Genomic DNA, 57,671 nt, shown 5'->3' on the forward strand with positions numbered 1-57,671 from the left:
TTTAATTCATTAAATAAATACTGAATGGCAGCTTTCAAAGCTTCTGTCATATAGCCTTTACCTTGTTCAGCCTCTGCAAGGCTATATCCTACATAGCAAAAGTGAGCAGAACCGCGAACAAAATTATTAAAATTAATGACTCCGATAATTTCTTGAGGGTTTCTTCTGAGAAAAATAAATAGTTTTAATGATTGGTCATGTATAAATTCCAAAAAACTATTTTCGAGATTATATTGCCAGTACTCTTCTGTGAAGAATTTATCAACCCAATTAGGATAAAATGGAGTCAGGTAAGTTTTATTTTCATTAAAATATTTGAGAATTTGGGGTATGTCTTCTTGAATTCCTATTCTTAATAAAAGACGTTTGCTTGTAATTAAGGGCAGTTCTGATTTCATAAAATACTTAATGACACTAATGTTCTTTATTCACACTTTTTCAAGCTTTTAACTTTTCTCATACCTGCTGCATGTGGCTGAAACTTTTTGTCAAAAACAGTAAAGTTGTCATAGCAGGAGTTATCAAGAGCAGCATTTGCTAGATTTGCACCAAATAAATCTGAACCACGCAAATCAACATGGCTAAGATTAGTACCTTGCAAGTTGGCAAACCTTAAATTCATACCTTGCAAGTTAGCATGTGTAAGATTTGCTCCTAAAAGTATAGATGGTTGTTTATTAGATTTTATCTTGAGTAGATTTGCATCTTGCAAAAACATCACTACGTAACGTTTACGCCCAGGATCTAATTCTTGTAAAACTGCCTGAGTCATTGCTCGAAAAATAGCTGAGTTATCTTTAATTTTTTGAGGATTATCTTCTAAAATTACCTCTGTCATTGTCTTGAGGTAATCAGAGAGAAGAGCTTGCCGAGAATAATCAGCAGTTAATTCGATATTTCCTGAAAATCTTGGTAATTGATAGATTGGCTGTTTGAAGCCATTGGAAATATTTCCTAACAGCAACATCAAAAAGATGATTACAGCAATCAAAGCCCCGACAATAGGCGCGATCGCGCCCTGACGAATTTCATGTGAGATAATAATTGTCTTGAAGATTTCTATAGCTCTCACAAAGTAGCTACTCACAGTTGTCGATTTTGTAGCAGGAGCAGGCAATTTCACAATTTCGTGACGCTGTGTATCCATCGTTTTAGCAAAATTCCAGTGAAAATGTAACGCAGTTTACAGAAATGTGATGAGTTTTGCCTACACTTAATAAATTTTACAGCAATTATTCTTGCTAGATCAGCATCTTCCCATGAGAAAGTTCAGCTTAATGAGTATGGAAGCGTGGCAGAGATTTGAGGTGAGTATTTTTACAGTCAATCTGCCATACAAGCAAAATCTTGATAAGCTGTTCTCTAATATCTACAGCGCTAGGATTAGAGTCAATCAGTAGTAAAACGCTGCGGGGCGGTACAACTTCTTAAAAATTGCTCTATGCCAACGCTGTACTTCACGAAAGACAACAAGCAGACAGCTGTTGATAAATTCAGTTTACAAGAAGGATAGTGATGTCGGGAATACGCTACGATTGGCAGCAAGCAGAGATCCGCGCAATATACGATCAGCCATTGCTAGAGCTTATTTATCAAGCTGCTAGCATTCATCGTCAATATCATGACTCAACAAAAATACAAGTCTGTAAACTCATTTCTATTAAAACAGGAGGCTGTCCAGAAGATTGTAGCTACTGTGCCCAATCTTCGCGTTATAAAACAGAGGTGAAACCGCAAGCACTTCTAGAAAAAGAAACTGTAGTCAGCATTGCCCAAACTGCTAAACAGCAAGGTGTGAGTCGCGTCTGCATGGGTGCTGCTTGGCGCGAGGTGCGGGATAATTCTCAATTCGAGACAGTCTTAGAAATGGTCAGAGAAGTGACCGACATGGGTTTGGAAGTATGCTGTACTCTGGGAATGCTAACCACAGACCAGGCAAAGCGCTTAGAAGCAGCTGGACTGTACGCTTATAACCATAATTTAGATACTTCTCAAGAATATTACAGCACGATTATTACCACTAGGACTTATGGCGATCGCCTGCATACAATTGACAATGTTCGTCAGACAAATGTAACTGTCTGTTCCGGCGGTATCCTGGGTTTGGGTGAAACTGTAGACGACCGCATAGGGATGTTACACACCCTATCAAACCTACAACCGCATCCTGAATCTGTACCAATTAATATTCTTTCCCAAGTACCAGGTACACCATTGGAAAATCAGCCTGATGTTCCCATTTGGGATATAGTACGGATGATTGCCACAGCACGTATTTTAATGCCAGTTTCCGACGTGCGTCTCAGTGCTGGTAGGGCTAGACTATCCCAAGTTGAACAAGCTTTGTGCTTTATGGCAGGGGCAAATTCTATTTTTTCTAGTGACGACAACAAAATGTTAACTGTCACTACTCCTTGCCCAGATTACAATGCTGACCGAGAAATGCTCAATTTACTCGGCTTAGAAATGCGTCCCCCTTCCCAAAGACCTGAAAAGGTGGTGAGTCCCGCTGTTGTGGGGTGATGGGGTGCAGGGGGGATGGGGGGAATAAGAACTGACAATTGACAACTTTAAACCTTATTAGCTTAATATCAATTAATATTGGTTAATTATTTGTATTTACTGGCAAATTCTAGCCTTTTGTAGGAATTATATTCTTTACAACTTTAGCTTGAATTTTTACTTTACATAGCTATACATAAATGGTTTAGTTAATCATTTATTTTTTCACATTTCTTATAACTATATAGGTTTACTGACTGTTAGACTGTAAAGCGCAATCAGCCTAGGAAAAAGCTGAGGAAAGTGACTGAACTGACCTATCAACAGCTAGCTTTCTTAAAAATCCTTATTGGATAGAGATGGGAGATTTTAAATTAGATTAACTATAATAAACTTGGTGAACGAAGAGGTATAAAACTTAGAGTATTCATCGTTACCAGTTCGGGATTTATGAATTTTTTGCCTCTATACATAGATCAACTTAGTACACAATAACATCTAAGTAGTGTGGTAAACCAATAGGTAAGAAAACCTATATATTCTACTTTTGATGCTCCCAGATAACAGAGGAGAATTTGATGACCATAGACTTCCAATTGCCAAATATTAATGTAACTAGCTTAAAAGAAGCTCCAATTCATCTTTTTAAGCAAATTCAGCCTCATGGAGTGCTTTTAGTTTTGGAGGAACCTGAACTAAAAATATTACAGATTAGCAATAATACATGGAATATTTTCGGCATTAAGCCTGAAAATCTGTTGCAAACAAAACTAGAGGAATTACTCGACCCCTTCCAAGTTGAGACTATTAAAGCAGCCTTATTTGAAGGCAATCTGGAATATATCAATCCTACAAAAATTTGGGTAAGAAAAAAAGGTGATGACTACGCAGTATTTGATGCCGTTTTTCACCGCAATTCGGAAGGAATTTTGATTCTAGAATTAGAACCAGCTTTTTCTCGTGAAAATATTCCATTTTTAAGCTTTTATCATCTAGCAAAAGCTTCCATTAACCAGCTAGAAAAAACCTCAAATATTCGTGAATTTTGTCAAATAATTGTTCAAGAAGTTAGAAAAGTCACTGGATTTGACCGGGTAATGCTATATAAATTTGACGATGACGGACATGGGTCGGTCATTGCTGAAGAAAAACTAGAAAGTATGGAACCTTATCTAGGATTGCACTACCCGGAATCAGATATTCCCAAACCAGCAAGAAAATTATTTGCTTCTAATTCAATTAGATTAATCCCAGATTCTTACGCTGAACCTGTACAAATAGTACCTGCGATTAATCCGGTTAGCGATCGCCCCGTTGATTTGACTAACTCAATTCTCAGAAGTGCCGCATATTGTCACATGGAATATCTACACAATATGGGTGTGGGTGCTTCGTTGACTATCTCTTTGATTAAAGACCAAAAACTCTGGGGTCTAATTGCTTGCCATCATCAGGAACCTAAATATGTTTCCTACGAATTGCGGAAAGCGTGCGAATTTTTGGGACGAGTAATATTTGCAGAAATCTCAGCTAGAGAAGAAACGGAAGATTACGACTATCGCATGAGTTTGACACATATTCAATCACTTTTGGTTGAATACATGTCTCAAGAAGAAAACTTTATTGATGGTTTAGTTAAACACCAGCCGAATTTGCTCAATTTAACCAGCGCTCAAGGAGCAGCTGTATGTTTTGGTGAGCATTGTACAGTAATTGGTGAAACTCCCAAAGAAGAAGATTTGAATTTTTTAGTCCAGTGGCTGAAAAATAACGTTGAAGAAGAAGTTTTCTACACAGATTCTCTACCACAAATTTATCCAGATGCCGAAAGGTTTAAAAACGTCGCCAGCGGTTTATTAGCTATTCCCATTTCCCGGCGGAATTATGTTTTGTGGTTTCGACCAGAAGTAATTCAAACTGTAAATTGGGGCGGCGATCCGAATAATGCTTTTGAAGTCACCCAGTCAGACGGAAATGTACGGTTGTGTCCGCGTAAATCATTTGAATTGTGGAAAGAAACCGTCCGCTTGACCTCTTTACCTTGGCGGTCTGTGGAAGTCAAAGCAGCGCTAGAATTGCGGAAAGCTATTGTGAATATTGTGCTGCGACAAGCCGATGAATTAGCTCAGTTAGCTCATGATTTAGAACGTTCCAATGCCGAACTGAAAAAGTTTGCCTATGTCGCCTCCCACGACTTGCAAGAACCGCTCAATCAAGTAGCGAATTACGTGCAGTTATTGGAGATGCGCTATCATGAAGAACTAGACGAAGATGCCAAAGAGTTTATCAGCTATGCTGTCCAGGGAGTCAGCTTGATGCAAACCCTGATTGATGACGTGTTGGTATACTCAAAAGTAGATACGCAAGCGATCGCCTTTCAACTCACAGAAGTAGAAACAGCTTTAGAACGCGCCCTCAGCAATTTGCGACAACGCATTTTAGAAACAGGTGCCACTATCACCCATGATCCTTTACCGACTGTCATGGCTGGTAGCACGCAACTAATGCAGCTATTTCAAAACCTGATTGCTAACGCTATCAAGTTCCGCAGTGACCAACCACCACAAATTCATATCGGTGCAGAAAGGCTAGAGGATGAATGGTTGTTCTCAGTGCGCGATAATGGTATTGGCATTGACCCACAGTTTAGTGATCGTATTTTCGTTATCTTTCAACGCTTGCACACGCGCGATGAATATCCAGGCACAGGTATGGGTCTGGCTATCTGCAAAAAGATCATTGAATGCCATCGAGGCCGGATTTGGGTAGAGTCACAACTAGGAGAGGGCGCAACCTTCTACTTTACAATCCCAGTGGGAGGACGTGAGCGTGAGCGTAGAAACGGAAGAAAAACACAAAACCATCTTTTTGGTCGAGGACAATAAAGCTGATATCCGCCTCATCCAAGAAGCGTTGAAAAATAGCGTAGTACCGCACCAAGTGGTGACGGTTAGGGATGGCGTGGATGCTATGGCTTTTTTACGTCAAGAAGGCGAGTATGCTGACGCACCGCGCCCTGACCTCATCCTGCTCGATTTAAACTTACCCAGAAAGGACGGACGAGAAGTACTGGCAGAAATCAAAGCCGACCCTATACTCAAACGCATTCCAGTAGTAGTACTGACAACCTCAAGAAATGAGGATGACATTTTTTACAGCTACGATTTGCATGTGAACTGCTACATCACTAAATCTCGCAACCTCAGCCAGTTATTCCAAATTGTCAAAGGAATTGAAGATTTCTGGCTTTCTATTGTTACCCTACCATCACAGCAAGAGGATGGGGAGTAGAGAGTAGGGGAGTAGGGGATCAGGAAAGCAGGGGAAGCAGGGGAAGCAGGGGAGCAGGGGAGCAGGGGAGCAGAGATAGGGAATAATAACTCCTAACTCTTAACTCTTCACTCCCCACTCCCCACTCCCTACTCAGCACTCCCTACTCAGCACTCAGCACTCCCTACTCAGCACTCAGCACTCAGCACTCCCCACTCCCCACTCCCCACTCAGCACTCAGCACTCAAACTATGGTTGCAAGCTCAGTCAAAATCTTGTTAATTGAGGATAACCCGGCAGAAGCTAGGCTGTTGCAAGAGTTGCTGAAGCAAGCACAGTCCAAAGAGTTTAGTTTGGTTCATGTGAAGCGATTGCAAACAGCCCTCGAAGAACTCCATCAAGGCACTTATGATGTAATTCTGTTGGATTTAACTTTACCTGATAGCCAAGGATTATCATCCTTGCCGCATATAATTAGTCATGCTCCCAGCCTGCCAATTGTTGTACTCACAAATCTCAACGACGAAGAACTAGCAATTGAGGCAGTACGCCAGGGGGCGCAAGATTATTTAGTCAAGCGACAGGTAAATGTAGATGTGTTGGTTCGCTCTGTCAATTATGCGATCGAACGCAAGCAGGTTTTAGAATCATTACGTACAGTTAATCAAACGTTACAAACTAGAGTAGATGAACGAACAGCCGAATTGGTGAAAGCCAATGAACTGAACCAGTTCAAATCTGAATTTGTTTCGATGCTCTCCCATGATATTCGTAATCCCTTAAATACTATTCTCTTAGCTGCTGGATTATTGCAAAACAGCGATGATAAATTGAGCAAAGAGAAAAAACTTGATCATATACAAATCATTCGTTCAGCCATCAAAAATATGGCACAAATGTTAGATGAGGTGTCATTAATAGGTAAAGCTGATTCAGGTAAACTTCAGTTTGAACTTTGCCCTCTAGATTTGGAACTCTTGTGTCATCTATTAGTTCAAGAAGCTCAATTAACTGTAAGAGAAAAGCAATTGACTTTGGTGTTCGCCAGTTATGGAGAATTCAGCAAAGCATTATGGGATGAAAGCTTGCTACGCCACATTTTAGGTAATTTACTTGGCAACGCCATTAAATATTCACTACCAGGAGGAAAAATTCAATTTGAACTAATTGGTCAAGAAAATACAGTGACCTTCCGAATTCAAGATTGGGGAATTGGCATTTCTGAAAACGACCTAAAGCAACTGTTTCAGCCTTTCCACCGAGGAGAAAATGTTGGTAGAGTTCCTGGCACTGGCTTGGGGTTAGCAATTGTTAAAAAGTGTATTGAGGCGCACAGTGGAGAAATTTTGGTCAATAGTGAAATTGGTGTTGGTACTACGTTTACTGTCACGCTGCCTGTGATTAAGTAAGTGGGCAGGATACTTTAAAAGTATGTAACAAAAAGTTAACTAAATTGATTAGAGTGAAATTTCCTAAATAAATTTATACCATTTCACTCAATTACTGATACAAATTATTTCACGCTTGCTCCCCTACTTAAGAGTGACCAATTTGTATCAAAATTCAAGTAATAACAAGTTAGGATGATTAGTTGTAAAAAGTCCGCAGCGATCGCAACGAAGTAAAGCGTTCTCTCGAAGAAGGTTCCCGCTTTCTTAGCGTAGCAATCACAAAATCTTGGCGATTACTTAACTTCGTTCATAATGACAAATATTCATCCGAACTTGATATAAAACTGAGTTTAATCAAACAAGCGGTAATATCAAACAATTTGAGGTCATGCTAAGGTTTGTGGGCAGTAGCCCAATCCGCGAATGAAATCTTGTCGGAATATTTCAATCTCATCAGGCTGTGGTCTACCATGAGAAACTACAACAACATGATAGCGACGCATAACATTCAGTACGGATTGTCCAGCTTCCAAACTGCTCAAAGCTTGACTAATTAACTCGGTTGGGGAGTAAACAATTCCTAATTCACCTAAGAAAGCTCTAATATCCTTATCCTTTTTCACAGGAATAGAGGATTTCATTTTGACGTTGACTACCCAGCCATCGAATTGGCTGATGACAGTAATAAATTTAACAGGAAGACCATTGTTACTAAAATATTCAACAACTCGCAGTGTAAGACTAGCATTGGCCAGACAGTAGAGGTATTGCATAATTACGAAAGCAGATTTGTGACTTTCTCAAAATAATCCTTAAATCTAAAGATTTTGTGAGGATTTTTATTTTTTACAGCAAAAATAATTAAGTAATATTAATAGGACTTACGCAACTGGCAGACTAATAAATAAAGCTTAGGGTTGTCAAACGTCCACAGTTAATAGTTTGGTAGGGTGCGTTATGGACAATAGTCCTAACGCACCGTCACAGATTTGTGGTGTCGTACGCTGGCGCGTCAAGGCTAAAATTAGGCTTAAAAACCTTAATTTTTCGTTCTTTATCAAGAAGGTTAGAGCCACCTCTCCGCGTCGGAGCGAAAAGTCTGAGCGGAGGCTTTCTCCGTAGAAGCCTTGCGGTGAGGGAGTCGCAATCTTGGCGGTGAGGCAGTCCGGTCTTGGGGTTTCCCCAAGTGGAGGAACTGCCGAACCCGTAAGGGTTCCCGTCGATTGCGTTAGCGCAGCGATCTTCGACGCAGGAGCGTCACTCCCGAACCCGTTCGGCGAAGCCGTTCTCGAAGAGTAGGGCTTGCCGCAGGCATCAGAACTTTTCAAGACAGAGGGGTTGGGGAGAGGTTCATCGAACTCACGTATACTTTAAGTTAAAAGTCAAGGAAAAAATCAAGGTTTTTGGAGGACAATTTTTGCCAAAAATAAAGTAGCTTGACCATGCAAATAATCTGCGCTTTGATAGCAGATATATCATAAGCATCTCCTTTGGATGCAGCATATGAAAATTTTGTTGGTAGAGGATGACGTATTATTGAGTACGGCATTGAAAGAGTTGTTGACTGCAAATGGTTATAGTATCGACATAGCAAGCAATGGAGAGACTGGGCTAGATCTGGCGATGTCGGTTGAATATGACTTAATTTTGCTGGACTGGCTAATTCCAAAACTAGATGGCATCAGCCTATGTCGGCAACTGCGATCGCATGGCTACAGCAAACCAATTCTACTGCTAAGTGGGAAAAATTCTAATGCAGATATTATTGCGGGGTTAGATGCAGGAGCAGATGATTACGTCATCAAGCCATACAACCCGGAAGCATTACTAGCAAGAATTCGCACGTTGTTGCGACGGAGTGGGGTAAGTGCATCATCCAGAATTAGTTGGGGAAATCTCTGTTTAGACCAAAGTACTAGTAGAGTCACTTATAATCAACAAGAAATTCCACTAACGGCAACAGAATATAAACTGCTGGAATTGTTTTTGCAACATCCAGATCGTATCTTTAGTCGTGGGGTGATTCTAGACCGGCTTTGGGGATTTGACGATGCACCGACTGAAAATGCAGTGACAACTCATATTAAAGACTTGCGGAAGAAACTTAAAGCAGCAGGTTTGGTAGAAGAAATTCTAGAAACAGTGTATGGCATGGGCTATCGCATCAAAGCTGCACCTGAGCGCTTTACCTCCGTTGTGGAAACGAATCAAGATGCGAAACACGAAAAGAAAAAATCAGCACCCGTAAGTATGACTTCTGTAAATCGGGTGCTGGAGCGATACCGTAATTCCTTTGCGGAACAAGTTGCAGTGCTAGAGCAAGCAAAAACTGCACTATTGGCGGGGAATTTAAACGAACAGTTACAGCAGCAAGCATTGCATGAAGCCCATAAGCTAGCAGGCTCGATGGGTTCATTCGGTTATCCAGAGGGTTCAAGACTAGCAAAAACAGTAGAGCATTTGCTGCTGGAAAATTCCCCCCTCTCACGAGAGCAAATTTCTCATTTCTCGCAACTGATAACAGCATTACACCAAGAGTTAACCGAGCCTGGTGTCAGTTCCAGCGCTGAAAGTATCTCGATCAAACAAACTTACCGTTTGTTAGTCATCGATGATGATGATACCCTGACAGAGCGGTTGCAGCTAGAAGCTGATTCATGGGGTATGCGAATTAAGGTTGCACCAAATATAGCAACAGCTAGATCGCGTCTCGACTTAGCAACTCCTGATGTCGTTTTACTGGATTTAAGTTTTCCTCAAACAGAAGAAGATGGATTAACACTATTAACAGAACTAGCACAGCACCACCCAAATATTCCGGTGATTGTGTTTACAGGACGAGATACCCTAAAAGACCGACTGGCAGTATCGCGTTTGGGAGCTAGACAATTTTTGCACAAGCCTGCAACAACAAAGCAGATTTTTCAAGCCATTGCTAGGGTTCTACCTCAACGCCAAACTTCAGAGGCCAAAGTATTAATTGTAGATGATGACCCTGTAATGCTAACTGGATTATCGGCATTGTTAACGCCTTGGGGGCTAGAGGTAACAACTCTTTCGCAGCCACAGCATTTTTGGGAAGTGCTGATTGCAACATCACCAGATTTAGTAGTGCTAGATCTAGAAATGCCCATAGTTAATGGTCTAGACTTATGTCAAGTTGTGCGCCAGGATGCCCAATGGGGAAATTTACCTGTTTTAGTGGTGACAGCACATACTGATGCAGAATCCCTCCAGCAGGCTTTCGCATCTGGAGCCGATGATTTCATTACCAAGCCAGTGTTAGGGCCGGAACTTGTGACACGGGTACTGAGCCGCATCAAGCGAGTGCGTAGCCATGCAGCAGGTTCTCGTCAGACATCGCGTGAAAAATAGGGAGTAGGGAGTAGGGAGTAGGGAGAGAGGAAAGGGATGAGGCTTTACCAGCGATTTTTACCCTTTGGAGTTGCAATTGCCTCGACGGTGATTGCTCTATTGTTATCACTCTGGCTAGAAGTGCTTATCTCTCGGACTATTGGTGCTTTTTTTTATATTGCTATTATTGTCAGCACTTGGTACGGCGGTTTTCATCCAGGAATATTTGCAGTTTTTCTGTCAACATTGGCACTTGAGCATTTCTTTATTCCCTTTGAACATCAACTTTGGATTGAACAACTAGAGAATTTATTACGGTTAAGTATTTTCTTAATGGTTGCCTTGACGATTAACCTACTGACTAGTAATCTGCAACACGGTCAACAGAAGATTAAAAAACTTAGCCAACAACTAGCTCAGGAAAATGCTAAGCAACTGCAGATGGCTCTGTCAGCGGCGCAGATGGGAATGTGGGACTGGGATATTTTAACAGGAGAAATCAAGTGGTCGCCAGAACACGAGCAGTTATTTGGCTTGGCTGTTGGTAGCTTTGATGGCAAATACGAAACCTTTGCAACTTACTTGCATCCTGACGATCGCGAATCAGTAACTCAGGCAGTAAAACAAGCACTACAAACTCATAGTATTTACCAACATGAGTATCGCATTATTTGGGCAGATGGTAGCATCCATTGGCTTGAGGGACGAGGGCAGGCGTTTTATAACGAAGCGGGTCAGCCTGTCCGTATGACGGGAACTGTCATGGCGATTGACGATCGCAAGCAAGCTCAAATAACCCTACAACAGCAGCTTGAGCAACAACGGTTAGTGATGGATATGACAGTGCGTATCCGCCGATCGCTTGATTTACAAAACATCCTACAAACCACTGTAGATGAAGTGCGGCAGTTTCTCAATTGTGATCGCGTGATTATTTTCCAATTTTCTCCTGATTGGAGTGGCACTGTAGTTGTTGAATCTGTTGGTGCTAATTGGACAGCTATACTATCTACCAATATCTATGATCCTTGCTTTAGCACAGAATACATTGAACCCTTTAAACAAGGTTTAGTTACTGCCAAATCTGATATTTATACTGCTGGTATCGGCTCTTGCCATATTGAACTTTTGGCAAGTTTCCAAGTGAGGGCTAATTTAGTTGTGCCGATTTTGAATAGAAATGAATTATGGGGGTTATTGATTGCTCATCACTGCGTAGCTCCTCGTGAATGGCAATCAAGAGAAATTGAACTGCTGCGCCAGTTAGGGGAACAGGTGAGCATTGCTATCCAGCAAGCAGGTTTGTTTGAACAAGTACAAACTGAACTAACAGAACGCAAACAAGCAGAACTAGCCTTGCAACAACTGAATGCTGAACTTGAGCAACGGGTAGCCGAGCGAACAACACAACTAGCCCAAACCAACGATCGCCTGATACAAATGGTGATACAGCAGCAGCAAACCCAACTCATTCTTACAGAACAGGCGCAATTATTGGATCTGGCACACGACACCATTATCTGCCGCAACTTAAACGGGTTGATCAGCTTTTGGAATGAAGGAGCCGAATATATGTACGGCTGGAAAAAAGCTGAAGCATTGGAACAAATCTCTCATATCCTCCTGAAAACTCAATTTCCTCAACCATTGACAGAAATTGCAGCGAAACTGTTAGAAAAGGGTTACTGGGAAGGAGAACTAATCCATTTCAGACGGGACGCTCGACCTATTAATGTAGCTAGTCGTTGGGTGTTACAAAAAGACAATTCTGGTAAACCGATTAAGATCCTAGAAATCAACAATGACATTACCGAGCGTAAACAAGCAGAAGCAGCTTTACAGCAGTATGTACATGAAGTTGAGGATCTGTACAATAATGCACCTTGTGGTTATCACTCTTTGGATGCAGAGGGTAATTTTATCCGGATTAACGATACAGAACTTCAATGGCTAGGATATAGCCGTGATGAAATCTTTCACAAGAAGTTTTTAGATATTGCCACCTCTGAGGGGAAACAAGTATTTCAGGAAAACTTTCCCAAGTTTAAGCAGCAGGGTTGGGTTAATAATCTGGAGTTTGAAATTGTCAGCAAAGATGGTACAACTCGGTGGGTAAGCGTGAATGCTACAGCAATCAAAGATCAAGCAGGCAATTTTGTTATGAGTCGCTCAACATTATTTGATATTAGCGATCGCAAACAGGCAGAAAAAGCTCTGCAACAATATGAGCGCATCGTATCTAGTACAAAAGATGGCATTGCACTGATAAATCGTAATTACATATATCAAATCGTTAATCAAGCTTATCTGGACTGGTGCAACAAAATTGATACCGCAGTTTTAGGACATTCTGTGAGGGATGTTTTAGGCGAAAATTTATTTGATAACTTCGTCCAGCCTCGGTTAGATAGATGTTTAGCTGGAGAGATTATTCAGTATGAAAGATGGTTTGACTACCCCAATTTAGTGCCGCAATTTCTGAGCGTTACTTATACGCCTTATCGTGAAACAGACGGAAGCATTTCCGGCGTTATTGTTAGCCTGCGCGATTTAACTCGACTGCAACAGGCAGAACAAATGCTGGAACTTCAAGCTGTGATCACCCGCAACATGGCGGAAGGCATTTGCTTAGTAAGAGCCGATAACGGAGTCATTGTTTATGCCAATCCGAAATTTGAGCAGATGTTTGGCTATGACTCTGGCGAACTCAACAGTCAGCACGTTTCAATTGTCAACTATGCCACTGAATTTGTAACTGCTGAAGATGTAAATCAAGCCATTCGCTCTGCTGTCTTTCAAAAGGGTGAAGCCACATACCAAGTCCATAATATTAAAAAAGATGGAACTCCATTTTGGTGTAGTGCCACAACTTCTGTATTCCAGCATCCTGAATATGGTAATGTTCTGGTGGCAGTTCAGCAAGATATCACTGACCGCAAACAGACTGAAGATGCTTTACGCGAGAGTGAAGAAAAGTTTCGCCAGTTGGCAGAGAATATTCAGGCAGTATTTTGGATAACAGATAATCAAAGTCAGCAAGTTTTATATGTGAGCAAAGCCTATGAAACTATCTGGCAACGTCGTTGTGAGAACGTTTATCAAAACCCTTTGGCTTGGTTAGATGCAGTTCACCCAGAAGATCGCCCTCGTGTAGAACTTGAAATTGCCGAACAAGTAAAAACAGGGCAATACGATAAAAGATATCGCATTATCCGCCCCGATGGTTCAATTCGTTGGATTCGCGATCGCGCATTCCCAATCAAAAATGAATTAGGACAAATGGTGCGGATTGCTGGGCTTGCAGAAGACATCACTGACCAGCAAAAAATTGAACAAATCAAGAGTGAGTTTATTGGCATTGTCAGTCACGAACTCCGCACTCCTTTAACCGCAATTAGGGCAGCTATGGGCTTATTGAAAAGTGGTGTCTACGATAAAAAACCAGACAAATTCAAGCGTATGATTGAAATTGCCGCCATCGACAGCGATCGCTTGGTGCGCCTAGTTAATGATATTCTCGATTTGGAACGCTTAGAGTCTGGTCGCGCTGTCCTAGAAAAAACAACCTGCAATGCAGCTGATTTAATTGAACAAGCCGTAGCAGGAGTACAAGCGATCGCTAACCAGCAAAATATTAGCTTTAATATTCACCCTACCGATGCTCAAGTTTGGGCGGCGGCTGATACCATTATTCAAACACTTACCAATTTGTTAGGCAATGCGATTAAATTCTCACCTGCCGATGCCACTATTACTGTAAGTGTGCAACAGCAAACAGATCACGTACTGTTCCAAATTAGCGATCAAGGGCGGGGTATTCCAGCAGAGAAGTTAGAAACAATCTTTGGCAGATTTCAGCAAGTAGATGCCTCTGATTCTCGCAGCAAAGGCGGCACAGGGTTGGGATTGGCAATCTGTCGTAGTATTATTGATCAGCACGGTGGGCAAATCTGGGCAAAAAGTACTGTTGGTGTCGGCAGCACATTCTTCTTCACTCTGCCAAAGAGTAGGGAGTAGGGGATGGGGAGATGGAGAGATGAAGTGAATAACAACTGACCACTGACAACTGACCACTGACAACTGACCACTAACAAATGACTAAAAAATTATTAATTGTGGATGATGAAGATAGAATCCGCGAACTAGTACAAGCTTGTTTGGAAGACTTGGGAGGATGGGACACGCTGACGGCTGCATCCGGACAGGAAGCTTTAAAAATCGCCCAGACAGAATCTCAGATTGATGCGATTCTGCTTGATATGTCCATGCCTGACATGGATGGCTTTACAGTATACGAGCAACTTCAGGCAAATTCAGCAACCGCATCCATACCAGTTATTTTACTCACAGCGAAAGTATTGCCGAGCGATCGCGCTCGTTTTGCTCAGATGGGAATTGCTGGAGTGATTACCAAACCCTTTGAACCAATGAGCATTTCCCAGGAAATTGCTGAAATTCTCGGTTGGCAAGACTAATTTTTAAGCTTTGTAACGAAATCTATTTCTTCATTAGTTCTTTATTTTTGTAATTTATCTTTCTTGTTTACAGATAAAAATCTTTGACATCACAGGAAAGATATATGAATACTCGTCAGGTTGAAAGGTCTAAAGAAGCCACAACCCTTAGTTCATTTCCTCCCCTTAGTTCATTTCCTCCCCAAAGTGGTGCTTTCGACGAAATTCTAGAGAATTGGGTTAGCATTTCGATTTTCCATCCGCAAACCGTGATGATTCGTGCCATTACTTCCCAACAGTGGAAGCAATTAGCAGACAATCCGTTAACGAAAAGAGAACTTTGTCTGTTACAACTGATTGCTTACGGAAAGAGCAATCTTGCGATTTCTGAAGAATTATCTATAACAGTGGCAACTGTCAAGGCGCACATCCGCAAGATTTTCCGCAAGCTTAATGTTAAAGATCGCACTCAGGCTGCTGTAATTGCGCTGCACTCTGGCTTAGTGAATTAACGCATCAAAATTACATAACAACTTTGAACTTTTCTGGAGTGTACTTGATATGGAGGTTTTAGAGGTGGTAGATATAACCACCAAAACAATATTGCTCATTGACGATGAACTCAATGTGCAAGAAGTTGTAGAACTTTGCCTCAAAGATTTAGCTGGTTGGGATGTGATAACTGCCAATTCTCCATTAGAAGGATTGCAGAATGCAGTACGCGATCGTCCTGATGCGATTATATTGGATATCTCAATCCGTGGAATCGAGAGTTTCAAATTGATGACCAAACTCAGAAATAGTCCAGAAACTCAAGCTATTCCTATAATTCTGCTCAGTGCTAAAGCACGATGGCTAGATTCGCAAATTCTACAAAAGTATCAAATTGCAGGTGTAATTCTCAAACCTTTTGATCCAATTACTCTTCCTGAGCAAGTTGCTAAACTGCTGGGATGGAACTTTACGCCAATTTCTAATTTGTGAGGCAGTATACAGTAGCTTTCGTTGACATTACGTACGAAAATTACAGACTTTGAGACAGCAGGCAGGAGTTAGAAATTTTTCATATTTGATAAATGAGTTCTACATCTTGTAGTTCATTAGTTTAATTTTGAATTGATCGCTATTTCCCGAAAGTTAACTGTAATTGTATTTAGTTTTTGTACGCTTTTACTTCGATAATATCCTATACCTCAATTTGGCAAGTTAATTAAGTATATCGACATAGTATTCTAGCTTTACTACTGCCATGCTGTTAAATCATCCAAAGTTTAAATTGGGATCAATCAAAAAAAATCTGCACAAAAATTATCAAGAATCTATTACAACAAAAACGGCATTGCCGAAGCATATATCAGTTGCAGACTTGATGGCATTTGAACGATTACAAACTCCAATTTGGATTTACGATATTCAAAAATTGCAGATGTGGTGGGCGAACTCCGCAGCCCTTCATATTTGGAATGCTCAAAGTCGAGAAGAATTGCTCAGTCGCAACTTCAGTGAAGTTTCCGAGTCTACTCGCATTCGGCTGCAAAGCCATCTACACCAATTTCAGCAAGGGAAAACCATCGCTGAAAACTGGACATTTTACTCACAAGGAAAACCTGTTTATGTTCGCTGTCTCTGTTCTGGGATTGAAATTAAACAAGGGCAGATAGCGATGTTGGTTGAAGGTACAGTGGAAGTTGTTAATCAGATTGATCAAGAAACACTGAGATCAATTGAGGCGCTACGTGACACCACCTTGATGATCTCGCTTTACACCATGGATGGTGTCCCTTTGATGCAAAACCCCGCAACCATGCGTTGTTATGGGGATACCCTACAGCCAAATTCTTCAACAGAGAATGCTTTCCTGAGACACTTTGTTGACCCCACTGTTAGCCAACAGGCTATGGAAGCAATTAAGTTGGGTCATATGTTCAGCATTGAAACCCAGGTGTTCACTAATGAAGGGATTCGATGGCATGGGATGGATATACGATGCACCCGCGATCCGGTGACAGGCAATCCTATGATCCTCGTCAACGAAAAGGATATTACCAAGCAGCAAACTGCGCTAGAAGAACACCAACGTGCAGAAGAAGAGTTGCGCTGGCGCTCAGCTTTGTTGAGTTCCATGACTGAGACTTCTTTGCTAGGATTCTTTGTGGTTGACAATCGTACCGACGAAATCCTCTATTTCAATCACCGCTTCTGTAAAATTTGGGGCATTGAACATCTAGAAACTCAGATGCGCCTTGGTGCTTTAAAAAACAATGACATCATTTCTGAATGTATATCCCTAATTGCTGACTTACCATCATTTATAGAATCCAGTAAACCATTACAGTCTGAGGAAAATCGTTCCATAGTTGAAGATGAAATTTTATTTGTCGATGGGCGCACGATTCGCCGTTTTTCCAGCCAAATTCGAGATAGTCAAGATCAATATTTTGGGCGACTATACATTTTTGAAGATATCACCTCACGTAAACAAATCGAAGCCGCACTTAAAGCTAGTGAAGAACGATGGCAGTATGCCCTAGAAGGAAACGGTGATGGGGTATGGGACTGGAATGCTCAAAGCAATGAAGTTTTTTTCTCTCGTCGATGGAAAGAAATGTTAGGTTTTGCAGAAGATGAGATTGGGAATACTCTCAGTGAATGGGATCAACGTGTTCACATTGATGATAAACCGGGGGTTTACCATGAGATTGAAAAGTATTTTGGCGGTGAAACTCAACAGTATGTCAGTGAACATCGCGTCCTGTGCAAAGACGGAACTTACAAGTGGATTTTAGACCGGGGAAAAATTTTTACTCGCTCAGAGGATGGTCGTCCCTTACGAGTGTTGGGAACCCATACTGATATTACTGAACGCAAGCGAATGGAAGAAGCCCTGCGAGAAAGTGAACAACGCTATCGTTCTGTAATTACAGCGATGGCAGAAGGTATCGTTTTGCAGAAAACCGATGGACGCATTACTGCCTGTAACGAAAGTGCCGAAAGAATTTTAGGCTTAACAGCTGACCAAATGATGGGACGAACTTCCATCGATCCGCAATGGAAAGCTATTCACGAAGATGGTTCTGCTTTTCCAGGCCAAACCCATCCCGCCATTGTCACCTTACGCACCGGACAACCTCAATTTAACGTCGTCATGGGAGTTCATAAACCTGATGGCAGACTGACTTGGATTTCAATTAATTCTCAACCATTGTTTAAGCCCAATGAATCAACACCCTATGCAGTAGTTGCATCATTTACAGATATTACAGCCCGCAAACAGGCACAACAAACACTGCAACAACAAGCACAACGGGAACGGATGATTGCTGCGATCGCTCAACATATCCGCCAGTCCTTGGATTTGAATGAAATTTTAAATACAACTGTTGCCGAAGTCAGACAATTTCTCCAAAGCGATCGCGTCATCATCTATCGCTGTAACCCAGATGGAAGTAATGCAGTTGTTATAGAGTCTGTAGCAGAAACCTGGCAACCAGCAGAGAATATGGAAATTACAGACTCCCACTTTGTGCAAACACACAGACAGTGCCATCAACAGCCTACTATCAAAGCTAATTCAGACATCTATTTGGAACAATTGCCAGTCACAGCCAAGCTAGTTGTATCGATTTTACAAGGTTATCGCCTTTGGGGACTGTTAGTGGTTGAGCATTCCAGCACCCGGCGTGAGTGGCAACCTTGGGAAAGTGAACTGCTTCAACAACTGGCAACACAAGTGGCGATCGCCATTCAGCAATCAGAACTTTATCAACAATTACAGCTTGCTAACCAAGAACTTGAAAATATAGCGATGGTCGATCAATTAACTCAAATTGCTAATCGCCGACGGTTTGATCACAAGCTTGATTGTGTGTGGCAATATCTTTTACGAGAGCAAGGTTGTGTCTCACTACTTTTATGCGACATCGATTATTTCAAACGTTATAACGATACTTATGGTCATGCCGCTGGAGATGACTGTTTGCGCCTTGTTGCCCAAGCTTTGCAACAAACTGTCAAACGTTCTACGGATTTAGCCGCTCGTTATGGCGGAGAAGAATTCGTAGTCATTTTACCGAATACTAATAGTGATGGGGCTTTTCAGGTTGCCCAAGAAATTCATCAAGCTATTCAACATTTGAGTATTCCCCACATTGCATCAGATGTAAAACCTGATGTCACTTTAAGCATAGGTATTGCTACAGTCATTCCAACATCAACAATGGTTCCATTGCATTTGATTGAAGCCGCAGATCAAGCTCTTTACCAAGCCAAAGCACAGGGACGTAATCGTTCGTTTGTTAATGAAATCTCCATCTCAGCGCAAGATTCAGCTTTATGATTTTTTCCTCTGATATCTTGTACTATTCTCAATTAACGCTGTGGTGGGCACTGCCAACAACGTAAAAATCAAGATTTTAACGAAGCGTTTTACGAATTCCCCTCCGGGTTCGGCAGTTACTCCACTTGGGGAAACCCCAAGTGGAGTAACTGCCTCACGAATTACGAATTACGAATTACGAATTATTCTCTACCTTTTTAAATAAAGCACGATAAACAGGTTCACCCTTTTTTTGAGTATATACTTCCCGTTCTGTGGGGACTGGTAGCGGGTTTTCAGCCAACCATTCTTCTGTACCAAATCTTTGAAAAGCTGAGTGTGCAGCAAAGCGATCGCACATTTCCACGGCGATAAATTTCATATCTGATTGCAGAAAAACTTCCCCCCCAACTGCCAAATAATTAGCTAATTCTTCTACTAATTCTGGTTGCACTACCCGGCGTTTAGCGTGACGGGTTTTAAACCAAGGATCGGGAAATTGAATGGTAACGCGCTGTAAAGTTCCTGGAGGTAGGGAAGATAATAGCGATCGCAATGAGTTATTGACGTTGCAAAATAAATAGTGCAAATTTGTTAACCCCAATTCATCACGCAAATTATTCGCCTCAACTACCAAAGGTTCTCGAATTTCTAACCCCAGAAAATTCCAGTTGGGTTCTATCTTGGCCATACTTAACAAAAACTGTCCCCTAGCACAGCCGATATCTAGATGTAGCGGTTGGTTGAACTGGGCATAAACTTTTTCCCAGTCAAGAGGATTGGCTGGTGTTCCATACTTTTGAGCAAGTGGGTTAACGTGTTGACGAACTCGAATTTTATTACGCATGGCTACTTCAAAGGGCAAGATTTTGATGCTATCTAGGAACAAGTTGAGCGTCAACTATCACCGCAGCAGTGGGAGGAACTTTAAAGAAGATCCAAGTTGCTAATTACTCTTTTGAGCGATCGCTTGGGGACAGCTAAGCAATAAAATTCCCTCCAATCAGAAAAAAAGGAGGGCTTAAACCAAATAATTGCTATATATGCTATCACAGACGAACTGTTGAAGGCGATCGAGATGTTCAATAGCTGACTTGGATATTGTCAGTGATACAGTAGGTTGCAACAATTTTGTTAATCATTGTTTCCCTTGGAGCTTTCCTTTGCAGGGGATTTCACTCTATTTCCTCCTTTAAAGCTAATTAGCAATTTGGGTTATATTGTTAACAGTTTTTGCTTCTACATAAGCTTCTCGACCTGTAATCAATCTAGAGCGACGATTACGAGTGATATAATTCCATGCCCACTGGAATACTACTAGTAATTTAGTGTCAAACTCGATTAAGAAGTAGATATGAACTATTAGCCAAAATACCCAAGCCAGGAAACCTGTAAGTTTGAGAAAGCCTAAATCTACAATAGCTAAATTTTGCCCAATCATCGCCAAACTACCTACATGGTTGTAATGAAATGCTGGCAAAGTTTGACCCTGAAGACGTTTTTGAATGAGTTTAGCTACATACTCTCCTTGTTGTTTGGCTACGGGTGCAACGCCAGGTAAAGGTTTACCATCTTGATGAGAGAAGTTGCCTAAATCTCCTACTACAAAAATGTTTTTATAACCTTTGATAGTCAAGTCTGGTTCTACAATCACACGTCCAGAGCGATCGCACTCTACACCTGTACGTTCTGCTAGGACTTTCGCCATTGGGGAACCCTGAACACCTGCTGCCCACAATATAGTTCTTGAAGCAATTGCTGTCACTTCATCGCCTTGCTTGAAAGTGACTATATTATTTTCAATATTTGTCACTCTGGTGTTAGTTTGGATAATCACACCCAGCTTTTGCAAAGATTGTGCTGCTACTTCCGATAAATCTGGTGAAATGTGTGGGAGGACACGATCGGCCCCTTGTAATAGTAAAATTTTCGCTTCTGAAGTATCGATGTTGCGGAAATCTTCTTTGAGAGTTTTGTATGCCAACTCAGCGATCGCACCTGCTAATTCTACTCCTGTAGGGCCGCCACCCACAATCACAAAAGTCAACAAAGCACGGCGTTTTTCGAGATCGGTTTCTTTTTCTGCTGCTTCAAATGCTGAAAATATCCGGCGGCGCATTTCTATGGCATCTTCAACAGTTTTTAAGCCAGGAGCTAAATCTTTCCAGTTATCCTTACCAAAGTAGGAATGGTTAGCACCTGTGGCGACAATTAATGTATCGTAAGGTATTACTTTATCGCCCATGATCACTTGTTGTGCTTTGGGATCGATATCATTTACTTCTCCCAGCAACACTTGGGTATTCTTACTTTTACTGAATACAGCTCGCAATGGTGAGGAAATATCAGCAGGTGATAACGTACCTGTCGCAACTTGATATAAAAGTGGCTGAAATAGGTGGAAGTTACGTTTATCAATAAGAGTAACATTCACATTCGCTTTTGCAAGATGCTTTGCTGTATAGAGTCCGCCAAAGCCTCCACCAATGATTACAACCTGATGTCGTCCATTATTGTCAAGTGCAACTGCCATACGAAATATTTCCTTCTGTTAAGAGAGTTGTAATTTTTCTTAACAAAAGTTTTAACAGCATGATGATGTGGGTTGCCGTTAATTTGGAACAATTTAAAAAATAATAAAAGTATCAAAGTTAGCAATTTGTCATTATTAAAAGTGAAAAGTTTATGCATCCAAGTTGCTAGTTATGGAAGAGTGCGATCGCAGCGAATCACTTAAGCAATAAAATACCCAATCAGGAAAATTACGCTATGGTAATACTCACTGCTTTAACCTTTGGGGCTAGGACTTGTCCTAAAAATTGTTACACTCATAGTCCACTTGAACAAAACTAGATTGATTGATAAAGATGTGAGATTTTGTATCTCTAAAACTAGTTATACTTAGAATTGAAACCTGAAAGCCAATTTCTGCAAGCATAGTACAATGGTTCAAAAAATTGCCTTGTTTAATCACAAAGGTGGAGTTAGCAAAACAACAACCACATTTAATTTAGGATGGATGCTGGCCTCAAAAGGTAAGAGAGTCATCCTTGTGGATACTGACCCACAATGTAATCTCACAGGGATGGTTCTGGGAGACGAAACAGAGGATGATGAGGCAAGATTAGAAAATATATATAATACAACATCGAACATTAAAACGGGTTTAGCTCCTGCTTTTGAGTCACAACCGAGAGCTATTGAGGCTATAGATTGTATCCCCGTACAAGGTCGAGATGGGTTATTTTTATTGCCTGGTAATGTTGGATTTGCTGAATACGAAGTGACATTAGGTATTGCTCAGGAATTAAGTGGTTCAATTCAAGCCCTTAAAAACATACCAGGTTCCATCACTGATTTATTTGAGAAAACAGCTACTAAATTTAATGCAGACTATATCTTAATTGATATGAGTCCAAGTTTAGGCTCAATAAATCAGAATTTATTAATGACAAGCGACTTTTTTCTTGTTCCAACCACTGCTGATTTCTTCTCAGTAATGGCAATAGATTCTTTAGCTAAAGTTCTACCAAGATGGTACGCTTGGGCTAAAACAGCAAGTTCTCTGCCAATTCTGAAAGATGCTGCTTATCCATTTCCTAATGTTACGTTACGTTTTTTAGGAATTATTGTGCAAAATTATCGAATTATACGTGGAAAAGAGACTGCTGCTTTTCAAACATGGATTCAGAAAGTTGAGGAAGCTGTTTCTAATAAATTAGTTCCTATCTTACGCCATAATAATATGATGCTACCTGCAATAGTCTACACTGAACAGGGAATTAACGGTAGCTTAACTCTGACAAAAATCTCAAATTTTAATAGTCTAATTGCCTTATCTCAGGAACACCGAACCCCAGTTTATGACCTCACACCTGAGCAATTGAGGCAAACAGGAATAGTATTAGAAAGGAACCAAAAGAAACAAGATGAATTTAGGAAAACTTTTTCAGACTTAGCAGACAAGATTATTGCATTAACTTCTACCTCTAATTATGCAGTCAGCGCTTGACCAATTTCGTATTAGTATTGGTCGCGTTCGAGACCTCATTGCTCTTCACAATTCTATCAAAGTTCAAGCTACAAGTGCTTTGGATGTGTCAGATATTTTAAGAGCTTCTTTAGTGCTAGCTGTGAGTGCTTTAGACTATTACATTCACGAAGTTGTTACACTGGGGATGCTAGAAATTCATTGCGGTCAACGTCCTGAACCCAGCCCTCCAGCAAATACTACTCAATCAGCTTTTTCCCGCTTTCAAATTTCGTTAAGTGCTGCCCGTCAAGAGCGGATAACGGCCATAGATATTGCATCTTGGTTAGAAAACGAGATTCAACAGAATTACGGCTCCACATTTATACAGCAGTCTCATACAATCTCGTCTTTAATTCCAGCAATATCAAGTAGTATAGCGAATAAGCTGAATAATAATGTTTCTTGGCTAGAAAATGAAATCCGAGAAACTCTTAGTTATAAAAGCTTTCAACAACCAGATAAGATAGCTGATGCAATTAGATTGATATCAGATAAGAAATTATGGGACGAGGTTGCTGTTAAAATAGGTAGACCAACAAAAGATATCAAACAACAACTGAGCTTAATTGTTGATCGGAGAAATAAAATTGCTCACGAAGCTGATATCGATCCAACCTTTAATATAGGAAATCGATGGAATATTGATGAGTTATTGGTTAATGATGCAGTTGACTTTCTTAAGCAAGTTGTTGAAAGTATTCATCAAATCTTGTAGCTTAATTATCTATGTTACTTGTAACTTGGTGAGGAGCAGATTATGGTAAGGGCACAACAATGTTGTACCCTTACCCATGTATGCGATAAGATTGCTCTGTTGCTTGACTCCTGAATCTTTTGGTCAAATAATCAAAATGCCAGAACTTTACCCGCCCATCGCACCCTACCTAGAAGGTAGCTTACAAGTTTCTGATCTGCACACAATTCATTATGAAGAGTCTGGCAATCCACAAGGTAAACCGATTGTTTTGTTGCATGGCGGGCCTGGTGGTGGTTGTTTACCTATTTATCGGCAGTACTTCAACCCAGAAAAATGGCGATTAGTCATGTTTGACCAACGCGGTTGTGGTCGAAGTACACCCCATGCAGAACTACGAGAAAACACAACTTGGGATTTAGTTAATGATATAGAAAAACTGCGTCAACATTTAAATATTGAAAAGTGGGTAGTCTTTGGTGGTAGTTGGGGAAGTACTCTGTCATTAGCTTACAGTCAAACTCACCCCTCTCGCTGCACAGGGTTAATTCTGCGTGGCATTTTCATGTTGAGACAAAAAGAATTGCGTTGGTTTTATCAAGAAGGTGCTAGCTATATCTTTCCCGATGCTTGGTCAGAATATGTGAAACCAATTCCCATAGAAGAACGTGATGATATGCTCACAGCTTATTATCAGCGTTTAACTAGTGCAGATGCTCAAATTCGATTAGAATGTGCCCGTGCTTGGTCAATTTGGGAAGGTAGCACCAGTAAGTTATTTCCAGACCTAGAACTAATGCAAAAGTTTGGTAATCATCAGTTTGCCACAGCTTTTGCTCGTATTGAATGCCATTATTTCATCAACAAGGGATTTTTTGAAACAGAAGACCAATTGTTATTAAATGTTGACCGCATTCGCCACATTCCAGCTGTGATTGTACAGGGTCGTTATGATGTGGTTTGTCCGATGATATCAGCTTGGGAATTACATTGTGCCTGGCCAGAAGCAGAATTTATTGTTATTGGTGATGCTGGACATTCGATGATGGAACCAGGAATTTGTAGTGCTTTGATTGCAGCAACAGATAAGTTTGCAGACTTATAACAAAATATGGGAATTGGGAATGGGGAATTGGGCATTAGTCGTTTTTCTCTGCTTGCTCCCTATTCCCTATTTCCTATTCCCTACTCCCTAAATTAGCCCAAGCACCGAGAAATGCGGCAATGCCTAGCGCTGCTAAAGCGATCGCTCCCCTCTTAATGGACGGATTCAAATCTATCGCATCTAAGAAACTTGGGATTGTCAGTTTTCCAAAGTCTCCCTCTACTCTGTCATAGCCTGAAATCGGCGTAAAAACATTATTTGGGTCGTCTTCTGATTTTGCCTGGGCAGTATACTGTCCAGTAAAACCGACAACCTGTAACAGTGAATCTGTTAGAGGTGGCGAAATGCGTTGCAGCAAATCTAATAGTTTACCTGCATCCCCCACAACATAATCCCGTGTTGGGTGTTCGGCAGCGTAGAGAATTGCATCGGCTACAAGGCTGGCTGAGTAATACGGTGGAATGCCCGACGGTTTAACGCCTATCTTGGTGCCAACTTTATTGTAGTAAGGTGTGTTAATTGTTGAAGGCAATATTGACGTAACGCTAATGGGCCATTTTTCGTATTGCAACTCCACGCGCAGCGCGTCCAAGAATCCTTCTAAACCATGTTTGGCAGCAGAATAAGGACTTTGCAGCGGTAAACTGCGCCTACCCTCCATTGAGGAAATGAGAATTAGCGCTCCTCGTCCCTCTTGTTTGAGATAAGGAAGTGCTGCCATGACACCATACACTTGTCCCATCAAGGTGACATCAACAACTTGCTTAAACTCCTCCGGTGTAATTTTCTCGAAGGGAGCAATTATACCTGTAGCGGCAGCATTAACCCAAGTATCCAATCGTCCATATTTTGCTACAGCTTGATCTGCGATCGCCTTGACTTGCTGAAAATCACTCACATCGGCAACAACATACACTGCCTCACCACCCAAGGCTTGAATCTCTTCAACCAAAGACTTCAAACCTGGTTCACTGCGTGCAGCAACTACTACTTTGGCACGGCGTTGGGCAAACTTCAGCGCTGTGTCCCTGCCGATACCGCTAGAAGCGCCAACAATGACGACTACCTGCTGATGAATTGGTTTTAACTGCATATTAAGTCATCCCTAACCTCTTCTTCTATGTAAAGTTTTATAAAAGGTAGGTGCATCCTTCGTAAGACTTATGCATGGGGTAGAGAAGTTTGTGAAGCAGGGATGGGGGATGCGTTTGCCCTGAGGGGGATGAGGGGATGAGGGAGAAATAACTCCTAACTCCTAACTCCTAACTCCTAACTCCTAACTCCTAACTCCTAACTCCTAACTCCTAACTCCTAACTCCTAACTCCTAACTCTTAACTCTTAACTTTTTTCTCATCTCGCCATAAAGCTATACCGCCTAATAAACCAGTGATGTTAGGAATGAGTTTAACATTTAAGGGTAGCTGGATATTTACTTTGACGGCTTCACCGCCACCAATGTAAAGGCAATCATAATTGAACAGTCTTTGCAAAGATGCGATCGCTTTTTCTAAGCGTCTATTCCATCTTTTCTCGCCAATTTTTTCTAACTCTGCACGCCCTAGTTGTTCTTCGTAAGTCTCACCTTTACGAAATGGATGATGTCCCATTTCCATATTTGGCACTAGTTTACCATCCACAAACAAAGCTGAACCAAACCCTGTACCTAAAGTAATCACTAATTCTACACCTTTGCCTGCGATCGCTCCCAATCCTTGCATATCTGCATCATTAATCACACGTACAGGCTTGTTTAAGCGATTTGATAATGCTGTTTGTAAGTCAAACCCAATCCAATCTCGATCTAAGTTGACTGCTGTTTCTGTGACTCCACAGCGCACCACCCCAGGAAAACCTACGGAAACGCGATGAAATTCACCTTGTGCAGCTGCTAACACTGCAATTGCATTGATGACAACTTCCGGTTTAGCTGGTTGGGGTGTATCTACACGCGCCCTTTCTGTTAACGGATTTCCTGTAATATCTAATACCATGGCTTTGACACCACTACCGCCAATATCAACCGATAGGGTGCGAATAGATCCATTATCTTCGGTCATTTGGTTTTATCCTTGTTGCTGCCTGCTGTGTGCCGATGATAGCAATACATTAACATTACTCTTTTGCGCTTGCAGTTTCCTATAAGCTACCTAATAGCAAAGTTTTTGCTATTAGTAAATAAATTCTTAATGTGCCGATATCGTTTGTTGAAAGCTCTGTTAACCTTTGACCAAATTAGCAGTGGTATCAAGTCTGATAACCAATTCTTGGATTTATTGTAGTAAATCAATTGTATGTCTTTCCTTGCCTGTGTAACCCAACCTAAGACTGCACAGCCTTTATTATCTGGATTAATAACAGTTTTTTCCCATTCCCAAGCTCGAAAAACTCGATTGATCAGTTAAGTATTAAAAACTTACGTTAACAATTAGTATAAGTCAGCCAAACAAGTGGCACAGTTGGCGCATAACTATACTTGAAGCAAATGAATATTTAAGTATATACTGATACTCCTGCGGCTTATGTCATCGCCACTTGACCGCCTTTTAAAAATTGAACTCAGGCTACCATCCTCCCATCCTCAACTACTGGAAGGATTAGATATATGGTTGCGTTTGGGTCTGATATCCGATGCCCAAGTTAGGCAATTATGCCAGGAGTACCTTGTTTGTGCAGTGAGGTTAGAACCTCAGATGAAACCTGTAACTTCTGATTTGATTATGCCGTTACCTGTGGCAGCTTTAGAAGGTGATAGCCGCAGACAACCAGCACCAAAGCCAGCAAAACCCAATTTTATCGCCTCGATGTTGCAATCGTTGGGGGCAGAATTGAGTGTCCGCTGGCTGCTATTTTTAGGAGTATTTTTAGTAGTATTGTCCTCTGGGGTGCTTGCTGCAAGCCAGTGGGAAAAGTTTCCCGCTTCTTTGCAGTATGGAGTTTTGTTTGCTTATACCTTGAGTTTTTGGGGGTTGAGTTTCTGGGCTGGTAAACAAAATAACTTGAGATTGACAGCTAAGACATTATTAATTGTTGCCCTGTTGTTAGTGCCAGTTAACTTCTGGGCAATGGACAGCTTTCAATTGTGGCACAATCCTCTGGACTGGTTGACAGTAGCGATCGCATTTCCCACACTGACATTTATTACCGTTTCTAGCAAATTTATATCTGGAAAATTACCTTTAATAAATATTCTGGGGCTAAGTTATTTGCACTGGGGTTGGAAATTACCAGCAATTCCCTTAATTGCCGTTTATGTGGCAATGATAGGCACAACTATTATTACCGTTTATCAGCATCGCTACCACCAAAGAGGTGTTGCTAATAACGAATTAAACAGTGAGCGGCGTACTGGAATAAGTATGAATTTCTACGCCTCTGTGATTATTTATGCCCTTATAGTATTGCTAGCACGGGCGATTTTTGTTGCTCAGGTAGACGTTACCCAGTTAGGCTTAGCTATTGGTATTTGTGGTTGGTTGGTAACTTGGCTAGCACAGCAAAGAGCAGGGGAGCAGACGAGCAATTCTTTCCCCCCATCCCCCTCATCTCCCCAACTATGGCAACTTCTTGGTGCTATCTTGCTGTTCCTGGGTTGGTTGGTGGCGGTGGTAAAACATCCAGAGCAAGCGATCGCTGTCAGTGGGTTAAGTCTGTGGTTTGTGGGCAAACGCTTGCAAAGATATAATCTACAAATCGATTTGGCAGCAGTTTTCGCCATAGGTTTACAAACTGTTTGGCTGGGTTGGCGGTTAGTACCTGCTGGTGTACAAACATCTGCGATCGCAATTGCTACACAACTAACTGACGCTGAAAATCAACCTTGGGCATTGTTGGGTGTAGCTTTATTTCCCTACTTAATTTTCATGGTGGCGTTCACCGATAACTTGTATCGCCGTCGCCAGCGAGATTTGGGAAACTTTGGCGACATGTTAAGTATGATGTTTGCCAGTTTTTTAACAACGATCGCACTATTAAATCCTACCTTGCGATCGCTAAATCTCCTATTATCTACCATTACTCTCGCCGTCATCACCAAACGCCGCACCCCATCCCCCTCATCCCCACCTCTTCTTTTGGTATACCTCACTCACGTCATGGGAGTGTTAACGTTTTGCTCCACAGTTAACTGGCTTTTGCCAACTCTGGCTTTGCAAGTTTGGGCAAGTATTTTGCTAGCTTTGATGGTGGCGGAATGGATATTTAGCCTCGGCAATGGCATTTGGCAAAGTAGCGCCTGGTACATCGGTATAGCACTTGCGATCGCTAGTTACGTTGTTTTGTGCCTCAATGTTGAATTATTGTGGTTTGGGATTTCTGAAACACCAATTGATTGGCGAGTTATTTGGCTAATTACGCCCATAACTCTCACAGGTTTAGTCAGTCGCATATCTGCACAGCGCCGCAATACAAGTACTTTCTTGAGCATCATAGCTGTGGCTATGGCTCAGTTACTAACTTTACCGCTGCCAGGAAGCAGATTAATTGGTTTAGCTATAGCTGTGGCTGTTATGTTTGCTAATACGCATTATTTAAGAAACAAAACTAATGCGGAAATTACGGTAGGGTATAGTCTGGGTTTGATCGCTGCATTGCTGTGGACAGGTTCGCCTAGTTTACCACGCTTATCCTTAGCGGGGTGGTTTGTTGTCGGTGCGATCGCTATTTTCAGTTTATGGTTGGGGCGGACAGCATTGCAGCGACGCGGTAACGAATTAGCACTGATGTATGCAACAGCATTTGATCAATGGGCGATCGCATTATGTAGCATTGAGTTGTTGGGTATGACGCTACACTCCTCGTTTCTTTACCAAGGAGTAGTTGCCCCAGGATTATTTTACTTAATTGCCACTGGCATAACTTTAGCAGGAATTGCTTACCGGAGTTGGCTTGAACCTACAGATTGGGCATTTTATGGTATTGGTTGGTGTTTGGAATTGTTAATTGCTGAGGGGCTAGGGTTTGGCGAACGTTCAACCGTGAGAATTGCCATTGCAAATATCGCTTTAGGTTTAATCACTCAGCTGGTGGGAGAGTGGTGGCGGCGGCGATTTCAATTGCAAAGGCTTCCTAGTAGTTTCCACGTTTTACCATTAGCGTATGGTGTATTTAGCGTCTTGCTACGTTTGAATACCTTTACTGAGTGGACAGGTTTAGCTTCTTTGGGTGTAGCTTTAATTATCATCGGTGTGGGGCGACGCAGCGAAGCTTTCAAACCCTTGCTTTATTTAGGAATTATTGGTGTATCAATTTCTGCCTATGAACTGTTGTTTTATCAAATGTTCCAAGTTACTGGAGGCGCATTAGGTGATGGCTTAATTGCCATGTCTGCCCTTGGCACCAGCATCATGTTAGTTTATGACAGATTAGCTTTTTGGTTAAGCCAGTACTTACGCCTTAGCCGTTGGGAACTGAAAAACATCACTCATCTGCATTGGGCTTGGAGTAGCTTTTTATTAATGGCTGCTATTCCCCTACCGATTCAAAGTAACCGCCTTGTGGGATTGGGTACGGGGGGATTATTAATTATGTATGCCATTTTTCAAGGACGACATGCGCCTGTGGCAACTTCCACACGCATCTTTGGCAGAATCACAATAGCAGAAATGTGGGTTTACCTTGGCTTATTAGAAGTAGCGGGGATGAGGATTTATTGGCGTGAGACAGCAGTGGGGAAGTTGATAACTGGGTCCTTAGTTCCTTGGAATGGGGCGATCGCTTGCGTAGTTGCCTATTTTTTGTATATCCTACCTTGGGAGAATTGGGGATGGTCTAAAAGACCGTGGCAAATCGCATCCTATATCATACCATTAATTATTTTATGGGAAACTAGGCTGCAAGTTTATCCCATCACTTTGTTACTGGTAGCTGCATTTTATATCTTCTTGGCAAAGGTTGGAGAAAACATTCGTTTTAGCTATATCAGTGTGGCATTAGTTGATTGGGCTTTGTGTAGATGGCTTATTGACTCACGGTTAACTGATCCATTATGGTATGTAACAATAATTGGGTTATCACTGCTTTATATTGCTCAAGTAGATCCTCAGCTGAAATTGCCAGAATATAAAGCAGCGCGTCACAGTTTACGAATGCTTGGCAGTGGTGTAATTTGTGGATGGCCAATTTTATTTCATCAAGACGCGCCGCTAATATCGGGATTTTTCAGCCTCATGGCCATTTTTGCAGGTTTAGCTTTGCGAATTCGGGCTTTTCTGTATATTGGCACAGCTACTTTTTTCATTACTAGTATTTATCAATTAGTAGTTTTTAGCTTGCGTTACCCGTTTTTAAAATGGGTTGTGGGTTTATTAGTGGGAATTTTATTAATTTCCGTCGCGGCTAACTTTGAAACCCGCCGCACTCAGCTAAATTCCTTGCTTCGCAACACTAGCGATGAATTTCAAGGATGGGAGTAATAATTCGTAATTCGTAATTCGTAATTCGTAATTTGTAGAGTTTGGTAGGGTGCGTTACGCTGGCGCGATAACGCACCACCAGAGATTTGCAAGTCGCAAAAGTTAGTTTACAAGTCGCAAAAGCTCGTTTACAAGTCGCAAACTTGATTGAGTGCGATCGCACATTATCCCACAGACTTTTCTAGTGGTGCTAAAAATTCTAGAACGACTCCATTTGTCCAGCCAAAGCCGATTTCGTTGAAAACGTCGAACTATAGTCTTAAGAAGAAGTACGTCTTTCTACTGCTCCCAAAGATTTGAGAGTTGCTATCTGCCTTTCTGTCAAACCTAAAATATCGTGAATATTCATGTCTTTGTAAGGAACTCCAGCAGGTATATCTTTAACTAATTCACCTGTATTCGCATCCCAGAAAATTATCGCTCCATCTGCACCACTACTGACTAGGATATTACCAGTAGGAGCAAATGCTACTACACTTAGGCGGTAGTTACTTTCAGGAGGAACTAGTTGCTTAATTTTTTCACCCTTTGAAACATCCCAAAGAATAACCTTCCGCTCACTTGCGCTGGCTAAGATTTTACCATTCGGGCTAAAAGCGACTGAATTAATCCAAAGTTCATGTCCTTCTAAAATTTGAAGTTGCTTTGTGTGAATGTTCCAAAGTCTCACTCTACCATCAGCACCCCCACTTGCTAAGATTGATTCCTCGGTTGGACTGAATGCAATAGAATGTATCTCTTCTTCATTGTCTTCCAAAGAGCAATCAAGTTTTCTATCTTGCACATTCCATATTTTTACTGTTGCATCATCACTAGCACTAGCTAAAAATTGTCCACTTTTACTAAATGAAATTGAATAGACTCGTTTTTGATGGTCTGAAAAAGTATGAATACATTCTCCTTTGCTCACATCCCATAACTTTACTAATTTGTCAGCACTTCCACTTGCAAGATATTTTCCATCGGGACTGAAAGCAATAGCAAAGACCCAGTTCGTGTGTCCTATAAGATTGCGACTTACCTCTGTTTGAGTATTCCATAACTTGACTGTAGAGTCGTAACTGGCACTTGCAAGAGTTTGATCATCCGTAGGACTAAAAGCAACACTAAAGATATTACCTTGATGTCCTGATAGTGTTGCCTGTAACTCATATGTATCTGCATTCCATATCCTAACTACTTGATCGCTATAGCCACACGCCAAAATTGAACCTTTGCGATTAATAGCTATGCTATGCGCCCATAGATTATACCCGCTTAAAGAACCTATAAAAGAGGGCTTGATTTCATTAATACGCTGAATATTCCAGAGATAAACTGTTTGCTCTTCACAGCCACAGAATAGTGTTTTTCCATCTTGGCTAAATGCTACTGAATGAACCCAATTTATTGGTTCGTTCAAGGTAGCTATAAGTTGAATCTCTCCAATATTTTTAATATCCCATAGCTTCACTGTTGTGTCGTGAGAGCTACTAGCTAGGGTAGTTTTAGTGACTGGGCTAAAGGCAATTGAAGAAATATCATCACTATGAGCTTTCCAACTCGTTATCAGTTTTGATTTTTCGATATCTTGAATATTCCATATCTGAATTTGTTTATCCGCTCCTGCACTTGCAATCATGCTACCATCTAAATTGAATGACACAGCAAACACAGAATCAGTATGACCTTCTAGAACGGCAAGGCAGTTGCCTGTATCAACATCCCAGAGCCTAACTGTTTGATCACTACTGCCGCTAGCTAAAATCTTACTATTAGGATGGAATTGAACTGTATGTATGCCTTGCGTATGCCCCAAACAGTCTTTTTCAGAAGACCCTGTTTCCAGGTTCCATAATTTTATTTTTCTGTCACCACCACCACTAGCCAGTAGTTGGCGATCACGAGCGATATCAATTGAAGATATCCAAGATTGATGCCCTTCAATTGTCTTAATTAATTGACCACTTTCAACATCCCAAATTTTTATCATGTGGTCATCACTACCACTAACTAAGCACTTATTATCAGGACTGAATTTGACTGACCATACATTGCTTGTATGTCCTTTATTAACTTGCTGTTTAATAAATCTTTTTTTTGTGCCTTGGCTATCAACTTTCCAAAGGTGGATAACACCGACACTATCACCTACAGCTAACAAATCTCCATTCTGATTTAACGTCACAGATAAACTATTACCTAGGAAATCAGTAAATTCAGCGTCTTCTAGATTAGCACCACTTAAATCGGCATTAAATAATCTAGCTTTGGAAAAATCAGCCCCTTTGAGAAAAGTTTTTGTTAAATCTTTATCTGCTAGAATGTTGGGATTTTTTTTGACTAAAATCGTTGCTGCGTTTCCTCCGGTGTAACCCACCTCATCTTCATTTTTTCCACGCGTTGTTTCAATAATATTAATGATGGAGTGATAATTTCCCAACATTGGCACAAGTAAATCGATCACCGCTTTCGTCAAAGGTGCTTTCCCTAAAGTCGCCCTCAACTTCTCCAATGGCTCACTTGTAAATGCTTTCAAAGGTGCTTGTGCAACATAATGCCCAGTTTCATCTAGCTGACGTGAAAAGTAGCCCGACCAAGTATAGTCTTGATCTGCTGCACTATTATTTAAATGAGACTGTGCTTGGGCCAGTTCGGTAAAATCAGGCGCCAACGCTCCTAACTCTGCGGCAAATTTATAAGCCACAAAGAACTCTAATAAAGAACGATGTGCTGGAGTATAGTCCCCATCAGCATTGCGGATGAGCATGGTTTGCCCCATCATGTCATAATGCCAGTGGTCTAAATTTTTTTCCTCCTGCACCGCAGAACCAAACAGGCGACGAATGCGGTCAGGAAATAGGCGGTAATTCAGGCTCATCTGGTCAGTAGAAAGGATTTCCCAAGACAGTTCGCATAAAAAGTAGAGCTTATCCGCCAAAGAAGTAAACGTGCGTTCTGCCTTAATATCCCGTTCCATCTTGCGCCGCACTGCATACAGATAAACTTGTGACATATCAACAGGTTTACCCGTTTTAATATATGGCAAAGCTTCTAAGATTAACTCAGTCATCACCGGACGACGGGCTAAATCTAATAATTGGGGATTGCCCATCACTTGCTCAACGGTTGTAGTGTCAGCATGGTATGATAAACATAGGCGAATTTGCTCATCGTTGAATTTCTCTAGTTCCAGCACTTCAAATTGAGGGGTTTCTCCAGTTAACTTTGCAGTGGAAGCTTGCAGTTCCGGATTGAGTAAAGCCCGTCCTTGTTTGGCTTTTGGAAAATGCTCAGTACGACAGGTAAGGATAACTTTAGAACCGGGAACTACGACTTTTGCTAGTTCCCAAAAGTTGTTAATCATCTGTTGGCGATCTACCTTTGCTGCCATTTCGTCAAAACCATCGAAAATTAGCAGCAACTTACCCATGCGGTTAAGTTGGACAAAGGCATTATAGTGTGGTAGTGGAATTTCGTACTGTCGAAAGAAAAATTCAGAAAACAGGGACTCGACACTCACTGCTTTGGCATAATCCCGCAGGGAAATTACTAAAGGCAAACGAGGGCGTTCAACGCCACGCTTTTGGGCATCCTGGTAACGTTGCAGTGCAGTGCAAGCATAGTGAAAGGCAAACCAAGTTTTGCCCGTGCCAAATTCTCCTAGAATTGAAATATGCTCTTTAGCTTGATCACCAAGCCACTTGTCGATGTATCCATCAATCCAGCCGTCTTCTTTTCCGTAACGACTTACCCCGATTCGTTGTTCGTTAACTGGGTCAATCTCCTCTTTGGTACAAGCAAGGGGGACATAGTTTTGATCAATTTTCCGGGCTTTGATTTCGGTTTCTAACCAGTTAAGATAACTACTAAAGTCAGCATCTAAGTCAATCAGTTCGTCAAATGTATAGCAGTCCAAGTGACGATTTTCTTCCTTTTTGACTTCATCTCGTGCTGCTTTTGAAATACGACGGGTAGTTACCAACCAGCCTTCATCAGTTTTTTGCTCTGCAACTGACTCGCGTAAGACCATCACATCACTCAATCCAACTTCTCCTGCAACACCACGTACAAGAATACGGTCATACCTGCGACGTACTGGGATATTAATAATCCATTCAAAATATTCTTCTGCCCAGATTTCATATTTTTCCAAGCGGTAGCCCAAAGTTTCAAACCAACCCCGCATCTGCTGGGCTAAGGCTATAGCTCTACATTTATTTTCAGTTGTAGTTCCTGATAGCGTTAAAGAATTCTCTACTGCCAACCTTGCTATTTCTGTACGAATTCCTTCCAAAGTTGGCAATCTTTGCAGTTGTTTTTGGATACTTGCAATTCTTTGATGTAGAGAGCCAATATCTTGGTTCATTAACACATCAGCAGGTGTGCGAGTGCGTTTAGCAACTTCGATAAATACCGTTGCAAATTCAGCTATTTCTCGCCTGACATCAAGTTTCAAGCTTTTGATTTCATCACCTAATACATAGCCATCAACAAAAGCATCAACTTCAGAAAGGATAATTGAAAGGTTATTGTGGTCTAATGCTTTGCGAAAAGCTTGTTTAATCGGTTCTTGGTGGAATAATTCGAGCAATGGCTTTGGTTTGCCAACACCGTACTCTACTAAAGTAAAAGCGTAAACACCACTAAAATCAGCCGGTGGATGTTCTGGGTTAAGGTTAAATCGCTTGAGTAACTGAATGACAATTTCATTACGCTGCAATTTATTTTTAATCAAAGGATTGGTGATGCCAGCAATTGCTTTTATAATTTGATCCAGGATTAAGATCATGATGTGACCCCGATAACGCAGAGTTATTTCACTGACTGATGTTTAATTACTATTACAAAAAATATTCTGATTATTACGGTTCACTTTTATACTTTTTTAAAGGATTACTGAATAAAAAGTTTGAAGGTTTATCAGCAGCGATCGCCATGACAAAAAATAGATAATTTTTCGTTACGAAATCTCCTCAGAAGTACATTCTGTGGTATCGAAATAGTCTAATGCAAGCGAATCGTAGACTTGTACTGCTTCGCAGAACCCGCAGGCTAGCGGCTTCTCGTTCCCAAGGGAGAGGGTTCCCGCTTTCTTAGAGTAGCAATTCCAGAGTCCTTGCGGTTACTTCCTTCTACTTCGTTGCGCTCGCAGCAGACATATTATAAGTAATTTAGAAAAACTGATTTAACGTGAGTTCGATGAACCTCTCCCCAACCCCTCTCCGCGTAGGAGAGGGGCTTTGAAATTCTAGATAAAGAACGAAAAATTAAGGTTTTTAAGCCTCTGACGCCACATGCTAGCCTGCGGGTTCTGCGAAGCAGTACAAGTCTGGCGACCGAACGCACTGGCTCCTCCTTTTAGGGGAGAGGTTTGGAGAGGGGTCTTTTAAATCTGTCGAACTCACGTGATTTACGAGTCGCAAAAGTTAGTTTACGACTCGCCAACTTAACTGAGTGCGATCGCAAATTATCTCACAGACTTTTCTAGTGGTGCTAAAAATTCTAGAACGACTCCATTTGTCCAGCCAAAGCCGATTTCGTTGGAACTGTATCCAAAGCAGATTTCGTTGGAAACGTTCATAGAACAGTGTTCCACATCATATTTCTCTACTAAACTGCCGTAACGCTCGAATTCTTCAACTACCATCAGCAAGAACTTTTGAGCAATACGATCGCCTTCAGTATGATATCCATAACGGTGCAATCCTTGGACAGCGATATATGTCAGCGGTGCCCAACCAAAGGGTGCATCCCATTGATTACCTGTGACGCGAGTACTAGTAAAGATACCACCAGGGGCTTCAAACAAAGAAAGATTTTCGGCGACGCGTCGCGCTTGTGCATCTGATGCAAGCCCCACCCACAAAGGATAAAAGGTAGTGGCAAATTCATAGCGACGACGTTGTTCACTTTGAAAATGATAGTCTAGGTAAAGTCCTTTTTCTTCATCCCAGAGGCAATTATCAATGCGTTCGCGGCGAATTTCTGCTCGTTCGCGCCATTGTCCCACTATTTCTTCATTGCCTAAAATATCATAAATTTGTGCCAAGTCTATTTCCATTTGATAAAGCAAACTGTTGAGGCACACAGGCGCGTAATGTAAGATATCAATACTGAAAGGCCCAAAGCGATTGGTGATGTCAAACCCAGACTCGCGCATGGTGCGATCGCCTTTGTAAAACAAATTGGTTAGTTGGTCATTTTCGCGATCGTAGAAAAGACTGACATCATAATCTTCAATTTCAAACCTTTGGTAGTATTCTTTAACGCGATCGTAATGACTTTTGCCTTCTTCATCGCGTTCAGAAAATAATACTTCCGGTGCAGGGCCTTCCCCAAAAGCATAAAATCGAGACAAACCTGTGGCGGGATTCAAATGAGGCGGCACTACCCAGTAATAATAAAATCGCTCCAGTAGTGGTAAAGCTGACTTCAACCATTCTTCATCCTGGGTATATTGGAACAGCGCCAACACCATCAAACTGAGGACAGGAGGCTGCGATCGCGACAACATGTAAGTACGGTTAGAGTTGAGAATTGTACCATAATGCTGCACTTGGTATAACAACTGATCAACTTGGCTTTGGGCTAACTCCAACTCGCCATCACGCAACAGCCCCAGTAATATAAAGTAGCTGTCCCAACCATACATTTCATTAAAACGTCCACCAGGGACAACATAAGGCCCCGGTAAGTATAGCAAACCATGTTCTCGAATCGCCTCAACTGAAGTTGGGAGAGTGCGAATTTCAATTTGTTGCATGTCCTTTTTTGACAGCGATCGCTCCAAAACAAACTGAACATTGGGACAATCTTCTTGGGGGGAGATGTATACAATCCAGGGAGTATCTGATTTATGCTCTAACTTGGTATCCTTAGCAGATTGCAACAAATGTTCATGCGATCGCGTTAAGGTTTTCCAAGTTTTTTTGATGTATCTCCGTACAGCATAAATCTGGTCGGGGGCAAGTGTGGATGAAGTTTGTGTAGATTTATTAGTCATAATTCCATCTTTAACTTAGGGAGTAGGGAGTGAGGAGTAGGGAGTGGGGGATGAGGGAGATGAGGAGGATGAGGGGGATGAAGAATTGTTCACTCCTAACTCTTAACTCCTCACTCCTAACTCAGCACTCAACACTCAGCACTCAGCACTAACTAAGAGTGCGACGGGGAAATGGGCTAAGGCTTGGGCGATGGGTAAAGTTTCTGTCACTTCTAAGGTTTGTTCGGTGAGAACATTTTTCCAAGCTGAGGAACTGTTGGCGGGTAGTTGCAGGTGTGTATCTTGCCATACATCATCGCCAAGGGGGTCTTCTCCTGGCTGAATGAGACTGGTGAAAAAGCGGGGTGCAATGGCGATCGCTGTTTGATTTCCTTGTCGCCGAGCAAAGGCGATAATATGGTTGGCGTGGCTTCCCTGGATTTCTAAGGGCAAATAGTCACCTTCAGTAAATAGTGCAAGATAATTTTTTCTAGCTTTGAGTAGTTGCGCTGTTAAAAACAGTTTGATTCTGCCATCAGTTTTGTGAGTGAGTAATTCCTGAATCAGTGCGAGAATGTCTGTTTTGATTTGTTCTCGGATGGTACTCAAATAACTACGTCGCAGTTCAAAATCTACAGGACGGCGGTTATCAGGATCGACCAAACTCAAATCCCAAAGTTCCGTTCCTTGGTAAAAGTCTGGTACGCCTGGCGCGGTAGCCTTGAGTAAAGTTTGGGACAGGGAATTAAAAATACCATAATAGGCAATTCGCTGTTGAAAGGGGCGAAAGGCTTCGATAAATTGACTCGATATAGACGAATCTAGCACTTTTTCAATAAAGGAGGCACATGCTTGTTCATACTCGCTATCAGGACGCAGCCAGGCTGTATGCACTTTCGCTTCCCGAATTGCTTTAATCATGTAGTCCTTAACTCGTTCCAGAAAAGATGATTCTTCGTCTTCGTCAAAGGGAAACGCCCCTACTAGCGTTTGATAGAGAAAATACTCATCGTTGCGGTCTGGCATGGCAAAACCGTGCCGTTCGCTGCGACGATCTTGATTAAGATAACTCCAAATATTGACTTGTTCTTCCCACTCTTGGGGTATTTCTGATAATACATTTATCCTTGCACGCACATCTTCGCCGCGCTTGGTATCGTGGGTGGCTGTGGCGTTCATGGTGTGGGGCCAGTTTGCTTGGTGCTTCTGGTTAAAAGCATGGAACTCGGCTGTAGAAATGCCAAAATGACTAGGATTACCCCCCACTTCATTCAGCGATAGCAAGCGGTTGTAAACATATAGTGTAGTGTCTTCTACGCCTTTGGCCATTAACGGGCCGCTGTATTGCTGCATCCTGAGAACAAAATATATCCATTGTTCCCGTTCTGTCTGCGTTAGAGAATCATCAAACTCCAATAGCATCAACTTTTCAATAAAAGTCAATTCATTTTGCAGCAAAGGCGCTTGTTCTCTGGCTTGGGTAATGACTTCTTGAATAGTGGCGCGATCGCTTTCTGAAATGCCTTCAGGAGTGATGTAGGTGCGATAGACAGGAAACACTGTTAAAACTTCTGCGATCGCTCGTTTCAATCCGTTCAAAGTAAAGTCATTGGCATAGCGATATTTGTTAGAAATATTTTTCAACAAAATCGCTAAATTATCAATGTCACCTGCTAAATTCTTTTCTAAAATTAGGTGCTTTTTCTCCTTTACCAAGGATGCATAGTCTACTCGTGTATTAATAAAACTATGGTAAATATTATCAAACCAAAATTTAGTTTCCTTTTGACAAAAGACACCATTAACATAATTTAAAAAGTCATATCCTGATGTACCTTGAATATCCCAGTTTTCTGGCAAATCTTCCGTGAGTTCCAAGATTTTTTCAACGGTGATGTAAACATCTCCCATCTTTTCCCGCAGCCGTTCCAGATATTGCACAGGATTATAAAGACCGTCAATATGGTCAATGCGTAAACCTGTAAATTTACTTTCTGCAACCAACTTTTTAATTAAAGAGTGGGTATTATTAAATACCCGCGAATCTTCAACCTTTACAGAAATGAGTTCGTTGACAGTAAAGAAACGGCGATAATTCATTTCTTCCGCCCCTACCTTCCAAAAGGCAAGACGGTAAAATTGGTCTTTTAATAATTCATCGAGCAAATTAAAACTTTCTGGATTTCCTACATCTCCATTAAAGATTTTCAGATTATCCTCGATGAATTCGTGGATATCATCATTTGTGGTGTAAAGTTCCCAAATTAAACCTTTAATAAATGCGATTTGGTCTTGTCGCTGTTTATCAACAACTTCCAAAGGCACATTTTTGAGAATGTAAAGAATCCCCAATAACTTAATAAAATCAGGATGATTGCGTCCTAGCTTGCGCGTGATTTTGCCCAGATTGTAGCTGAGAAATTTGGTGTAGGACTCTAACCGCAACGGCAATTTTAAACTGTAATAGTTGACAGTTAACCCAGTTTGTGAATATTGCAGTTGAATATCTCCCTTTTCCAGAGAGACACCGTAGAAATCGCCTAACAACGGTGCGAGAATTCTTTCCTGGCGATCGGCAAACGGGGCATTCCAACCCAAATCAAAGTAGTCAGTATAACCCGAATCAGGGCCATGTTCCAACACATCCATTAAGTAGTGATTTTCGCTACTATAAGCCATGTGATTGGGAACAATATCTTGCAACCAGCCCATACCAAGGGATTGCAGTTCACTAACCAACGCTTCAAACTCCTCAGTAGTACCTAATTCTGGATTCAGTTGAGCAGCATCAACTACATCATAACCATGAGTACTACCAGAACGGGCTTTAAAAATAGGAGAAGCATACAAATCAGTAATTCCTAAATCTGCCAAATAAGCTGCGATCGCTTTAGCATTTTCAAAGCCAAACTCAGGTGTAAATTGAATTCGATAAGTTGTAGTAGGAATTCGCATAAATTTATTAAGGAAGAAATAACTACTAATCAGGGTTCAAATCTTTGCTTTCCTCTCTGCGTCACGGACACTTTCCTCAACGGGGGGAACCCCCGCACGGAAGTGTCCTTCTCTGCGCCTCTGTGGTTAAAAAATAATTTATTGAACCGCAGAGACACAGAGGACACAGAGTTAAGAGAAATTATTTTCCAAAAATTTTAGGAAGTTTGATAGGGCTACTTTTAGCTTTGCAATTCATACAGTACTAAACTGTTGGGTTGCAGATTTAATTCTTGTCCTGCTGATATATTTTCGGGTGCTTGAGAACCAGGGCCAGCCCATGATCTATCTGCTGAATCTAATAATTTTTTCCCATCACTTTGAATTGGTAAAGTTGTGGTGACGGGAGATGAATTGAAATTCATCGCAAATATTAGTTGACTGGTTTCGCACCAACGACGCACAATAACTAACTGTTTTTCTTCATCACTTGTCGCTTCGATGAAGTCGCGGTGTTGCTTCAGCAGTGCGGGATGGGTTTTGCGTAAATTAATTAATTGGCGATACCAATATAGTAAGATTTTGTGCTTTCCTTCGTTGCGTAATTGCCAGTTGAGTTTAGAAGCTAAAAAGGTTTCTGCTGCTTCTGGATCTGGTGGCCCTTCTGAATAGTGAAAGGCTTCAAATTCTTGCTGGCGTCCGGCGCGTACTGCTTGAATTAAATCGGGGTCGGAGTGACTTACAAAATAGGTGAAGGGTGCAGTTTCGCCGTATTCTTCTCCCATGAATAATAGGGGTAAGTTCGGTGATAATAGTACAGCACCGGCGGCTAATTTCAGTCCTTCAAATGAAAGGCGATCCCACAGGCGATCGCCTTTCATTTGATTGCCGACTTGATCGTGATTTTGGATGCAGACTACAAATTGTGAGGGTGAGCGATCGCGGCATGGTATACCATGATATCGTTTACGATGGGGCGCATACTGCCAATCGTAAACGAAGGTATCTGTATAAGCTTTTGCTAATTGACTACATTGTCCAAAATCTTGATAATATCCCTGGCGATCGCCTGTTAAAAGTGCGTGCAATGCATGGTGAAAGTCATCACTCCATTGGGCATCAAGTCCATATCCACCCAGTTCTGGCGGACGAATGATTTGGGGATTATTTAAGTCACTTTCTGCTATTAAGTGACGTTTCCATGTTTGCCCTTGTGCTTTGAAGTGATGTACTGCTTCTGCTAATTCCCATAAAAAATGTTTGGCACCTAAATCATAAATTGCTTGAATAGCATCAAGTCGCAATGCATCAATATGAAATTCTCGTAACCAATAAAGCGCATTTTCGATGAAATAATTTCGCACACCTTGACTGTAGGCGTCATCGAAATTCATCGCATTGCCCCACGGTGTTTTATAGGTTTTGGTAAAATAGGGCGCATACTGACCCATATAATTACCTTCTGGGCCGAAGTGATTATACACCACATCCAGCACCACAGCAATACCATGTTGGTGGCAAGCATTGACCAGTTGTTTTAAAGCCGCTGGATTTCCGTAGGAACTTTGCACAGCAAACGGATAAACGCCATCATAACCCCAATTGCGAAATGCCAGAGAAGCCTCAATATGAGTGTCTCCTGGAAACTGAGCAATGGGCATAATTTCAATAGCGTTAATTCCCAGTTCCTTTAAATCTGGAAGGCGGTCAATGATGGCGGTGAAAGTTCCTTCGGGGGTGAAGGTACCGACGTGGAGTTCATAGAAAATCATTGACTCCAAGGGAACACCAGCCCAACCTGCATCTGTCCATTCAAACTGATGTTCAACAACTTGAGAGGGGCCATGAACTCCTTGGGGTTGATACTGCGACGCCGGATCGGCGAAGGCATTTTCATCATTTAAGATATATCGGTAAAGCGTACCTGGATACACATCGTTTACTTTCGTCTGCCAATATCCATCCTCCACAGGTTTAAGCGGTATTACCTGTTGTTGTGGCGACAAAATTTGCACCGCGACGCTATTTAATGTCGGCGACCAAACTGTAAACTCACATTCCCCGTTACCTAAGTAGTGAGCGCCAATTTTCACGCAGTATCCTCCCATTAGATAATGTGTTATGCCGAATTGTGGCGATCGTCAAGGTGAGCAATTGCCCAGTGTTGACGAACACACCAGATAGGATCATGGTTGTTGTACCAAGGAATTCGCTAGCATCCGCAGGCGTATTTTTTTTTATCTTTGGGAATGGAGAATGGGGAATTGGGCATTGGGCATGGGGCATGGGGCATGGGGTTTATAAATAATGACCACTGACAACTGACAACTAACAACTGACAAATGACAAACAACAATTTAGATTCATTCCGCGCTTTGGCATTGCAAGTTACATGCCATGCAGTCAATCAAACACGCGATCGCCAAGAAGCTCGTTCGTTGATGTTAAACTCTATTAATCGTTTGGCACAACAAATTGCTGCTAGTATTGCTTTTATTGGCTTTGACTGTCGTTTAATTGTATTGCCAGAATATTTTCTCACTGGTTTTCCGATGGGAGAACCTTTAGCAGTATGGGCTGATAAAGCTTGTTTAGAAATGGCGGGTGCTGAGTATGAAGCGCTTGGTAAAATTGCTCAAAAACATCAAATCTTTTTAGCTGGTAATGCTTACGAAATTGACCCAAATTTTCCAGGGTTGTATTTTCAAACTTGCTTTGTAATTGATGCTTCGGGAACAATTGTTTTACGTTATCGGCGGCTAAATTCCTTTTTTGCCCCCACCCCTGGCGATGTCTGGGATAAATATCTCGACTGTTACGGGTTGGAGGGAGTTTTCCCTGTGGCGAAGACGGCAATTGGTAATTTAGCAGCTTTGGCATCAGAAGAAATTTTGTATCCAGAAGTAGCGCGGTGTCTGACGATGCGAGGTGCAGAGATTTTTCTCCACTCCACCTCAGAAGTGTATGGCAAAACGTTAACGCCTAAAGATGCTGCTAAAATCTCTCGTGCTGTAGAAAATATGGCATATGTAGTTTCAGCGAATACAGCAGGCATAGTTAATATTCCCATCCCTACCGCTTCTGCTGATGGTGGTTCTAAAATTATTGATCATCGTGGAATAGTTTTAGCAGAAACAGCTACAGGCGAAAGTATGGCAGCATTTGCAGAGATAGACCTAGCAGCATTACGCCGCGATCGCCGTCGTCCTGGGTTACATAATTTACTTTCACGCCAGCGGTTTGATATATACGCCCAAAGCTACAGCCAGTCACAATTTTACCCAGCAAACACCATGCTGAACCAAGAAGTAGACCGTAAACACTTTATCCAAACACAACAAGCAACAATTGAACGTCTGGTTAAATTGGGAATAATTTGAATTGGGAATTGGGAATTGGGAATTGGGAATTGGGAATGGGGAATTGGGAATGGGGAATTGGGAATTGGGATTATAAATGACAACTGACAACTAACAACTGACAACTGACAAATGACAAATGACAAAACCAATAGAAGTCCGCAACCCTAGGACTGGAAAATATGATTATGTAATTATTCCACCGCCGCCGAAGCTTTTGGCGCAGCAATGTACCCGCGCGCGCAGGGCACAACCGCGTTGGTATCAATTGGGTGTGGAAGGTAGAATTGCAGCTTTACAAGCATGGAAGCAAGCTTTATTATCGGAACGCGATCGCCTGATGGAGGCTTTGGTTAATGATACGGGCAGGTTGTCAATTTCAAAGTTGGAAATCGATTCTTTTTTTTCTAGCATTGACCGCTGGTGTGGGTTAGCACCAGATTTGTTACAAGAATCTGCCAAAAATACAGCCATCCCGTTTATCGCTTTACAACAATCATCTGTTCCTTATAGCTTGGTCGGGGTAATTAGCCCCTGGAATTTTCCGCTGTTGCTGTCTACAATCGATGCTATCCCGGCTTTACTGGCGGGTTGTGCTGTCATTATTAAACCGAGTGAAATTGCCCCCCGCTTTGTCGCACCGCTGGTTACTGCCATCAATGCTGTGCCAGAATTGCGCGATATCTTGAGTTTTGTTGAGGGTGCAGGGGAAACAGGTGCTAATTTAATTGACAATGTGGATTTAATATGCTTTACAGGTAGTATCGCCACTGGGCGAAAAGTTGCAGAGGCGGCTGCTAAACAGTTTATTCCTGCTTTTTTAGAATTAGGGGGAAAAGACCCGGCGATCGTTTTAGAATCAGCGAATTTAGAATTGGCAACTTCAGCTATTTTATGGGGTTCAGTGGTGAACACTGGGCAATCATGCCTTTCAATTGAGCGAATTTATGTTGCTGAATCTATCTTTGAAGAATTTTATCATCAATTAATAGCCAAAGCTTCGCGTCTGCAACTAGCTTATCCCACAGTTGAAAGTGGAGAACTTGGGCCTATTATTGCTGAAAAACAAGCAGCAATTATTAGCGACCATTTGCAAGATGCAATAGAAAAAGGCGCAATTATTCACTGCGGCGGCAAAGTTGAAGCGTTAAATGGTGGTTGGTGGTGTCGTCCGACGGTAATTACTCAGGTGAACCATTCAATGAAAGTGATGACTGAAGAGACTTTTGGCCCCATTATGCCAGTGATGCCTTTCCCCACAGTTGAAGAAGCAGTGTATTTGGCGAATGATTCAATGTTTGGGTTAAGTGCTGCGGTTTTTGCCGGTTCGGAGACTGAAGCGTTAGCTGTTGCTGATCAAATAGATGCAGGTGCTATCAGTATTAATGATGCAGCTCTCACCGCCATTATGCACGAAGGAGAAAAAAACGCTTTCAAATTCTCCGGTATGGGAGGTTCGCGCATGGGGCCTGCGGCGCTGAAACGGTTTATGAGAAAAAAAGCTTGTTTGATTAAAACTAACTCTACTAGTGACCCTTGGTGGTTTGATAATTCGTGAGGTCAAGAGTCAAGGTTTTTTGACCCTTGACTCTTGACCTTTAAAAACCCACACAAAAAAATATGACACTTGCATAAGTCTTAAAAATATTGAGCTTCATCTTCATAGTAAATTTATATGATATCGATGCGGTTGCTTCGCTTCACTTCGTTGCGCTCGCAATTGACATATCGTAAGTGATTTAGCGGACATGATGTGATATCAAGTTCGGTTAAATAGTTATGTTTCCCACAATCATTCCACCCCACCCCTAACTTCTCCCCGTGAACGGGGAACTCGGGGCCCCCTCTGGGGATTAGGGGCAGGGAAACAAAGCGTAGCTTTGGTGAGGTGGGGTTCTTAAAATTTAATAAGTACAGGACTTACGCGCGGACTACGATTTTACGTCCGGAGCGAGCGTTCGCTGAAAGCGTTCCCGCAGGGTAGCAAAGTAATCGCAAAAGCTTAGTTTTTCGTCACTAGTGCGTAAGTCCTAAAGTAATCAAGCGGACATGATATGAGTCTACTGTTAAATGCGTTTATAAATTATAAATTATAAATTATAAATTAAATTTTAAAAAAGAAAAATACTGTCAATTTTTTATACTTGATAATATAAAATCTGAGTGATAATATAATCTGACATTAAACAGATACCGACAAAAAGTCAGGTGTAAAGATACGAAATTTACCATACTGTTTGTGGCAATGGATTTTATGCATTGTTCCTGCTAGTGCATTAGTCAATAATGAACTGGCAAAAATTTCAAATGAAAAAATTAACTTTCATCTTCTAATCAATCAAAAAGGAAACTATATATGGTGATGTTGTTGAAAAAAACATTGCTACTTTTACCCATGAGTATTTATGCCTTGGCTTGCTTTTATTTTAGTACTACTTTTACAGGGGAAGAAACAGAATATTATCAAAAACTAATTCTGTGTGCGGCATCAATTCTCTGTAACTTTTACGTTTTGTACTATCATTACACAAACCCACCACACCCAAAATTTCTCATGCTACCTAAGCGGAAATTATCAATCAGAACTCACGTAATTTCTGGAAGTATAGAGGTTGTGTTTGGTGTAATTGCATTTTTTAGTAGTAATCCAGAAATCCCCGCTACGATCATGGCATTATCAGCCATAATCGGTCATGTCACTTCATCTTTTTACCAAACACCGATTGTTTTTGGCTCTAAAAGTGTAATGATTCCAGGATATTTATTCTGTGTCGGTTTGCACCTTTATACTGCCATTCATCTCCTCTTAGAACCAAATTCAAGTTTTTGGTTAATCAACACATTTTTAGTTCTAAGCATATACGTTTGGTGTCGAGTATTTTACTTTATCTTTACTGTTTTTGGAATCTTTAAGGATAATCTTTATTCTGCTGCAATTCTGGCGGCTGGTGTGTTGATATTCCCCTCTATATTAGGTTTTGCTGGCAACTTGTTTTTTATCCTTTTTGTCCTTGGTTATAATGCTCTTTATAAGTTAATTATGAAACCCACACCAGCAGAATGGATAACTTGGACAAAAGAAAGTCAAAGACAAACATTAATTGATGAAGATGCAAAAGAATTATGGGTAAATAATAATTTATCAATCAATCCTGATGAACTTGATGATAAAGCAGTAGCAGCAGCAGTTTTTGCTCAATTAGATATAAATAAAACTGGAACTTTAGATAAAGATGAATTGAGCTATCTTTGGCACGAGTGGCAAGTTCCAGATTCTTTTATCAATACTTTTCTTGCTCGAAACACAGATGCTAATGAATTTAATTTCATTAATTTTTATGAGAAAATTTGGCACATTAAAGGTGTCAAAGAACGACTAAAAAGAGAAACCGTGAAATTAGAGTGTCTCAGCAAGGGTAAAAATATTAGCAATGAAGAAAAGTGCAGACTCATTTTTGAGCAAATAGATATTGATCGGACTGGTTACATTGATGAATTTGAGTTAAAGACACTATTACTAGAATGGGGATTACCTTCTAATGAAGTTGAAGAATACATGAGAAAATATGATGATAATAAGGATTTGAAAATTTCCTTTGAAGAGTTTTTGAAAATGCGTCCAGTTTGGTCTTTTGCCTATTCTGATATAATTCTTGCAACCTAATCAAACGTGAGTTCGACAAATTTAAAAGACCCTCTCCAAACCTCTCCCCTGCAAGGAGAGAGGCTTTAAAAGCTTAATTTTTTTCGTTGATAGTTTGGTAGGGTGCGTTATGGACGATAGTCCTAACGCACCGCCAGAGATTTGTGGTGCGCGATTCCTGCGGCGTAACACACCCTTGTATCTTAGAAGAAGTGGTAGACCGTCGCTACAATTTAAGGTTTACTTTATAAATCATCTCTAAAGATATTGAACTATATTGTTATAACAATTTTAAAAATGATTGCAACATATTGATTTACGTGTACCAGGACACACAAGGCAATTCACAATCCAAAATCCGTCTTGAAAAGCTTTGAGCGGAGGTTTCCTCCGCTCAAACTTTTCGCAAAATCTCAAAATCCAAAATGGTATTAGTAACTATTACCCGATTCCCAGTCCCTTTTGCCTTAAGCTAAAGATAAATCAGGTGACAATCTCTGCAAAACTTGCTTTAATACCATCGCTGTCCAATCTATATCAGCTTCGGTGGTATAACGGCCTAATGTCATGCGAATTCCGCCTAAAGCAGCTTTTTGGGAATAGCCCATTGCTAAAAGTATGGGACTGGGGCTAAGTTTACCACTGCGACAGGCAGCACCGGCACTGATGCCAATACCAGCCTGGTTTAGCTGTCGTACTAAGGTTTTACCGCTCTTGTTTTCGCCATCGGCGTATTCTAGGCAGAAACTAACATGGTGAGGTAAACGCCGATCGCGATCGCCTGTGACTATTAAACCAGGAACGTCTGCTAATAAATCAAACAAGCGATCGCGTAATTTGATTAACCTTGGTGTTTCGCTGGCTAATTCTTGTGCTGCAAGTTCGGCTGCTACACCAAAACCTGCAATGGCTGGTACAGGCTGAGTCCCAGAACGCTGTCCCATTTCTTGTCCACCACCATAAATTAAGGGCGCTATCTCGACACCAGGACGCACATATAACGCCCCTGCACCCAATGGCCCATATAATTTATGACTGGATATACTCAATAAATCTACAGGTAATGTTTGCACGTTGATGGGCAAGCGTCCTACAACTTGCACTGCATCTGTATGAAACAAAACTCCATGCGATCGGGCAATATTCCCCAATTCTACAATTGGTTGCAATGTCCCTACTTCACTTTGCCCGTAAATTATGGAGACTAAAACCGTGTTACGTCGCAATGCGGTTGTTAAATCTAACGGGTTAACTCTGCCTTTTCCATCCACCGCCAAGCGCGTTACTTCCCAACCCTGCATTTCCAGCAACTTCACTGTTTCTGAAATTGCTGAATGTTCAACATTCGAGATAATTATATGTTGAGGCACGGTGTACAATCGAGCCACACCCATAATTGCTTGATTATCTGCCTCAGTGCCCCCAGAAGTAAAGATAATAGATTCAGCTTGGGCAGCGTTAATTAATCCAGCGACTTGCAGCCTTGCTTGTTCCACAATTGTTGCTGCTCGTTGTCCCCATTCATGTAAACTGGAAGGATTGCCCCACTCTTGGGTGAGGACTGTTTGCATAATAGCGATCGCTTCTGGGCGAGTGGGAGTAGTAGCACTGTAATCTAGATATATTTGCATATCACTAATAGTTGAATGGAATCACAAGCTGGCGACAGACTGCTTATCTTTTGAGCATATATAGATAAGTTAATAATTCATGACAAAAGGTAAATATTTCTACATCAATGGGATGGATTTTGTCATAATTCTCCAACTATTTTTCTACCTAATTTGGCGTACTTGATTTTGGGAATTATAAATACGTTTACTCCCAATCCACTTTTAGCAGATTACCGTGCAAATTTTTCCTCAGAAAAAGTATTTTTTGATCTTTTTGATTATATTAGCGATCGCGGCTTGTCAACGAGTCCAGTTTCACAGTAAGCGTCTAGCTGCTTTACCGCAAGATCCGTTTGTTAAAGTTTACTTTAATCATTCCGAGTCTTGGGAGTACAAAGAACCTTACCGTCAGCAAACCCGCCTTGGGGATAATTTAGAAAAACAGATTGTCGATGCTATTTCCCAAGCTAAATCTACAGTAGATGTAGCGGTACAAGAATTACGTTTACCCAAAGTTGCCGAAGCACTAAGCCTGAGACAGCAAGCAGGAATCAAAGTGAGGGTGATTTTGGAAAACACCTACAGCCGTCCTTGGAGTAGCCAGACAGCCGATGAAGTCAAGAAGTTAGCACCAAGGGAACAAGAACGCTACCGCGAATTTGAGAAATTTCTAGATGTTAACCAAGATCATCAAATCAGTCCAGAGGAAATTAAGCAAAGAGATGCATTAATCATTTTACAAAATGCCAAAATACCTTTGATTGATGATCGTGCAGATGGTTCAGCAGGTAGTAGCTTGATGCATCACAAATTTGTGATTGTAGACAATCGCCTTGTAATTGTAACTTCCGCGAATTTCACTTTAAGTGATATTTTTGGCGATTTTACAAATCCTAGTAGCTTAGGCAATGCCAATAACTTTTTACAAATTGAAAGTTCCGAATTAGCATCCTTATTTACAGAAGAATTTAATATTATGTGGGGTGATGGCCCAGGAGGTAAACTTGATAGTAAATTTGGTGTGAAAAAACCTCAGCGATCGCCAAAAACAATTACGCTAGGTGAAACTAAAATTACAGTGCAATTTTCCCCAAGTTCTGCAACTCAACTTTGGAGTGAAACTAGTAATGGCTTAATTGGCAAAACCTTAAATTCCGCCAATAAATCTATTGATATGGCATTGTTTGTATTTTCCGAACAACATCTTGCCAACATCTTAGAAATCCGCCATCAAAAAAATGTATCAATCCATACATTAATCGATCCACAATTTATTTTTCGACCTTATAGTGAAGCCTTAGATATGATGGGCGTTGCACTGAGTAATCAATGTAAATATGAACTTGATAATCACCCTTGGAAGAATCCCATCACCACGGTAGGCATACCGACATTAGCCAAAGGCGATTTATTACATCATAAATTTGCCGTCATAGATAGCAAAACAGTAATTACAGGTTCACACAATTGGTCAGACGCAGCCAATGAGGGTAATGACGAGACATTATTAGTAATTGAAAACCCTACAATTGCCGCCCATTATGTACGTGAATTTGACCGTCTTTACAGCAAAGCTCAACCTGGGTTACCACCAAAAATTCAAGAAAAGATTAAACAAGAAAAACAAAAGTGTCCCCAAATTATCACCCCTGATTCCAGCACCAATCAAGTAAATTCACAAATAAATATCAATACAGCAACTTTAGAAGAATTAACCACCCTTCCCGGCGTAGGTAAAAAGCTAGCACAGAGGATTATTATAAGTCGCCAACAGCAAAAATTTACATCATTACAAGACATAGAAAGAGTACCAGGAGTAAGTAACAAGATGGTAGATAAATGGCGCGATCGCCTGACATTGTAGTACTCTATAACATCTTCTCTTAATCCTCTCTGCGTACTCTGCGCGACGGACACTTTCCTCAACGGAGGGAACCTCCGCACGGAAGTGTCCTCCTCTGCGGTTCGCTTAAAAAACATTACTCCTCTACCACCACCAAATTACCCATTTATTCCTTTGTATACATTACGGTTTGCTATAACTGTGAAATCTCTCCCAAAAGTATAATATTTTATAACTATGCTGAGGGAAAGAGGGAATTGAGCCGCCAAATTTTTAGCATAAATCTCAAGATGAAATGATTCAGAGAGAGTAGGTTTATGGCGGATCACAAAATAGATGAATTACCTCAAGAAATCAAAGAACAACTACCCCAACACGCCCAACAGATTTTCTTAGCAGCATTCAATGCTGCCCAAAAAGATGGGTTGAGTGAAGAGGGCGCCCGTGAAGTTGCCTGGAACAGTGTCAGGAATGAATATGAACCAGGTAAGGATGGCAAATGGCAGAGAAAACCTGAAGATCCACCCATACATAATAAAGCTATCACCACTGGTGGCAACTAAACCCTTTTAATCAAATATCAATTTTGAGACGGTTTGTAATGTTTACAAACCGCCTCTGTTTATTTCATATAATTTATTTTAAAATCAAATTTGACCATTATATTGAAAAATTAGTAGTCCTCATCAGCTGCGTACACGAGAACAAATGAAAACTCTTTGTGTCTTCGTGTCTTTTGTGGTTCATTGATTTTTTACCACTAAGGCACTAAGGCGAGGGCAGTTGCGTGGGCGGCTTTGCCGACTTGAGCAAACTGCCCGTACAAAGAATTTTCCAGTCAGCAAATGAGTAGCGCGATCGCACTTAGCCACAAAAAGAGTTAGCCTGAGTAGTATCTATAGCTAAAGCAGTTAAAAATATTAAAAATTCGTATTCAGCAATGGTTAACTCAGAAACACCATCTTTGCAAAAAACAGTAGACAGTGAAATTGTAGCTGTGACTGTGTATACCAACAAAGCTCTAGTTACACGCCGGGGTGTCGTCTCCTTAACAGGAGTAGAAAGGGAATTAATAATTACCGGGCTACCAGTGACCCTACAAACTGAGTCAGTGAGAGTCAGCGGTAGTGGTACCGTAGGGGTGCGCTTGCTGGGAGTTAGAAGCCATTACATCTACACCACTGAACCTGTGGCTGAACGAGTGGCACAGTTAACTAGACAAATTCAGCAAATAGAAACAGAAAAACGTTATCTACAAGCTCAAATAGATGCCTTGGTGTTGCAATCTAATTTTATTGAAGGCTTGCGGGAAAAAACAGAAGAACCCTTTGCCCAGAGTATATCACGAAAAAATCTCAGCCTCAGCGAAACTTTGGATTTCCTCAACTTTTTGGGCAGCCAGTATAGCGAATATGCGATCGCATCTGGAGACTGCAAAAGCCAACAAGAAGAATTAGACAAGCAACTGCAAGCACTCCGCGCCTCATTGCAAAAAATTCAAACGCCCCATTCCCAGAAAAGTCTGAACTTGATTGTCGCAATTGAATCGGCGGGTGAAGGCGAGTTTGAGTTTGAGTTATCCTACATAGTCGATTATGCCAGTTGGACACCTCTGTATGACTTGCGGGTTAATAATACGAGTAAGATAGTACATTTAAACTACCTTGCAGAAGTTACCCAAAACACTGGTGAAGATTGGATTGATGTAGCGCTTACCCTTTCTACCGCTAAACCGGGATTAGGTACACTCCCACCCAAACTTGAACCCTGGTATATTGACACCCCAAGCCAAAGAAACGTAAGGGTACGACAAAGGCGCATTGAGGAGTTTGACCTAGCAGCGCCACGTAGTGCTGCTGTTGAAGCAAATCACCAAGAACCAGAGGAACTTGCAGCAGAAAGTCTCATCCCAGCAGAAACAGTTGTTGCAGAATTATCCCAGCAAGGCAGTGTAGTTACTTTTAAACTCAATGGCGGCGGTAACATTCCCAGTGATGGTACACCCCATAAAACGGCGATTTTCAACGACAATTTTCCTTGTAGTTTCGATTATGTGGCAATGCCGCGCTTGGTGAGTTTTGCTTATTTACAAGCTAATGTGAAAAATCCTTCCAACGGTGCAACTCTATTACCAGGCAAAGCAAATATTTTCCGTGACAATATCTTTGTCGGCACAACTAATTTAGAAAATATCGCACCAGGGCAAGAATTTAACTTGAATTTAGGCATTGATGAAGCTTTAAAAATTGAGCGTGAATTAGTCGAACGTCAAGTTGATAAAAAATTGATTAGTAACTTGCGCCGGACTACTTATGGTTATCGATTGTTAATTACTAACTTGCTGAATCAAGAAACTCATGTGAAAATCACTGAACAATTGCCAGTTAGCCGCAACGAACAAATTAAAGTACGCCTTACCCGCAGCAACCCACAAATTCAACTTGGTGAAATGGGGATTTTAGAATGGTTGCTAACTATTCCACCCCAAGAGCAACGAGAGATATTTTACCAGTTCATTGTCGAACATCCACCGGAACTAACTGTTGTGGGATTAGACATTTAAAATCGAAGTTACCATTATTCTTCAAGCTTCTACAATTTTCTCAATTGACGTGAGTTCGATGAACCTCTCCCCAACCCCTCTCCGACGCAGAGAGGGGCTTTAACATAGGGATATTTTTTTTACTTTGAAGCTACTAATCTGCTAATTATTAGATATAACTCAAGTAATTATGTCTGAATTATTAACTATATAGATTGGTTGAATTTTATCAAATTACTTAACTATCAATCTCTTAGTAAGCAAACAATATCGTGATTGTCATGATGTATTTGTATAATCGAAAAAATCAATCTTAATAGTCAAATATATAAAAAATAGAGTTATTGAATTATAAATCTTTGAATATTCAAACAGGTTTGAGAGAAAATAGTTGATTTAACTGCATCCTAATTGAGAGGCTAAAAACATATATAGACAAAAACCTTTTATTTGTGTCTAAACAATCAATTCACAAGGATTGATTTGAGAAATTCAATTTGCAAACATCATAACTAAGGTTAGACAAAATATTGTTTAATCTTGCTTTTGATGTGAAAAGTCCTTGCTTTGTAACACAAAGGAGAAAGCCTAATGGCTGATGTCAAAATCTCTGAATTGGATGCTCTTGGTTATAATCTGTTTAATGATTCCGAAAGCTTTCTCAATGAACTAGCCACTCAAGAAAGGCAAAATATTGAGGGAGGTGGATATTCCGGTGGCTGGAGTCAAAGCGGTGGTTTCAGCCACGGCGGCGGTTGGAGTCATGGTGGTGGCTGGAGTCAAAGCGGTGGTTTCAGCCACGGCGGCGGTTGGAGTCATGGTGGTGGCTGGAGTCAAAGCGGTAATTTCAGCCATAGCGGTGGCTTCAGCAATAGCGGTGGCTTCAGCCACAGCAACAACAGTTTCTTTTAGCCATATTAAGAAATAGCAATATTAATTAAATGGCAAATATAGCAGTCCTGAATCATTTTTAGGACTGCTATTTTGCCCAGAGGATTTTAATTATGGATCTTCAGGTAAAATCCATTTTGGCGGTTCCATCATTTTTTTCCGTAGACGTTCTTCAGCCATCTCCAGCATTTGGTCTAAGGAAGTCTCTTCAATAAATTTTGCTGCTGCTTCTCTAAACTCGATATTGGGACATTTATTTCCTAAAACGCACCCGTTGATACAATCTTCAGCGCAGTTAATTTTTTGCTCCACAGTGAATTCCTCTTTGTGACATACTCCCAGACTACTTACTCTCAGGCATTACCCTCCAGATAAATTTTACCTTGCTAGTTGTCATCTCTTAGCCCTGAATACCTACCATTGATATATAAGTCGTTGCTGATAGCACTTTTGCTAAGCTAGCTAACGATATATATGCAATGTCTTGCACCAAAAGGGCGCTCATGTCGGAATTGTTTGCCACTACTGGAACCATCGCTGCGATCGCTACTGCTGTTGTGCCACAGCAGGGTAGTGTTGGTATTGTGCGGGTATCTGGTACCCAAGCAATGCCCATTGCTCAAACTTTGTTTCATGCACCAGGGCGGCAAGTTTGGGAAAGTCACCGCATTCTCTACGGTTATATCCGCCATCCCCAGACGCAACAATTGGTGGATGAAGCTTTGTTGCTGATGATGAAAGCACCTCGTTCCTACACTCGTGAGGACGTGGTGGAGTTCCATTGTCACGGGGGAATCATCGCAGTGCAACAAGTGCTGCAACTGTGCTTGTTAAATGGGGCAAGACTAGCCCAACCAGGAGAATTTACCCTGCGTGCCTTTTTGAATGGGCGACTGGATTTGACTCAAGCCGAAAGTATTGCTGATTTGGTGGGAGCGCGATCGCCTCAAGCTGCCCAAACTGCTTTAGCTGGTTTACAGGGAAAATTAGCTCATCCTATCCGGCAGTTACGCGCTAACTGTTTGGATATTTTAGCAGAAATCGAAGCTCGCATTGATTTTGAGGAAGATCTACCCCCGCTGGATGATAAAGCCATAATATCAGAAATTAATCGCATTGCCGCAGAAATTACTCAGTTATTAGCAACAAAAGATCAAGGCGAACTACTCCGCACAGGTTTAAAAGTGGCGATTGTTGGGCGTCCAAATGTGGGGAAATCGAGTTTATTGAACGCTTGGAGTCAAAGCGATCGCGCCATTGTCACAGACTTACCAGGTACTACCCGCGATGTGGTGGAATCCCAGTTAGTGGTGGGAGGAATTCCCGTGCAGGTGCTAGATACAGCCGGGATTCGAGAAACCGTAGACCAAGTAGAAAAAATTGGTGTCGAGCGATCGCGCCGTGCCGCCAGTGCAGCGGATTTAGTATTATTAACCATCGATGCTTCAGCAGGTTGGACACCAGGCGATGAAGAAATTTACCAACAGGTGCAACATCGTCCCTTGATTTTAGTGATTAACAAAGTTGACTTAGTAGCAGAAAGTGAATGGAAAACTCTGCAATCCCAAATCCCAAATTTCAAATTTCAAATTCCCACAGCAGCCGCGAAAAATCAAGGTATATCTAATTTAGAAACAGCAATTTTAGAGATAGTTAAAGCTGGCAAAGTCCAAGCTGCTGATATGGACTTAGCAATTAACCAAAGGCAAGCAGCAGCCTTAACTCAAGCTCAAATTTCCTTAGAACAGGTACAAACAACAATTGCTCAACAGTTACCCCTTGATTTTTGGACAATTGACTTAAGAGATGCAATTTATGCACTAGGACAAATTACCGGAGAAGAAGTTACAGAATCAGTTTTAGACAGAATTTTTAGCCGTTTTTGTATTGGTAAATGATGAATAATTAGGGTAGACTCAAACTCTGACTCAAAGTCTTTTTTTTTACGAACCACAAAGGACGCAAAGGACGCAAAGGAAGAGATAGGTAATTTTCTGACGACAAGGGAGTAATAATGATATATTTAAGTTATGCTACAAATTTCTAAGACAGTCATTATTCCCGATAGCGACATCGAAATTAGTGCAATTCGCTCTCAAGGTGCAGGAGGGCAAAATGTCAACAAGGTTTCTACGGCTATCCATTTACGCTTTGACATTCAAGCTTCATCATTACCCGATTACTATAAACAACAACTTTTGCAGCTGAACGACCGACGCATCACAGAGCAAGGAGTTATTGTCATCAAAGCTCAAGAACACCGCAGCCAAGAACAAAATCGAGAGGAAGCGTTAAGACGACTTCAAGAAATCATTCAAAGTGTAACTGTAATCAAAAGAAAACGCAGACCCAC

At 41.3% G+C, this 57,671-nt stretch carries 37 protein-coding genes (1 of these 37 cut by a window edge); 24 read left to right on the forward strand and 13 right to left on the reverse strand.

The genetic code is table 11. The features are described from left to right. Both I8748_RS13110 and I8748_RS35075 read right to left on the reverse strand, forming a co-directional pair. Window positions 1-398, reverse strand: a 398-nt coding sequence (locus I8748_RS13110; RefSeq protein WP_198125020.1) for a GNAT family N-acetyltransferase, incomplete at its 3' end; no start/stop codon positions are given. 26 nt (window positions 399-424) lie between these two features. After that, the gene (locus I8748_RS35075) at window positions 425-1,147 is read right to left on the reverse strand and encodes a pentapeptide repeat-containing protein (protein WP_225896401.1); all 723 of its coding nucleotides are present in this window, start codon (window positions 1,145-1,147) and stop codon (window positions 425-427) included. 368 nt (window positions 1,148-1,515) lie between these two features. Between I8748_RS35075 and bioB the strand changes: the two genes are divergently transcribed. The 4 genes from bioB to I8748_RS13135 all read left to right on the forward strand — a co-directional run bounded on the left by bioB (window position 1,516) and on the right by I8748_RS13135 (window position 7,181). Next, window positions 1,516-2,523 (forward strand): biotin synthase BioB, encoded by a 1,008-nt coding sequence (gene bioB, locus I8748_RS13120; RefSeq protein ID WP_214662544.1) that lies wholly within the window; start codon window positions 1,516-1,518, stop codon window positions 2,521-2,523. Window positions 2,524-3,080: 557 nt separating this feature from the next. Further along, the gene (locus I8748_RS13125) at window positions 3,081-5,387 is read left to right on the forward strand and encodes a sensor histidine kinase (protein WP_198125021.1); all 2,307 of its coding nucleotides are present in this window, start codon (window positions 3,081-3,083) and stop codon (window positions 5,385-5,387) included. Further along, window positions 5,332-5,793 carry a response regulator gene (locus tag I8748_RS13130; RefSeq protein WP_198125022.1) on the forward strand — a complete coding sequence of 154 codons (462 nt, stop codon included), beginning with the start codon at window positions 5,332-5,334 and terminating at the stop codon, window positions 5,791-5,793. The genes I8748_RS13125 and I8748_RS13130 overlap by 56 nt, the downstream gene beginning before the upstream one ends. 230 nt (window positions 5,794-6,023) lie before the next feature. Next, a complete protein-coding gene (locus I8748_RS13135; RefSeq protein WP_198125023.1) occupies window positions 6,024-7,181 on the forward strand; it encodes a hybrid sensor histidine kinase/response regulator in 1,158 nt (385 codons plus the stop codon). Window positions 7,182-7,549: 368 nt separating this feature from the next. On the opposite strand, the gene I8748_RS13140 is transcribed toward I8748_RS13135, so the two are convergent. Beyond that, window positions 7,550-7,936 (reverse strand): hypothetical protein, encoded by a 387-nt coding sequence (locus tag I8748_RS13140; RefSeq protein WP_198125024.1) that lies wholly within the window; start codon window positions 7,934-7,936, stop codon window positions 7,550-7,552. Window positions 7,937-8,666: 730 nt separating this feature from the next. Here I8748_RS13140 and I8748_RS13145 point away from each other — a divergent pair. The 6 genes from I8748_RS13145 (at window position 8,667) to I8748_RS13170 (ending at window position 19,307) form a co-directional block, all read left to right on the forward strand. Continuing rightward, window positions 8,667-10,538 carry a response regulator gene (locus I8748_RS13145; RefSeq protein ID WP_198125025.1) on the forward strand — a complete coding sequence of 624 codons (1,872 nt, stop codon included), beginning with the start codon at window positions 8,667-8,669 and terminating at the stop codon, window positions 10,536-10,538. 36 nt (window positions 10,539-10,574) lie between these two features. Continuing rightward, complete coding sequence (locus I8748_RS13150) at window positions 10,575-14,534, forward strand: PAS domain S-box protein (RefSeq protein WP_198125026.1); 3,960 nt, start codon at window positions 10,575-10,577, stop codon at window positions 14,532-14,534. A gap of 77 nt (window positions 14,535-14,611) precedes the next feature. Beyond that, window positions 14,612-14,992: a response regulator gene (locus tag I8748_RS13155; protein WP_198125027.1), complete on the forward strand. Its 381-nt coding sequence runs from the start codon at window positions 14,612-14,614 to the stop codon at window positions 14,990-14,992. A 104-nt stretch (window positions 14,993-15,096) separates the two neighbouring features. Further along, the gene (locus I8748_RS36055; RefSeq protein WP_198125028.1) at window positions 15,097-15,483 is read left to right on the forward strand and encodes a response regulator transcription factor; all 387 of its coding nucleotides are present in this window, start codon (window positions 15,097-15,099) and stop codon (window positions 15,481-15,483) included. Window positions 15,484-15,532: 49 nt separating this feature from the next. Continuing rightward, a complete protein-coding gene (locus I8748_RS13165) occupies window positions 15,533-15,955 on the forward strand; it encodes a response regulator (protein ID WP_198125029.1) in 423 nt (140 codons plus the stop codon). 292 nt (window positions 15,956-16,247) lie between these two features. After that, complete coding sequence (locus tag I8748_RS13170; protein WP_198125030.1) at window positions 16,248-19,307, forward strand: diguanylate cyclase domain-containing protein; 3,060 nt, start codon at window positions 16,248-16,250, stop codon at window positions 19,305-19,307. A gap of 175 nt (window positions 19,308-19,482) precedes the next feature. Here I8748_RS13170 and trmB read toward each other — a convergent pair whose 3' ends face one another. Together trmB and I8748_RS13180 are read right to left on the reverse strand one after the other, a co-directional pair. Continuing rightward, window positions 19,483-20,133: a tRNA (guanosine(46)-N7)-methyltransferase TrmB gene (gene trmB / locus I8748_RS13175; RefSeq protein WP_198125031.1), complete on the reverse strand. Its 651-nt coding sequence runs from the start codon at window positions 20,131-20,133 to the stop codon at window positions 19,483-19,485. Window positions 20,134-20,484: 351 nt separating this feature from the next. After that, window positions 20,485-21,819, reverse strand: coding sequence for an NAD(P)/FAD-dependent oxidoreductase (locus tag I8748_RS13180; protein WP_198125032.1), 1,335 nt, complete (start codon window positions 21,817-21,819; stop codon window positions 20,485-20,487). A gap of 411 nt (window positions 21,820-22,230) precedes the next feature. Here I8748_RS13180 and I8748_RS13185 point away from each other — a divergent pair, with 411 nt between their 5' ends. From I8748_RS13185 to pip, 3 genes are all read left to right on the forward strand, one after another. Further along, window positions 22,231-23,298, forward strand: a complete 1,068-nt coding sequence (locus I8748_RS13185) for a ParA family protein (RefSeq protein ID WP_198125033.1) — start codon at window positions 22,231-22,233, stop codon at window positions 23,296-23,298. Continuing rightward, on the forward strand, window positions 23,282-24,034 hold the full coding sequence (locus tag I8748_RS13190) for a HEPN domain-containing protein (RefSeq protein WP_198125034.1): 753 nt from the start codon (window positions 23,282-23,284) through the stop codon (window positions 24,032-24,034). The genes I8748_RS13185 and I8748_RS13190 overlap by 17 nt, the downstream gene beginning before the upstream one ends. 136 nt (window positions 24,035-24,170) lie before the next feature. Continuing rightward, window positions 24,171-25,118, forward strand: coding sequence for a prolyl aminopeptidase (gene pip / locus I8748_RS13195; RefSeq protein WP_198125035.1), 948 nt, complete (start codon window positions 24,171-24,173; stop codon window positions 25,116-25,118). Between the two features lie 73 nt (window positions 25,119-25,191). Here the strand turns inward: pip and I8748_RS13200 are convergent, their stop codons facing one another. Both I8748_RS13200 and I8748_RS13205 read right to left on the reverse strand, forming a co-directional pair. Then, a complete protein-coding gene (locus tag I8748_RS13200; protein ID WP_198125036.1) occupies window positions 25,192-26,211 on the reverse strand; it encodes an SDR family oxidoreductase in 1,020 nt (339 codons plus the stop codon). 239 nt (window positions 26,212-26,450) lie between these two features. Further along, window positions 26,451-27,176, reverse strand: a complete 726-nt coding sequence (locus I8748_RS13205; protein ID WP_198125037.1) for an ROK family protein — start codon at window positions 27,174-27,176, stop codon at window positions 26,451-26,453. Between the two features lie 462 nt (window positions 27,177-27,638). Between I8748_RS13205 and I8748_RS13210 the strand changes: the two genes are divergently transcribed. Next, window positions 27,639-31,529, forward strand: coding sequence for a DUF2157 domain-containing protein (locus I8748_RS13210; RefSeq protein ID WP_198125038.1), 3,891 nt, complete (start codon window positions 27,639-27,641; stop codon window positions 31,527-31,529). A gap of 259 nt (window positions 31,530-31,788) precedes the next feature. Here the strand turns inward: I8748_RS13210 and I8748_RS13215 are convergent, their stop codons facing one another. Next, window positions 31,789-36,300: a WD40 domain-containing protein gene (locus tag I8748_RS13215; protein ID WP_214662545.1), complete on the reverse strand. Its 4,512-nt coding sequence runs from the start codon at window positions 36,298-36,300 to the stop codon at window positions 31,789-31,791. A 38-nt stretch (window positions 36,301-36,338) separates the two neighbouring features. Between I8748_RS13215 and I8748_RS35685 the strand changes: the two genes are divergently transcribed. Then, window positions 36,339-36,464: a hypothetical protein gene (locus I8748_RS35685; RefSeq protein ID WP_263975735.1), complete on the forward strand. Its 126-nt coding sequence runs from the start codon at window positions 36,339-36,341 to the stop codon at window positions 36,462-36,464. Between the two features lie 514 nt (window positions 36,465-36,978). On the opposite strand, the gene I8748_RS13220 is transcribed toward I8748_RS35685, so the two are convergent. From I8748_RS13220 to treZ, 3 genes are all read right to left on the reverse strand, one after another. Continuing rightward, window positions 36,979-38,514 carry a trehalase family glycosidase gene (locus tag I8748_RS13220; RefSeq protein ID WP_198125039.1) on the reverse strand — a complete coding sequence of 512 codons (1,536 nt, stop codon included), beginning with the start codon at window positions 38,512-38,514 and terminating at the stop codon, window positions 36,979-36,981. Window positions 38,515-38,649: 135 nt separating this feature from the next. Then, a complete protein-coding gene (gene treY, locus I8748_RS13225; RefSeq protein WP_198125040.1) occupies window positions 38,650-41,448 on the reverse strand; it encodes a malto-oligosyltrehalose synthase in 2,799 nt (932 codons plus the stop codon). A gap of 221 nt (window positions 41,449-41,669) precedes the next feature. After that, complete coding sequence (gene treZ, locus I8748_RS13230; RefSeq protein WP_198125041.1) at window positions 41,670-43,520, reverse strand: malto-oligosyltrehalose trehalohydrolase; 1,851 nt, start codon at window positions 43,518-43,520, stop codon at window positions 41,670-41,672. A 249-nt stretch (window positions 43,521-43,769) separates the two neighbouring features. Between treZ and I8748_RS13235 the strand changes: the two genes are divergently transcribed. From I8748_RS13235 to I8748_RS13245, 3 genes are all read left to right on the forward strand, one after another. After that, the gene (locus tag I8748_RS13235; RefSeq protein WP_198125042.1) at window positions 43,770-44,807 is read left to right on the forward strand and encodes a nitrilase-related carbon-nitrogen hydrolase; all 1,038 of its coding nucleotides are present in this window, start codon (window positions 43,770-43,772) and stop codon (window positions 44,805-44,807) included. Between the two features lie 118 nt (window positions 44,808-44,925). Next, on the forward strand, window positions 44,926-46,344 hold the full coding sequence (locus I8748_RS13240) for an aldehyde dehydrogenase family protein (protein ID WP_198125043.1): 1,419 nt from the start codon (window positions 44,926-44,928) through the stop codon (window positions 46,342-46,344). 798 nt (window positions 46,345-47,142) lie between these two features. After that, window positions 47,143-48,450, forward strand: a complete 1,308-nt coding sequence (locus tag I8748_RS13245) for an EF-hand domain-containing protein (protein WP_198125044.1) — start codon at window positions 47,143-47,145, stop codon at window positions 48,448-48,450. Window positions 48,451-48,896: 446 nt separating this feature from the next. Here I8748_RS13245 and I8748_RS13250 read toward each other — a convergent pair whose 3' ends face one another. After that, on the reverse strand, window positions 48,897-50,060 hold the full coding sequence (locus tag I8748_RS13250; RefSeq protein WP_198125045.1) for a cysteine desulfurase family protein: 1,164 nt from the start codon (window positions 50,058-50,060) through the stop codon (window positions 48,897-48,899). Between the two features lie 217 nt (window positions 50,061-50,277). Here I8748_RS13250 and I8748_RS13255 point away from each other — a divergent pair, with 217 nt between their 5' ends. From I8748_RS13255 to I8748_RS13270, 4 genes are all read left to right on the forward strand, one after another. Next, window positions 50,278-51,906, forward strand: a complete 1,629-nt coding sequence (locus tag I8748_RS13255; protein ID WP_198125046.1) for a DUF655 domain-containing protein — start codon at window positions 50,278-50,280, stop codon at window positions 51,904-51,906. 296 nt (window positions 51,907-52,202) lie between these two features. Next, complete coding sequence (locus tag I8748_RS13260) at window positions 52,203-52,448, forward strand: ChaB family protein (protein WP_198125047.1); 246 nt, start codon at window positions 52,203-52,205, stop codon at window positions 52,446-52,448. Window positions 52,449-52,825: 377 nt separating this feature from the next. After that, entirely contained in the window at window positions 52,826-54,448 is a 1,623-nt protein-coding gene (locus I8748_RS13265; protein ID WP_198125048.1) for a mucoidy inhibitor MuiA family protein, read from the forward strand. 570 nt (window positions 54,449-55,018) lie between these two features. Continuing rightward, window positions 55,019-55,339 carry a hypothetical protein gene (locus tag I8748_RS13270; protein WP_198125049.1) on the forward strand — a complete coding sequence of 107 codons (321 nt, stop codon included), beginning with the start codon at window positions 55,019-55,021 and terminating at the stop codon, window positions 55,337-55,339. A 90-nt stretch (window positions 55,340-55,429) separates the two neighbouring features. Here I8748_RS13270 and I8748_RS13275 read toward each other — a convergent pair whose 3' ends face one another. Next, the gene (locus I8748_RS13275; protein ID WP_198125050.1) at window positions 55,430-55,630 is read right to left on the reverse strand and encodes a hypothetical protein; all 201 of its coding nucleotides are present in this window, start codon (window positions 55,628-55,630) and stop codon (window positions 55,430-55,432) included. A gap of 191 nt (window positions 55,631-55,821) precedes the next feature. On the opposite strand from I8748_RS13275, the gene mnmE reads away from it, so the two are divergent. Together mnmE and arfB are read left to right on the forward strand one after the other, a co-directional pair. Beyond that, entirely contained in the window at window positions 55,822-57,216 is a 1,395-nt protein-coding gene (mnmE, locus tag I8748_RS13280; protein ID WP_198125065.1) for a tRNA uridine-5-carboxymethylaminomethyl(34) synthesis GTPase MnmE, read from the forward strand. Window positions 57,217-57,348: 132 nt separating this feature from the next. Next, window positions 57,349-57,671 carry the 5' portion of an alternative ribosome rescue aminoacyl-tRNA hydrolase ArfB gene (arfB, locus tag I8748_RS13285; protein ID WP_198125051.1) on the forward strand. It continues 94 nt past the right edge of the window, so the window shows 323 of its 417 coding nt (coding positions 1-323); it begins with the start codon at window positions 57,349-57,351; its stop codon lies beyond the right edge, outside the window.

It is taken from the genome of Amazonocrinis nigriterrae CENA67 (genome assembly GCF_016056305.1).
GTDB lineage: Bacteria > Cyanobacteriota > Cyanobacteriia > Cyanobacteriales > Nostocaceae > Amazonocrinis > Amazonocrinis nigriterrae.

What these genes read in the sequence shown, in the direction of transcription:
- I8748_RS35075 (WP_225896401.1), bottom strand. Translation starts at nt 1,147, where the DNA reads ATGGATACACAGCGTCACGAAATTGTGAAATTGCCTGCTCCTGCTACA.
- bioB (WP_214662544.1), top strand. Translation starts at nt 1,516, where the DNA reads ATGTCGGGAATACGCTACGATTGGCAGCAAGCAGAGATCCGCGCAATA.
- I8748_RS13125 (WP_198125021.1), top strand. Translation starts at nt 3,081, where the DNA reads ATGACCATAGACTTCCAATTGCCAAATATTAATGTAACTAGCTTAAAA.
- I8748_RS13135 (WP_198125023.1), top strand. Translation starts at nt 6,024, where the DNA reads ATGGTTGCAAGCTCAGTCAAAATCTTGTTAATTGAGGATAACCCGGCA.
- I8748_RS13140 (WP_198125024.1), bottom strand. Translation starts at nt 7,936, where the DNA reads ATGCAATACCTCTACTGTCTGGCCAATGCTAGTCTTACACTGCGAGTT.
- I8748_RS13145 (WP_198125025.1), top strand. Translation starts at nt 8,667, where the DNA reads ATGAAAATTTTGTTGGTAGAGGATGACGTATTATTGAGTACGGCATTG.
- I8748_RS13150 (WP_198125026.1), top strand. Translation starts at nt 10,575, where the DNA reads ATGAGGCTTTACCAGCGATTTTTACCCTTTGGAGTTGCAATTGCCTCG.
- I8748_RS13155 (WP_198125027.1), top strand. Translation starts at nt 14,612, where the DNA reads ATGACTAAAAAATTATTAATTGTGGATGATGAAGATAGAATCCGCGAA.
- I8748_RS36055 (WP_198125028.1), top strand. Translation starts at nt 15,097, where the DNA reads ATGAATACTCGTCAGGTTGAAAGGTCTAAAGAAGCCACAACCCTTAGT.
- I8748_RS13165 (WP_198125029.1), top strand. Translation starts at nt 15,533, where the DNA reads ATGGAGGTTTTAGAGGTGGTAGATATAACCACCAAAACAATATTGCTC.
- trmB (WP_198125031.1), bottom strand. Translation starts at nt 20,133, where the DNA reads ATGCGTAATAAAATTCGAGTTCGTCAACACGTTAACCCACTTGCTCAA.
- I8748_RS13180 (WP_198125032.1), bottom strand. Translation starts at nt 21,819, where the DNA reads ATGGCAGTTGCACTTGACAATAATGGACGACATCAGGTTGTAATCATT.
- I8748_RS13185 (WP_198125033.1), top strand. Translation starts at nt 22,231, where the DNA reads ATGGTTCAAAAAATTGCCTTGTTTAATCACAAAGGTGGAGTTAGCAAA.
- I8748_RS13190 (WP_198125034.1), top strand. Translation starts at nt 23,282, where the DNA reads ATGCAGTCAGCGCTTGACCAATTTCGTATTAGTATTGGTCGCGTTCGA.
- pip (WP_198125035.1), top strand. Translation starts at nt 24,171, where the DNA reads ATGCCAGAACTTTACCCGCCCATCGCACCCTACCTAGAAGGTAGCTTA.
- I8748_RS13200 (WP_198125036.1), bottom strand. Translation starts at nt 26,211, where the DNA reads ATGCAGTTAAAACCAATTCATCAGCAGGTAGTCGTCATTGTTGGCGCT.
- I8748_RS13205 (WP_198125037.1), bottom strand. Translation starts at nt 27,176, where the DNA reads ATGACCGAAGATAATGGATCTATTCGCACCCTATCGGTTGATATTGGC.
- I8748_RS13210 (WP_198125038.1), top strand. Translation starts at nt 27,639, where the DNA reads ATGTCATCGCCACTTGACCGCCTTTTAAAAATTGAACTCAGGCTACCA.
- I8748_RS13215 (WP_214662545.1), bottom strand. Translation starts at nt 36,300, where the DNA reads ATGATCTTAATCCTGGATCAAATTATAAAAGCAATTGCTGGCATCACC.
- I8748_RS35685 (WP_263975735.1), top strand. Translation starts at nt 36,339, where the DNA reads ATGTTTAATTACTATTACAAAAAATATTCTGATTATTACGGTTCACTT.
- I8748_RS13220 (WP_198125039.1), bottom strand. Translation starts at nt 38,514, where the DNA reads ATGACTAATAAATCTACACAAACTTCATCCACACTTGCCCCCGACCAG.
- treY (WP_198125040.1), bottom strand. Translation starts at nt 41,448, where the DNA reads ATGCGAATTCCTACTACAACTTATCGAATTCAATTTACACCTGAGTTT.
- I8748_RS13235 (WP_198125042.1), top strand. Translation starts at nt 43,770, where the DNA reads ATGACAAACAACAATTTAGATTCATTCCGCGCTTTGGCATTGCAAGTT.
- I8748_RS13240 (WP_198125043.1), top strand. Translation starts at nt 44,926, where the DNA reads ATGACAAAACCAATAGAAGTCCGCAACCCTAGGACTGGAAAATATGAT.
- I8748_RS13245 (WP_198125044.1), top strand. Translation starts at nt 47,143, where the DNA reads ATGGTGATGTTGTTGAAAAAAACATTGCTACTTTTACCCATGAGTATT.
- I8748_RS13250 (WP_198125045.1), bottom strand. Translation starts at nt 50,060, where the DNA reads ATGCAAATATATCTAGATTACAGTGCTACTACTCCCACTCGCCCAGAA.
- I8748_RS13260 (WP_198125047.1), top strand. Translation starts at nt 52,203, where the DNA reads ATGGCGGATCACAAAATAGATGAATTACCTCAAGAAATCAAAGAACAA.
- I8748_RS13265 (WP_198125048.1), top strand. Translation starts at nt 52,826, where the DNA reads ATGGTTAACTCAGAAACACCATCTTTGCAAAAAACAGTAGACAGTGAA.
- I8748_RS13270 (WP_198125049.1), top strand. Translation starts at nt 55,019, where the DNA reads ATGGCTGATGTCAAAATCTCTGAATTGGATGCTCTTGGTTATAATCTG.
- mnmE (WP_198125065.1), top strand. Translation starts at nt 55,822, where the DNA reads ATGTCGGAATTGTTTGCCACTACTGGAACCATCGCTGCGATCGCTACT.